Source organism: Rhizobium sp. BK456, assembly GCF_014194045.1.
Taxonomy (GTDB): domain Bacteria; phylum Pseudomonadota; class Alphaproteobacteria; order Rhizobiales; family Rhizobiaceae; genus Rhizobium; species Rhizobium redzepovicii.
Genome location: NZ_JACIAO010000010.1, coordinates 115,344 through 173,014, shown reverse-complemented (window position 1 = coordinate 173,014; position 57,671 = coordinate 115,344). Strand labels below are relative to the sequence as shown.

At 56.7% G+C, this 57,671-nt stretch carries 45 protein-coding genes, 10 pseudogenes and 1 riboswitch (2 of these 56 cut by a window edge); of the genes and pseudogenes, 31 read left to right on the top strand and 24 right to left on the bottom strand.

The window, feature by feature from the left end; all coding sequences use genetic code 11:
• The 3 genes in view from FHX03_RS25715 to FHX03_RS25705 are tightly spaced (at most 60 nt apart) and all read right to left on the bottom strand, a layout consistent with a single transcriptional unit that may run on beyond the window.
• Positions 1 to 1,313: the beginning of a UvrD-helicase domain-containing protein gene (locus FHX03_RS25715; RefSeq protein WP_183856070.1), read on the bottom strand. 1,432 nt of this gene lie to the left of the window's left edge; only the first 1,313 of its 2,745 coding nucleotides appear in the window; its start codon is at positions 1,311 to 1,313; its stop codon lies off the left edge, out of view.
• A gap of 60 nt (positions 1,314 to 1,373) precedes the next feature.
• Positions 1,374 to 2,387, bottom strand: a complete 1,014-nt coding sequence (locus FHX03_RS25710; RefSeq protein WP_183856068.1) for a nucleotidyl transferase AbiEii/AbiGii toxin family protein — start codon at positions 2,385 to 2,387, stop codon at positions 1,374 to 1,376.
• Positions 2,380 to 2,973: a DUF6088 family protein gene (locus FHX03_RS25705; RefSeq protein WP_183856066.1), complete on the bottom strand. Its 594-nt coding sequence runs from the start codon at positions 2,971 to 2,973 to the stop codon at positions 2,380 to 2,382. The genes FHX03_RS25710 and FHX03_RS25705 overlap by 8 nt, the downstream gene beginning before the upstream one ends.
• 270 nt (positions 2,974 to 3,243) lie before the next feature.
• Between FHX03_RS25705 and FHX03_RS25700 the strand changes: the two genes are divergently transcribed.
• Both FHX03_RS25700 and FHX03_RS25695 read left to right on the top strand, forming a co-directional pair.
• Positions 3,244 to 3,693, top strand: coding sequence for a hypothetical protein (locus FHX03_RS25700; RefSeq protein ID WP_168340246.1), 450 nt, complete (start codon positions 3,244 to 3,246; stop codon positions 3,691 to 3,693).
• A 132-nt stretch (positions 3,694 to 3,825) separates the two neighbouring features.
• A complete protein-coding gene (locus FHX03_RS25695) occupies positions 3,826 to 4,371 on the top strand; it encodes a hypothetical protein (RefSeq protein WP_168277113.1) in 546 nt (181 codons plus the stop codon).
• Between the two features lie 193 nt (positions 4,372 to 4,564).
• On the opposite strand, the gene FHX03_RS25690 is transcribed toward FHX03_RS25695, so the two are convergent.
• From FHX03_RS25690 to hisD, 5 genes are all read right to left on the bottom strand, one after another.
• A complete protein-coding gene (locus FHX03_RS25690; RefSeq protein WP_205930900.1) occupies positions 4,565 to 6,067 on the bottom strand; it encodes a hypothetical protein in 1,503 nt (500 codons plus the stop codon).
• A 90-nt stretch (positions 6,068 to 6,157) separates the two neighbouring features.
• Entirely contained in the window at positions 6,158 to 7,513 is a 1,356-nt protein-coding gene (locus FHX03_RS25685) for a phospholipase D family protein (protein ID WP_183856064.1), read from the bottom strand.
• Between the two features lie 216 nt (positions 7,514 to 7,729).
• Entirely contained in the window at positions 7,730 to 10,369 is a 2,640-nt protein-coding gene (locus FHX03_RS25680) for a hypothetical protein (protein WP_183856062.1), read from the bottom strand.
• 10 nt (positions 10,370 to 10,379) lie between these two features.
• The gene (locus FHX03_RS25675) at positions 10,380 to 11,567 is read right to left on the bottom strand and encodes an SIR2 family protein (RefSeq protein WP_127431721.1); all 1,188 of its coding nucleotides are present in this window, start codon (positions 11,565 to 11,567) and stop codon (positions 10,380 to 10,382) included.
• Positions 11,568 to 12,312: 745 nt separating this feature from the next.
• Positions 12,313 to 13,611, bottom strand: a complete 1,299-nt coding sequence (hisD, locus tag FHX03_RS25670; RefSeq protein WP_168277111.1) for a histidinol dehydrogenase — start codon at positions 13,609 to 13,611, stop codon at positions 12,313 to 12,315.
• 177 nt (positions 13,612 to 13,788) lie between these two features.
• On the opposite strand from hisD, the gene FHX03_RS25665 reads away from it, so the two are divergent.
• The 10 genes and pseudogenes from FHX03_RS25665 to FHX03_RS35125 all read left to right on the top strand — a co-directional run bounded on the left by FHX03_RS25665 (position 13,789) and on the right by FHX03_RS35125 (position 24,461).
• A complete protein-coding gene (locus FHX03_RS25665; protein ID WP_127431719.1) occupies positions 13,789 to 14,337 on the top strand; it encodes a cupin domain-containing protein in 549 nt (182 codons plus the stop codon).
• 254 nt (positions 14,338 to 14,591) lie between these two features.
• Positions 14,592 to 14,797, top strand: a pseudogene (locus FHX03_RS34640) (ABC transporter permease); the annotation flags it as partial.
• 143 nt (positions 14,798 to 14,940) lie between these two features.
• Positions 14,941 to 16,140, top strand: coding sequence for an ABC transporter substrate-binding protein (locus FHX03_RS25660; RefSeq protein WP_183856060.1), 1,200 nt, complete (start codon positions 14,941 to 14,943; stop codon positions 16,138 to 16,140).
• A 59-nt stretch (positions 16,141 to 16,199) separates the two neighbouring features.
• Positions 16,200 to 16,970 carry an ABC transporter ATP-binding protein gene (locus FHX03_RS25655; RefSeq protein ID WP_127431717.1) on the top strand — a complete coding sequence of 257 codons (771 nt, stop codon included), beginning with the start codon at positions 16,200 to 16,202 and terminating at the stop codon, positions 16,968 to 16,970.
• 4 nt (positions 16,971 to 16,974) lie between these two features.
• On the top strand, positions 16,975 to 17,724 hold the full coding sequence (locus FHX03_RS25650) for an ABC transporter ATP-binding protein (RefSeq protein ID WP_183856058.1): 750 nt from the start codon (positions 16,975 to 16,977) through the stop codon (positions 17,722 to 17,724).
• On the top strand, positions 17,721 to 18,635 hold the full coding sequence (locus FHX03_RS25645; protein ID WP_127431715.1) for a branched-chain amino acid ABC transporter permease: 915 nt from the start codon (positions 17,721 to 17,723) through the stop codon (positions 18,633 to 18,635). Before FHX03_RS25650 ends, FHX03_RS25645 begins: the two co-directional genes overlap by 4 nt.
• A gap of 3 nt (positions 18,636 to 18,638) precedes the next feature.
• The gene (locus tag FHX03_RS25640) at positions 18,639 to 19,721 is read left to right on the top strand and encodes a branched-chain amino acid ABC transporter permease (protein WP_183856056.1); all 1,083 of its coding nucleotides are present in this window, start codon (positions 18,639 to 18,641) and stop codon (positions 19,719 to 19,721) included.
• 98 nt (positions 19,722 to 19,819) lie between these two features.
• Entirely contained in the window at positions 19,820 to 21,898 is a 2,079-nt protein-coding gene (locus FHX03_RS25635; RefSeq protein ID WP_183856054.1) for a hydantoinase/oxoprolinase family protein, read from the top strand.
• Between the two features lie 12 nt (positions 21,899 to 21,910).
• The gene (locus FHX03_RS25630; protein ID WP_183856052.1) at positions 21,911 to 23,698 is read left to right on the top strand and encodes a hydantoinase B/oxoprolinase family protein; all 1,788 of its coding nucleotides are present in this window, start codon (positions 21,911 to 21,913) and stop codon (positions 23,696 to 23,698) included.
• A gap of 595 nt (positions 23,699 to 24,293) precedes the next feature.
• Positions 24,294 to 24,461, top strand: a complete 168-nt coding sequence (locus tag FHX03_RS35125; protein WP_375337144.1) for a DUF7007 domain-containing protein — start codon at positions 24,294 to 24,296, stop codon at positions 24,459 to 24,461.
• Between the two features lie 535 nt (positions 24,462 to 24,996).
• Here FHX03_RS35125 and FHX03_RS25625 read toward each other — a convergent pair.
• Positions 24,997 to 26,385, bottom strand: a complete 1,389-nt coding sequence (locus FHX03_RS25625; protein ID WP_312865346.1) for an ATP-grasp domain-containing protein — start codon at positions 26,383 to 26,385, stop codon at positions 24,997 to 24,999.
• Between the two features lie 7 nt (positions 26,386 to 26,392).
• Entirely contained in the window at positions 26,393 to 27,334 is a 942-nt protein-coding gene (locus FHX03_RS25620; RefSeq protein ID WP_183856050.1) for a hypothetical protein, read from the bottom strand.
• A gap of 1,086 nt (positions 27,335 to 28,420) precedes the next feature.
• On the opposite strand from FHX03_RS25620, the pseudogene FHX03_RS34635 reads away from it, so the two are divergent.
• Positions 28,421 to 28,592, top strand: a pseudogene (locus tag FHX03_RS34635) (carboxymuconolactone decarboxylase family protein); the annotation flags it as partial.
• Positions 28,593 to 28,771: 179 nt separating this feature from the next.
• Here FHX03_RS34635 and FHX03_RS25615 read toward each other — a convergent pair.
• Together FHX03_RS25615 and repA are read right to left on the bottom strand one after the other, a co-directional pair.
• A complete protein-coding gene (locus FHX03_RS25615) occupies positions 28,772 to 29,059 on the bottom strand; it encodes an iron-containing alcohol dehydrogenase (protein ID WP_246622862.1) in 288 nt (95 codons plus the stop codon).
• Positions 29,060 to 29,270: 211 nt separating this feature from the next.
• On the bottom strand, positions 29,271 to 30,536 hold the full coding sequence (gene repA, locus FHX03_RS25610) for a plasmid partitioning protein RepA (RefSeq protein WP_183856047.1): 1,266 nt from the start codon (positions 30,534 to 30,536) through the stop codon (positions 29,271 to 29,273).
• A 255-nt stretch (positions 30,537 to 30,791) separates the two neighbouring features.
• Here repA and FHX03_RS25605 point away from each other — a divergent pair.
• Positions 30,792 to 31,631 (top strand): annotated as a pseudogene (locus tag FHX03_RS25605) (sugar ABC transporter substrate-binding protein); the annotation flags it as partial.
• A gap of 564 nt (positions 31,632 to 32,195) precedes the next feature.
• Positions 32,196 to 32,429 (top strand): helix-turn-helix domain-containing protein, encoded by a 234-nt coding sequence (locus FHX03_RS25600; RefSeq protein WP_183856045.1) that lies wholly within the window; start codon positions 32,196 to 32,198, stop codon positions 32,427 to 32,429.
• Positions 32,430 to 33,251: 822 nt separating this feature from the next.
• Here FHX03_RS25600 and FHX03_RS25595 read toward each other — a convergent pair.
• Positions 33,252 to 33,713, bottom strand: a complete 462-nt coding sequence (locus FHX03_RS25595) for an ACT domain-containing protein (RefSeq protein ID WP_245007089.1) — start codon at positions 33,711 to 33,713, stop codon at positions 33,252 to 33,254.
• 278 nt (positions 33,714 to 33,991) lie between these two features.
• Positions 33,992 to 34,493, bottom strand: a pseudogene (locus FHX03_RS34630) (ABC transporter permease); the annotation flags it as partial.
• On the opposite strand from FHX03_RS34630, the pseudogene FHX03_RS25590 reads away from it, so the two are divergent.
• Positions 34,488 to 34,814, top strand: a pseudogene (locus FHX03_RS25590) (DDE-type integrase/transposase/recombinase); the annotation flags it as partial. The pseudogenes FHX03_RS34630 and FHX03_RS25590 sit on opposite strands and share 6 nt — an antisense overlap.
• Before the next feature lie 147 nt (positions 34,815 to 34,961).
• Here the strand turns inward: FHX03_RS25590 and FHX03_RS25585 are convergent.
• Together FHX03_RS25585 and vapB are read right to left on the bottom strand one after the other, a co-directional pair.
• Positions 34,962 to 35,381: a type II toxin-antitoxin system VapC family toxin gene (locus FHX03_RS25585; RefSeq protein WP_018496488.1), complete on the bottom strand. Its 420-nt coding sequence runs from the start codon at positions 35,379 to 35,381 to the stop codon at positions 34,962 to 34,964.
• Entirely contained in the window at positions 35,381 to 35,617 is a 237-nt protein-coding gene (gene vapB / locus FHX03_RS25580) for a type II toxin-antitoxin system VapB family antitoxin (RefSeq protein ID WP_127431704.1), read from the bottom strand. Before vapB ends, FHX03_RS25585 begins: the two co-directional genes overlap by 1 nt.
• Positions 35,618 to 36,711: 1,094 nt before the next feature.
• Here vapB and FHX03_RS25575 point away from each other — a divergent pair.
• From FHX03_RS25575 to FHX03_RS34620, 3 genes and pseudogenes are all read left to right on the top strand, one after another.
• A complete protein-coding gene (locus FHX03_RS25575) occupies positions 36,712 to 37,173 on the top strand; it encodes a peroxiredoxin family protein (protein WP_183856043.1) in 462 nt (153 codons plus the stop codon).
• A pseudogene (locus FHX03_RS34625) lies at positions 37,158 to 37,386 on the top strand (ornithine cyclodeaminase); the annotation flags it as partial. The gene FHX03_RS25575 and the pseudogene FHX03_RS34625, both read left to right, overlap by 16 nt.
• Positions 37,387 to 37,760: 374 nt before the next feature.
• Positions 37,761 to 38,015 carry a CrpP-related protein gene (locus FHX03_RS34620; RefSeq protein WP_131702558.1) on the top strand — a complete coding sequence of 85 codons (255 nt, stop codon included), beginning with the start codon at positions 37,761 to 37,763 and terminating at the stop codon, positions 38,013 to 38,015.
• A 510-nt stretch (positions 38,016 to 38,525) separates the two neighbouring features.
• Here the strand turns inward: FHX03_RS34620 and FHX03_RS25565 are convergent.
• The 7 genes and pseudogenes from FHX03_RS25565 to FHX03_RS25535 form a co-directional block, all read right to left on the bottom strand.
• Positions 38,526 to 38,706, bottom strand: a pseudogene (locus FHX03_RS25565) (IS3 family transposase); the annotation flags it as partial.
• A 371-nt stretch (positions 38,707 to 39,077) separates the two neighbouring features.
• Positions 39,078 to 39,407 (bottom strand): annotated as a pseudogene (locus FHX03_RS25560) (thiamine phosphate synthase); the annotation flags it as partial.
• Entirely contained in the window at positions 39,404 to 40,177 is a 774-nt protein-coding gene (locus tag FHX03_RS25555) for a thiazole synthase (protein ID WP_183856041.1), read from the bottom strand. The gene FHX03_RS25555 and the pseudogene FHX03_RS25560, both read right to left, overlap by 4 nt.
• 3 nt (positions 40,178 to 40,180) lie before the next feature.
• Positions 40,181 to 40,378, bottom strand: a complete 198-nt coding sequence (gene thiS, locus FHX03_RS25550) for a sulfur carrier protein ThiS (RefSeq protein WP_131591212.1) — start codon at positions 40,376 to 40,378, stop codon at positions 40,181 to 40,183.
• Positions 40,375 to 41,349 (bottom strand): glycine oxidase ThiO, encoded by a 975-nt coding sequence (gene thiO, locus FHX03_RS25545; protein WP_131702560.1) that lies wholly within the window; start codon positions 41,347 to 41,349, stop codon positions 40,375 to 40,377. The genes thiS and thiO overlap by 4 nt, the downstream gene beginning before the upstream one ends.
• 1 nt (position 41,350) lies before the next feature.
• Positions 41,351 to 43,177 carry a phosphomethylpyrimidine synthase ThiC gene (gene thiC / locus FHX03_RS25540; protein WP_183856039.1) on the bottom strand — a complete coding sequence of 609 codons (1,827 nt, stop codon included), beginning with the start codon at positions 43,175 to 43,177 and terminating at the stop codon, positions 41,351 to 41,353.
• Positions 43,178 to 43,268: 91 nt separating this feature from the next.
• Positions 43,269 to 43,400, bottom strand: a riboswitch (TPP riboswitch).
• Between the two features lie 178 nt (positions 43,401 to 43,578).
• Complete coding sequence (locus FHX03_RS25535) at positions 43,579 to 44,289, bottom strand: hypothetical protein (RefSeq protein WP_183856201.1); 711 nt, start codon at positions 44,287 to 44,289, stop codon at positions 43,579 to 43,581.
• An 837-nt stretch (positions 44,290 to 45,126) separates the two neighbouring features.
• On the opposite strand from FHX03_RS25535, the gene FHX03_RS25525 reads away from it, so the two are divergent.
• Positions 45,127 to 45,264 carry a hypothetical protein gene (locus FHX03_RS25525; RefSeq protein WP_183856037.1) on the top strand — a complete coding sequence of 46 codons (138 nt, stop codon included), beginning with the start codon at positions 45,127 to 45,129 and terminating at the stop codon, positions 45,262 to 45,264.
• 136 nt (positions 45,265 to 45,400) lie between these two features.
• Here FHX03_RS25525 and FHX03_RS25520 read toward each other — a convergent pair whose 3' ends face one another.
• Entirely contained in the window at positions 45,401 to 45,928 is a 528-nt protein-coding gene (locus tag FHX03_RS25520) for an OsmC family protein (protein WP_183856035.1), read from the bottom strand.
• Between the two features lie 812 nt (positions 45,929 to 46,740).
• On the opposite strand from FHX03_RS25520, the gene FHX03_RS25515 reads away from it, so the two are divergent.
• The 11 genes and pseudogenes from FHX03_RS25515 to FHX03_RS25460 form a co-directional block, all read left to right on the top strand.
• A complete protein-coding gene (locus tag FHX03_RS25515; RefSeq protein ID WP_245007087.1) occupies positions 46,741 to 47,505 on the top strand; it encodes an AAA family ATPase in 765 nt (254 codons plus the stop codon).
• A 247-nt stretch (positions 47,506 to 47,752) separates the two neighbouring features.
• Positions 47,753 to 48,607 (top strand): annotated as a pseudogene (locus tag FHX03_RS25510) (DDE-type integrase/transposase/recombinase).
• Positions 48,608 to 49,123: 516 nt separating this feature from the next.
• Entirely contained in the window at positions 49,124 to 49,786 is a 663-nt protein-coding gene (locus tag FHX03_RS25505) for a transcriptional regulator (protein WP_131702563.1), read from the top strand.
• A 129-nt stretch (positions 49,787 to 49,915) separates the two neighbouring features.
• Positions 49,916 to 50,467: a hypothetical protein gene (locus tag FHX03_RS25500; RefSeq protein WP_131702564.1), complete on the top strand. Its 552-nt coding sequence runs from the start codon at positions 49,916 to 49,918 to the stop codon at positions 50,465 to 50,467.
• Positions 50,468 to 51,366: 899 nt separating this feature from the next.
• Complete coding sequence (gene ccoN, locus FHX03_RS25490; protein WP_183856033.1) at positions 51,367 to 52,989, top strand: cytochrome-c oxidase, cbb3-type subunit I; 1,623 nt, start codon at positions 51,367 to 51,369, stop codon at positions 52,987 to 52,989.
• Positions 52,990 to 52,997: 8 nt separating this feature from the next.
• Entirely contained in the window at positions 52,998 to 53,732 is a 735-nt protein-coding gene (ccoO, locus tag FHX03_RS25485) for a cytochrome-c oxidase, cbb3-type subunit II (RefSeq protein WP_183856031.1), read from the top strand.
• 8 nt (positions 53,733 to 53,740) lie between these two features.
• Positions 53,741 to 53,893: a cbb3-type cytochrome c oxidase subunit 3 gene (locus tag FHX03_RS25480; RefSeq protein ID WP_131702567.1), complete on the top strand. Its 153-nt coding sequence runs from the start codon at positions 53,741 to 53,743 to the stop codon at positions 53,891 to 53,893.
• A 1-nt stretch (position 53,894) separates the two neighbouring features.
• Entirely contained in the window at positions 53,895 to 54,758 is an 864-nt protein-coding gene (gene ccoP / locus FHX03_RS25475; protein ID WP_183856030.1) for a cytochrome-c oxidase, cbb3-type subunit III, read from the top strand.
• Between the two features lie 337 nt (positions 54,759 to 55,095).
• Positions 55,096 to 56,663: pseudogene (ccoG, locus tag FHX03_RS25470) on the top strand (cytochrome c oxidase accessory protein CcoG).
• A complete protein-coding gene (locus tag FHX03_RS25465; protein ID WP_127431693.1) occupies positions 56,660 to 57,145 on the top strand; it encodes a FixH family protein in 486 nt (161 codons plus the stop codon). Before ccoG ends, FHX03_RS25465 begins: the two are co-directional and overlap by 4 nt.
• Positions 57,142 to 57,671 carry the beginning of a cation-translocating P-type ATPase gene (locus tag FHX03_RS25460; RefSeq protein ID WP_183856025.1) on the top strand. Its footprint extends 1,756 nt past the window's final position, so the window shows 530 of its 2,286 coding nt (coding positions 1-530); the start codon lies at positions 57,142 to 57,144; the stop codon falls past the right edge of the window. Before FHX03_RS25465 ends, FHX03_RS25460 begins: the two co-directional genes overlap by 4 nt.

The window sequence follows — 57,671 nt, the reverse complement described above, 5'->3', positions numbered from 1 at the left end:
ATTGCGAGATGCTCATGGATGGTATTGCTTGCCGGGTAATAGAAATCGGGATGCACATGCCTGATCGTCCCGTCTTCGCCTTCCGTGGCGATCTGGCGCTCGTATTGGAACTCGACCGTATTGAGCCACAGCCAGTTCGCTATGGTCTGCTCCTGCAGTGATTTGACGTAGACCCCGCCGAGTGCGCCAATCGACGCATCACGACCACGACGGCGCGCTGAGATGTAGCGGTGATAGTCCGCATTGCTGTCAAAAACGGACGCTGGAATATCGGCTTGCGGATATAGCACGAGAAGGTCAATCCAGACCTTGGCAAAGCCCGCGTCCGATTGCATCAAGTCTTCGATGATCTTTGCGATGACCCGTGCTTCGCCAGTAGGGTGGTCCACCCAATTCGCCAATTGCGGTGGCCTGGCCTCCACCAGTTCGATGATACCCCGACCGAGAGCGTGGAACGTCGTGACCTTGCACTGCAGATCCGCTGGCTGGACGCCAAGCTGCTGCGCAATTCGTTCCCTCAGCTCTTCAGCTGCGGCCCGATTGTAGGCGAGGACAAGGATTTCCTCCGGTTGATACAGTCCCTTGTCCAGCACATAAGCGACCTTGCCGACCATCGTCGCCGACTTGCCTGACCCTGCGGACGCGATGAGGAGATTGCTGTCCTCAAGGCGAATACAGGACTCCCTCTGTTGGTCGGACAATGATCGGCCATCGAGATCGTCAAAGAAGGGGGCGTATCTGGTGAGCTCGGTCGCAACAAATTCATTATTGTACTGATGGCGCCGGTCGGGGTCGGTCAGGAAAAACAGGGACCGTGGAAGATCGGCTTCCATGGCCGCGGTTAAGCCGTCGGCGTCGAACAAGGGATGGGAGAGTGCTGCGGCGGCCGGGCCAGAAACACTCGCGATGGCTTGCGCCAGATCTGCCTGTGCGAGGTATTGCCGCTTCCCCTCGATCAATGGCTCGAGTTTCGCATCGACCTCTTTCAAAACCTCTTGATCCGACCGGATCAGTTCGAGCAGGTAGCGATTGATGAACCTGTGAAGGTCCGTCGCGAGCCGAGTAGCGGCGTCCTCGCCGAGGCACGACAGAGTTTCGACATGACTGCATGTGCGGATTTCGACCGTGTGCCAAAGCAGCGCCTTTTTGATACCGATGGCGGTAATGTCCAGGCATAGCAGTTCGGCCCGCGTTCCGGTGTGGAGTTCGACGGAAGCCGAGGTCGCCGTCGGTAGCCGGAGCTTCCATCTGCCGGAGGGAAACAGACGGGCGAAAAGGCCGGGCCGATAGGTGGTGTAGCGGTTGAAAATCACGGGTCGGCCATCGCGCGAGTTGTCATTTCAGTTGGCTTCCCGCGATCATGGACGCTTTTCTCAGCCGCTGGCATTGGCCTTTTCTTGGATTTTTACGCATCGAGAGAGGAGTTCGTCGAAGGTCTCGGCCTCATCGAGAAGAAGGCCGTCTTCAAGCATCCGCGAGTAGTCCTGTTCGAGAGCTGTCCTCCCTGCGCCGGAGGGCGTCAGCTGCAGGCCCCTGCCCACAGCCGCTTCATAGTCAATCGGCGTTTTGTCAGCCGCCTTCTCAGCGAAAAACATCGATTTATGCTGCGCCACCGACTTTGCCAGCTCGCGATCAGCGATTGCGCTGTCGGCGACGCCTATATCGTCGAGACGAGCGATGTCGTGCCAGTGGCGTGAAAAGCGCTCCCCGCGGAGGCGTTCCTGCAGGCAGAAGACGTGAATTGCTGTCGCCTTTTCCCAGAACGTGCGTTCGGCATGCATGACCCGCGGTCGCGCGTTGGGAAATTCGATGCCATCGACAAGGCCGGCAGCGTCGCATGAAATGTCGCGAACGCTTGCCGGTTCGCCGGTCGATCGAGCCCCAAACTCCAGCATCACGCTTGGAGCGACATAGCCGGATCCTCCACTAATTGCCTCGTAGTCGATGAAGAGCCTGTCGGCTTCGACCCGGACGGTGGCTGGAAGCGACTGGGCGCTGAGCGCATCGGCAACGAGCGGGCGCACGGTCTCGGATACCCAGACCGGCAAACGCTTGCGGACTTCGCTCGACCAGCGCTTTTCTTCGCTTCTGGTTTTCGGCAATGCCTGCTCGTTCTCGCCCACAAGATCATGAGCGAGCGTGCGGATATCGTAGGTCAGGTATACATCTTCCGAAAACCTACGGATGGCGTTGTAGGCTTTCGAGAGGGACGTGCCGCCCTTGAAGACAAGGTGGTCGCCAAGCGCCGTTCCGTAAAGGGTCTGCAGTGCCCACACGACCCACGCGTCCTTTTCCAGGAGGTGGATAGGCCGCCTGGCTTTCTCCGCTGCGATCGCAAGGACTTCGCGTCGATCTTCTCGGGACAGTCGTAAAAACTGTTCAGCCATGAGCGGCCTTTCCTACACTGCGGGCAAGCCAGGTGGGAAACTGAGGGGCGGCGGCAACGAGTTCGCCGAACGCCTCTGCGGAGAGCTTCCGCTTGATGCTCGGAAGAGCCTCGTCGGCCTTTTCCGGACCGAGCCAGGCCAGCGCGCGGACAGCCAGGCCGGCAGGCTTGTTCGCCAAGGCAAGCTGCCAACGTGGCACGTGCTTCAACTCGACCGTCTGGCTGCCGACAGTCATGGTTCGGCTGCGACCGGATGTGAAGTATATGGACCGGATCGGCACCTGACTAGAAAGCCCGAGTGAGTTTGCAGCCGCAGCGCCATTCGAAACGATGACCTCGCCACGCTGGTGTGCAACGGCTTCGACGGCTTGCTCGACCGTCGGCGGTCGGCTCCCGAAACGGCTCTTGATCGCCTTGAGATAGATCCCACGACCGGCCCGGACGAGCTCGCCGCGTTCATATAGGCGCGACAGTGCCTGGTCTACCGCGGCACGGTTTCCCAAATGCAGGAGGGCCTTTGCGGACAGCGCTGTTCCCTCGGGCAGCTGTTCGGCATAGGCCATGATCTGACTTGTCAGTCGTTGCATATTATTTCTCCTGTCAGAAATATATGCAGCTTTCTGACAGTTTGCAATGTGGTGGCCCGTGCCTTTCTTCAACGAAGGTCTAATTGCTCACCTCGAAGGATCGGCAAGCGCAAGGCCGTGGTCTTTCCTTTGGTCGGCCGACATCGATAGGCCCCTGCGCGGCGGTGGGCTTGTCTTACAGAGTAATACTCCTGGGTTGATCGCGATACAGTGTCGCTCTAACAATCCAGCGCGTACAGACATTTGAGATATAAATTTCGGTGGCCCAGCATGAATATTGACGGATACTTCGAGAAACTGGCCAAACTAGTGCATCACGCCAAAAGTGTCGGTCTAGCCATTCAGGAACTGGTGGAGCAGCGCGATCAGCAACTGCTGGTTACACTCCTTTCCTTTCGCGAGAGCATGTTAACTTCGGAGGACGAAAACTGGCTCAGTGGATATCTACCCATCGGCTTTTTCGCCGGTTGGACTCGTCGCGAGCGCCTCGCCGCATTTGCGCTTACCTTTGAGGCGCAGCGTGAGTGGAAAAGGATTGAGGTTCGATCCCTTTGCGAGCCGTACGCCAAAAGCCAGCGACTATTCAAACATGCTCCCCACATGTTCGACGAAATTCGAAAGCGGGTGAACGGCAGGCCGGATCAGGAACTGATCGACGTCTTGGCCACGACGTCCATCGATGGCAGTGAAGTCTATCGCGCCGGCAACGGTTACACGTAACTCTGCCCCTATCTCTCTCCTGAAATAGTGAACTGGGCTCGGGAGGAATGGCCGAGTGCGCCCACTTTCATTCGATTGGATGCAGATTGCTACACGGCGGAACAGCCGCTGCAAAGGCTTTGGGAATCGGCGATGGTTCCAGCGAGCCCGAGCTGGCTGAGCAACTTCGGCCTCCGCAAAGGGATGAAGGACTTCGGATCGTATCAATTGCTTAATAGGCCAATTTCCGACGGACAGGCAGAATATTGGGATTATGACGTTAAAATGGTGCGTCGTCTCGAGGTGTGTGTCGAGCGACGGGAGGAGAACTACCTCACTATGATGATCGAAGAGTTGCCACGCCCCGATGATTCAAGCGGTCTTATGATCGGACGCTGTATTCATCTCGATACTCGTGATCCAGCGTTTACGCCCCTTGGCGAAGTGAAGATGCAGCATCTGGATTTAGCCATTAATGTTTATGAGGACGAGGACCGGAAAAAGAGGTTTGACGGCAGCCTCCAGAATGGCCGCGTTCATGACGCTACCTTTCGAACGCATCTTCTCCGCATCGAAGGAATTCCGTTTTCATCCCTTTTCCTATTCAGCGCAATGTTTCTGGAATCGAAGGTCTTGATTGGCGAGTGGGTCAACGACCTTGTCCGTCCTGAACCATCTACGGACGGCAAAAAGGAGTAATGAGGCGTCGATGACCCGATGGGACGAACCGCCGAACTTTGGGTCAGAAAGAAGTCCTCGCGGAGGAGGAAAGCAGCACGTTGTTGTGAAGCGAGCGGGTAGTCTGAGAGTGGCTAGTCAGGACGAGGGAATTGTTCGTGTTGCGCACACCGCTTCCAGGATAGCTTCAGGCGACTGAGTTTTGGCCATAGTCTTAAAACGCACCCAATAAATGCAATCCTTGAGATCCGTCGACCTGCACCGGATGAAAGGACCAGAAGTCACGGAGGACAGCTGCGTGCGGATGCGCGTAGCCTTTGTGGTCTGGGTCAGATGAGAAAATGCTCGCTTCCGGTTTTAGAAGCGATCCCAAACCTGAGTGCCAGTTACCCTCGGCCCCGTGATGCATGACCTGGAGGATGCCAGCACGTGCAAGTCGGCTTCCGGGTCGATAATGCTTCTCAAAATCGGCGAATTGTTTCCCTGCGCCGAGGGTTCCGTCGCCCGTATACATCTGCGAGAAGCGCGTGCTTCCGGCGAGGGAGCCGAGCGGACGATTGGAGGAGTGCCAAAGCAGGACCGCAGATTGATTGACGGGGCCGGAATAAAGGAAAAGCGAGATAATATTCCGGTTCTTTGATGATTTCCCAAAGTGGGCATCGTAAAGCTTCTTTAGCTTGTCGAGCGTGGCGCTGCGTGTCGTCGGTACGGTCAGGATATCTTGTACCAACTTCGACGCTGCTAACTGGAACCTTTTCGTGGCTTTTGGCAGCATTGACGGGTCGTTATAGGGAAGAAACTCCCAATCGAACGGTACTGATATCGTTCCGCCTCGCTTCAGATAGCGCACATTCGCATTGTCTTGCGCGCAGAATAGCTCATCCTGTGACCCTTCCGGTGGCGTGTCCTCGGGGAACTTGATAGGGGGCTCTTCCGGTCCCTCAAGATCTGGACCCGGTTCGATAGGCGGAGGTGGCAGTTCGTCATCCGGTCCGGAGGCCAGTACAAACACGATTTCGCCTATATCGCCACCGTCCAAGGCTCTGAGATAGCCAACCGGGTCAATGTAGAAGCCAAACTCGGCGTCGTCGGCTGATACGCCTTGCTGAAGCGCCAAGACAAGGCGCTGGAGCGGCGTGAGATAGGGGAGCAAGATCATCCGAATTCGAGATGTCTGCACGAGGCGCGAAAAGCCGCTGATATGATCGCGGTCGAAATGGGAGAGGACGGCCAGATCGAGCCGGTTGAAACCCAGTGCAGAACGCCTGAAATTGCAGGACGCAATGGCATCCGCCAAGAGGCTGTCCTTTGATGTCGTTCCGCAGTCATAGACCCAATTGAAGCGGGGGCCGTTGTCCGCCAAAATTGCACCTGAGGAGAAAAGGCCCTGGCCTACGGGCCACCAATCGAGCAAGAGATATCGTGGGCCATGCCCTCCAAGAGAGGGACCACCAGCAGGCGGCTCGAACAGTGTTGCGTCAGGATAAACGCCAAATTGGCACGCGAGCATAAAGGCGTGCACCGCTGTCTCAGATGCGGGTCTGATCGCGCTAAACCAATGGCCTTTGCGAATCTGCCCGATTAGGCGGTGATTGAGGTCTCGATCCGGATGGGTGAAATAGGCCAGGATTTTCTGATCAGTTGGCCGGGGGCTGAGGTTCAGCATACCCTTTATGACACTGACTTCAGCCTGCGATAGAGACTTCACGGATGCCAAATTTCCCCCCAGGAATGTCGTAGACGACGGTCGTCGCATAATCTAGTTTATGGACTTAAGACATTGATACATAATGATATAATGGTGATTCTAGCCGACATGAACCGTTACGTCATACCCAAGCGATCGAAGGGCTTTGCTGGTCCGCCCATTGCGCGGCGGATATCTGTCCGGCAATGCCCACCCTACAATCTCCCCCAGAGCGCTCACGCCGATCAGTTCGATTTTCCGCTTGGGATCGACAATCGCGTTCCAAAGGCGAACAGGGACGTCTTCAATTCGACCATCATAGAGAATGTAGGATAGAGTCTCCAATGCGGATACCCCACCGCGGTTTGGCGCCCGGTAGATATGTCTCGCCAGGGCATCAACTTTCTCGGATATGTCGTATGGCCGGTCGCCCTTTAGCCCGATAAGTCGATTGGGCGCACGTCGGGCAAACTCCCGCGTTGCGTGGATTTTGCCGAGCACCTGAATGAATTCATTTTCCGTAAGGCGTTTTAGACGGTCTTCCGCAAACGCCCGCTGCAAGGCGGGGGCAGTCTTATTGAGCATCCGGTTCTCGTCTGAACTGTCCGGCCGCTTCTGCCACCATCGAATTGCAGTCTCAACGGCGGTATCTGGATCCAATCTGTTTCTGCCAAAATGCGTCTCGAAGTCTGCTCTCCTGCCGTCGAATGTATGCTGGTAGTAGTGAGCATGGAGGAACTGGTCGGCATGGGCACCCAACGGCGCGGTGGAGCTCACCCAAGACGGCCTGTTTCCGTCAACTGAAATCTTGACGGAGATGTCTCGAATAATTTGAAGAGTGCGGTTCCACTCATTCAGAAACGCTTGCTTGCGCTGCTCACCCGCTGACTTCGCGCTTGAACGTGCCAGCCCGCGGAAATGCGGAACGAGGGTGGTTGCGGTGAACGCTTCATCCGCAGCCTTTTGAGCAATTTTGCGCCTTGTCAGTTCCTTGTTCCTGGCCGAGATAAGATCGAACAGCTCCTGAGTCAACGGGGCAGCATGGGTCTCAATCTCAGCAAAGAATTGCTCCAGCTGAAGATCGTGACCGCTAGCCACCAGCTCGTCCTCGGTGAGGAAAACACCGGCCTCGACGTTATTCCACCACGCGCTTTGGGTAAGGTTTGCAGAGCCGATGTATGCGCCGAAGCCGCGCCACCAGATTACCTTCGGATGGAATTGGCGCACGAGCTTGCACGTATAGCGCCCCGACCTTCGGGAAAGGAAACGTTCGAGAATGAGGATACTCACCGGCACCTGTTCATCAAAACGTCCCCAGAAACGCAGCGGTAGTTTGTTTTCCCAACACCAATCAAAAAGAAGATCGTTTTCCGTGGCGTAAGCGACCGCAGCATCAACCCGATCAGTGTCTTCGACAGCATTCAACAGAATGTTTCGGAGATAGTTGCCGTTGATCCCGTTCAAAAGCAATTCCAAGCGGCGCCCCCTTTTTCTTCGACTGATCTATACTCTTTGAGGTTGTTGCGTCAAAGTCTGGTTCTTCTCCTCCGACAGCGGAAGGCTGCGACGGTGCCCTCGCATCAAATCACGGGAGCCGGGCGCAGACGTGATGCAGAAATACCCTACCCTGATCTGGCGATCTCCAAGCAGCCGTCCAAACCCGCTCTCTTGGCTACGGAGCGCGAGGTTTTTTCAGCGCCTGCCGAGCGTAAGAAGACGCTGATATCGAGGATCCTTCTCGAGCTTTGGTGCGACCTTCTTAATGTGGAAAAGAGCTTTATCGAGGCCACTTGGAACGATCGCTCCGTCATCCCCCGCAACCGACCGATCCATGATCGACAAAAGGGCCGCCGCTTTTTTAGGATCGTTGATAATATTGAAATCACCTCGATCTTCATCCAGGTCGATCACTCCGAAATCATAAAGCGACCAGCAGTCGAAGGGCGTAAGATATGGGAGAACCATTTCGGTTGCTTCGACATAACAGGATGCAGCCTCAGCCGGTAGTCGAGCAAGCCTCTCGGAAACGGCCTTTGAGCTAAGAGTAAGTTCCTTCGGCCACACGTCCGAGAAGACGGAGTTGACGATCTCGAAACGTTCCTCCTCCGTCAAATCATCGTCCGGTGCAAGATACTGCGAAAAGGCACGCACCGCCTCCGTGCGGACTTCATCTGTCCCCAGCCTCAACATCTGTTGGATCAGATCGAGGGACACGGCGGGTTCTGCGTTCTGAACACGATCCGTCAGCGCCGACCAGACGACGCGTTCCGACAGATCCCCTCGAACCTCGCTCGACAAGCGGTCGGATAGAGCTGCTGCCACCAACGACGGGGCGAGTTCTGCCACGACCTCCTTTTGAGGGAGGTGCGCCATCGAAAACGCTTCCCACAAGACGGTGGTTTCCTGGCTTTCAAGTGCGTTGATAAGCGGCTGGAGAAGGAAATCTCTCGACCACTGTTCTGCAGCAGCGATGAAGTAAGCCAGTTCCCTGACGAGAACAAACTGCGCGTGAAGGCGCGCTATCCCGATTGTCTCACTTATTGCTTGGAGCATTTGTGGCCAACGGCCCTGAGACAGTGGATTATCGCCCTTCTTTACTGTCGGGCAGGTTTCGACGAAGGCCAAGGCGAGCTGGCCGGCGGGGGAGTTGAAAGCCTCCTGACTATAACCGGAGCGATCCGCTTTGCTCGAATTCGTTTTCTCGACAGCGAAGGGCCACAACCGAAGCCAGGCATTTTGGAATTCCTCGCGGCTCGTGAGCAATCGATCCCAACTCGTCATGAACGACGCGAGGCCGTCAATGGCCTTAGACAAAACAGTCGCACGTTCGTCGACAATTGAAACACATATGGACAGCGCGATCAGGATCTTATCCTTGTCTTCTTGCGAAGCCGTGTCAGGCGTGGCGTTAAGGTTCGCGGGCCGGTAAGCGTATCCAAGTGCTTGCCACACCTTGGCAGCGACAGCACCCTCAGCCTTCGTCAGAAGACCGAGCACCACAGATGCGTTTTCTGCAATAAATTCCGAAGCGTTCTGACTTTTGTCGTCCCAGCCCGTATCTGCGAGCGATTTCGCCAGCTCGTCCAGGAGTTTGGTTGTCGGGATCGCGTCGAAGGTTTTCTCGACAGTCCTTACGCGATGGATCAGGCGGACACCCTGATTGAAACCGTGTGTCAGTTCAATGGCTGGCAGGTCTCCCGACCGGGTTGCGAAGTCGTCGAGCCATTCCTGACCTTTATCCGTAAGGTTGCCGCCCGCAGCTTGGATTCGTCGAAGCTCCACGAACACGTGGTGGTCCCTGTAACCTGCCCTGTCCGATTTCTCGATCCTGCTGGGAATAAGCTTCGCGGGCTCCCCTCTCAGTATTCGCTGCTCGATGCGATTTTGGTTGTCGGTAGAAAGTGTTGCCCATCGAAGCGCGCGCAACTCAGCGAATTCTGGATATGCGCTCGCCCACCAGAATTCTCGGTCGGAAAGCTCTATGAGGAAAGCTGCGACCTCATCACTGTCAACAAGCGCCGGGTTCCGGGCCGCTGCGGCCCAAAGCCGCCGATAAAGCGTCCAACCTTCCCGGTCCCAATTGTCGATAACCCTACGGGCGGCCTGAAGGTCGAGGCTGCTGAGACGCTCCATCACCGCAAACATCAGCTTGGTCGATGGTGCGAACCCTTCACTATGACGATCCGGCTCACCGCCACCATCCGGATATTGCTCCGGAGGTACGAAATAGGCTCGGTGAATCTGCCAGTTTGTGACGTCCATATCCTTGGAAATTGAACCAATCATATGCCCGAGATTTAGTCCTGCGAGCAGCGCTGCGTTCAAGGCCGTCGCCAATTCGAAAAGGAAGTTGCGATCTTCATTCGCCTGAAGCCCGATGTCGGCCGGCATCAACCGGCTGCCACTGGATATGGACGCATAGATGAGATGCTTGAGATGCCGCGGTCTGGCGGGCTGCGCCTCTCCGGAAAGGGCCCTTAATCGCTTGGACGTATCGATCTGGAGCCACGGCCGAACCGCATCCACAATCAGACGGATCGTCTCTCGCGGGCTACCACCACCCTTTAGCTGCCTACGGATCTCGTACTTTTCCCGGTGCGTTTCGACATCGGGCCTTTCCCAATATTCGAAGACACATCTCCAAGCCAAGCTGTACGGATCGCGAACGGGCTTCGGCTGGTACTCAACCAAATCTCGCAGCGCTTCACGTTCTGCGATCTGATCTGGTTTCAGCTCGATTGCCCACTCGAGAATCGCTGTGTCCTCAAGTCGTCCGTCGGCGAAAGCTCGTGTTGTTAGATTAATCCTACGTTCGGTATCGGTAAGGCTCAATCTAGGCATATCAGCGCCCTTTCCCGGAATCGCGGATAATACGATTCAAGAACGTTAGCCAACGAGGCGACCGGCTGGCGCCAGAGAGGATTCTTGCAAGTTCAGCTTGTTCGCTAGGGTTGGACCTCCGCGCATAATATCTGAGAAATGATTGGGCAGCCAAACCTTCGGTACTGTCGGGGTCGAGGGCAGCGAGTTTCTTTAGGTAGGACTTCGTCCCTTTCTCATTCCGTCGGTCGGGGATGATGTCGGCCCACCGCACCAATAAATCACCCAAGGCCTTATGTTCGTCGATCTTGTCGTAGACGATGGGCGTGATCCCCCGGCTCTGCCATTCGACGGCCATCCGCTCATCACCAGGCTTGCAACCAACGAAAGCGTAACGCCGCTTAAGATCGACAAAGTGCCGCTCGTCAGCAGCGATCGCATTAAGAAGGTAGCGGACAGGTGAATCACTGGCGCTATAACCAACGAGAACGATGTGAAAAATTCTGGCTGCGTCATAAAGGAAAGACGTGATGAGATTGCGCCGGAGATATGAGTCCCCGAAATCCTGATCGGTCAAAATCAGCGCCGACCCCTTCTCCTTACGCCAGCCTAGTTTCCCATGAATATGAAGGATACCGGCAAAGTCTCGGCTGCTGCTGGGATTAGGTATTTCACCTCGAGCGAAGGCTTCATGCTGGACGCGAAGCTTTGAAGCAGCCTCGCTCAGGAGCCTGTCGAAGTTGGTCGTAACGAGGAGCGTCTGACCGTAACGCTGCCCGAGGCGTACCAGCGCGTCATGGACCGGGTTCGGTTCGATCGTCTGCGAAAGAACCGTTGTCGCTGCTTGTCGCATTGTGCTTTCTTTGCTTGGATCTCCGTCTATCCGACGCTCGAGCATGCCAAGAACGACGTCGAATTCGCGCTGGCAGAAAAATTTCAACTCCGTTCTCTGCTCGTGGCTGAGCAGATCGGTCACCTCATACCATTTCGGACCATCTTTTTTGGAGACGGCCTTGATCGCAGACGACATGGACGGATCGACAATGTCGTAGATTTTCGCGACGAGCCCGCCAAAATCGGGGAGCTGGGTCGGTTTCGGGTATGAAGCGCCCGCGCCGACAACAAAAAGAACACGTCCTTGATCCCTTGCAAGAAGAAGGTCTTCGGGCAGGCTGGGAAGGCCAGGCCAAAATATGACTTCGCTAGACATCCCGGCTCCCCTGAATCCACCCTGCGTTGAGACGGAAGGTACATAGTCGCGCTACCACTTGAGCGCTCAGCTTGCAACTGTAACTGGACCGCCCTGGTCACCAGCACGCAACAAATGGCGCGCTGTGCCGACCTGCGGCTTGAGGTTCTCGCCAAACCTGCCGCCGCCAAAATCTCCCCGCCGTCTTCGCCGGCTGCTCGGGCGAGCAAAATTCAGGCGGCGGCAGATCCTCCGTGTGCGCTCCAGCCGCACGCGTCATTCCAATGGGCCCGGGCAACAGAAAGCGAGGGGCAACCGTCCTTTCTGGTCAACGCCCTAGGTGCCGATGGTGGGAACAACACAACGCTCAAACACAAGTGAGTATCTATTCTCCCATACGCGTTTAAGATGTCTTGTAATTATTTAATATTTTTAATTATTTGAGTTTACTAGATAACGCGTCGCTGGTTCGAGTCCCTTCAAGGCGCGCGCAATTTCCGCCGATCGCCATCCATAGCCGTCGATAGCCGCTGAAATTATGAGGGTGCAAAAAGCGGAAGATGGTCCCCTATCGAATACTCTTGTACTCTGCCGCCGAGTACTGGCGGGCGACGCTGCCTCAATCGACGACCGTGCCGAACACGTCGAGTCCGAGTAGCTTTACGTTTTGGAAACATCCCAGCACATCGGTCTGATCAGGAAGATAAGCTGAAAAGCCGCTAGAATTTCTAGCGGCCCTTTTGATCGCAGAGGCTTGGGAGTCAAATTACTCTGCGGCGACCTGTTGAGGGCTAAGACGCAGCGCAGCTGCGCGACGGTGGCCTTCCAGTTGCTCGGTGGCACTTTGGCGAATAGCTGCCGGAGCTACGGCAGCGACTCCACGCTCGTCGAGCCACTGGTGCGTGGCAATCTTGACGTATGAGCCAACCCAAAGGCCACCCGTATAGCGACCGGCTGCCATCGTTGGCAGGGTGTGGTTCGTACCGCAGCACTTGTCAGAGTACACAACGCTGGCCAGTTCGCCGATAAAGATCGAACCGTAGTTGCGGAGCTTCTTTGCGGTCGCCTGAGGGTCACGGGTGTGAACCTGAAGATGTTCAGTGGCGATGTAATCGGAGTAGGCGATCATCGTCTCTTCGTCTTCGACGACGGTCACTTCGCCGTAGTCCTTCCACGCAACGCTGGCAACCTGAGCGGTCGTCAAGGTTTCGAGCTGCTTTTCGACTTCCTTGATCGTCTCTTCAGCAAGCTTACGGTCCGTCGTAACCAGCCCTACACGGGTGCGCACGTCATGCTCAGCCTGAGCCAGCATATCGGTCGCGAGGGTTGCGGGGTTGGCGGTCTCGTCAGCGACGATGAAGATTTCGCTTGGGCCTGCAAGCTGGTCGATACCGACCTGACCAAAGACCTGCCGCTTTGCTTCGTTTACAAACGCATTGCCCGGACCGACGATCTTGTCGACGGCAGGAATCGTTTCAGTACCATAGGCCATTGCAGCAATCGCCTGGGCTCCGCCGACGCGGAAGATTCGGTCTGCACCGGCGAGATGGCAGCCGGCAATCATAGCCGGATGGGCATTCGGTGGCAGGCACGCGATGACCTGGTCACACCCGGCGACTTTTGCAGGGACAACCGTCATGACGGGTGCCGAGAGGAGCGGATAGCGACCACCCGGGACATAGCAGCCAACGATTTCTATCGGGATGACGCGATGGCCAAGGTGCAGCCCCGGAAGCGCCTCAATTTCCAGCGGGAGTATCGTGCCCAGCTGCGCTTCGGCGAAGCGACGGACGTTTGCAATGGCAAACTCGGTGTCTTCGCGAGTTTGCGGGTCGAGATCGGCGATAGCCTTGAGCTTCTCTTCGTGAGTAACTTCGAAGTTGGTCACGTTGGCCTTATCGAACGCGACAGAGTATTCGCGAACGGCGGCGTCGCCATGCTTACGGACATTCGCAATTATATCCTTTACGGTCTTTTCGACAGGAGCCGTATCCGAGACAGCATCTCGGGTCGGTTCCTTGACCCGTGTAAACTTACCTTTCAGCGCATCGAGACGCGACGTCATCAAAACCTCCTATGTGGGATGATCCTGATGAGCATCGTGAAACTTTGGCACCCTCGCAATTGCCTACAAACAACGTGTTCATTATTATCACCAACTCAGTAGTCGCTAGCTCCACGAAGGTATCTCGATTGTGGCGAAGGTGGCATGCTCAGGCGGTGCAATATAGGGGAACGATAATTGCCAAAGATTGGTAGTAAGCTCCGGGAACTGCGCCGCCGCCGCGATCTCGGTGTGAGGGAGTTGGCGGCGCGCTCAGGAATTTCACATTCGACGATTTCGCTTATCGAGCGAGACAAGATGAGCCCTTCAATAGATACGCTCGGCGCGGTATTGGACGCTCTAGGAACGACCCTTCCGGGATTTTTTTCCGATCTCCAATCCAGCCTGCCATATTCTCCATTCTATTCGTCTGCGAACTTGGTGGAGATTGGAAAGGTTGAAACAATTTCATATCGTGTCATCGGGCTCGATCATCCCAATCGACAATTACTAATGTTACACGAGCGCTATGCACCCGGGGCTGACACCGGCGAAGAGTTTACGCATGCGGCACAAGAGGCAGGCATGGTCCTTTCCGGAGTGGTCGAAATCACCGTCGGTAACCAAAAAAAGGTTCTGAAGCCGGGTGACGGCTACTACTTCGATAGTCGCCTTCCACATCGCTTTCGAAACCTACATGATGGACAGAGTGAAATCTTGAGTGCCATTACCCCTCCGACATACTAACTTTGCTGTCATCTATTGCTGGTGAGTATAGTCACCGGGGGCGTTATCCTGCTTCCCTAAGTCGCAAAACCTGCTTTGCTAGGTCGATAACTAAAAGGGGGAGCGTCCTATGGTTCTTTGCAAAGCTACTTTCATCGCGTCAACTGTTCTCGCGGCTAGCGGTTTCCATAGCCGCGTGATCTGACAAGTGTATCCCGGGGCGAGAACATCCAAAAGGCACGGCGCAAGATCTTCTTCGCGCCGGCTCGTGCAGTTTCCCCTTCGCCACTTCGATGGACGAGACCGTGCTGACCTTGTTCTTTGCGGGGCCAAGGCAAAGAACATCGGCGCGCCAAATGTTCTCGACAACTCGAGAAATATCGGTCCCGCGAACGCGGCTGCAGGGTTTCTTTTTATCGTGGGAACGATGCTCATCGCGGGACCGGCATCGCCGGCTCAAAAGAATACCAAGCGAGCCTAGCAGAACATAGCTTCCCGGCGGAGCGTCTTTTCTCTCCGGAAAGCTCAAAAAGACGGCCAAAGGCCAGCAGTACTCTCCAACGCCGTTGGAAAGTTTGGTGTTGAGCGCCCGTACTGGGCCAATCGATGAAAAGGGGAATAGCAATGTTTAAGAGACTTATTGCTTCGGCGCTGGTGGCGTCGTCTTTAGCTAGTTCTGCGATGCCGGCAAATGCAGCAGAAGATGGCGTCACGCTCGGTTTCGCTGTGGCGTTCACGGGTTGGGAAGCAGCTTACGATGGTGAAGCCACTAAGATGGCTCAGCTGTGGATCGAGCAGCAGAATGCAAAGGGCGGGCTTCTCGGCCAACCGATCAAGCAAATTCAGCAAGATACGAAGTCCGACCGCGTCGAAGGTGCCAAAGCGGGCCAGGCGATGGTTCAGGGTGGCGCAGATGTTGTCCTGGTAACGGCTGATTACGACTACGGCGCTCCAGCAGCTCTCCAGGCTCAGAAGGCTGGCCTAATCTCCGTGTTCCTAGGAGCATCTGATCCCAAGGCCGGTGTCGCTGGCGTTGGTAAGCTTTCCTTCACCGCCAACAATGCTGGCCAGGTTGAAGGCGCGACAATGGCCGAATGGGGTATCAACAGGCGTGGCTTCAAGAAGGGCTACGTGCTCGTAGACAACCTCCTCGAGTACAACAAGTCTTCCTGCGCTGGTTACGAATGGGCGTTCCCACTTCACGGCGGTACGATCATGGCGAAGGACGAGTTTAAGAACGGTGACGCCTCCATCAGTTCGCAGGTCACTCGACTTGCCAATGCTGTGCGCGACGAAGGCGTTGACAACGTGATGCTGTGCTCAGTCACCCCTGGCGGCGCAAGCGCGATCAAGCAGATTCGAGCTGCTGGAATCAACATTCCGATCTTGAGCAACACGGGCATGGATGGCCTTTATTGGAATAGCGCCGTTCCTGACCTCAAGGACTTCTACGTGCCTGTCCAAGCGGTCTTCTCCGGCGATCCGCGTGCAGAGGTTGAGGCACTGACGAAGGCGTATGAAGCAAAGTACGGCAGCCGCCCTGCGACGCAATATGCTTACCCGATCTATGCGTGGCTCGACCTTTACGCCAAGGCAGTAACGAAGGTGGGTTCGACCGATGCCGAAAAGGTTGTTGTCGAGATGAACAGCTACAAGGATACTCCGACGGTTCTTGGTACGCGCTCGTTCTCTGACCTTGTTCACATCCAGACGCAAATCCCGATGTTCGTTACCGAGATCAAGGACGGCAAACAGAACGTCATTGAGGAAGTGAAGATAAGCCAAGATATTCCAAACGACGTTCTCTACCGCCTGAAGAAGTAAAGGCGCAGAACTGGGCACGCCGGTTAACTGGCGTGCCCCTACAAAAAAAGGGGAATATCATGGCTGACATTTTGTCGCTTCACTCAGGCAATGACGCTGCTACGCCCACCGCTAGCGGCCTGGTTGCAAGGAATCTGACCGTTCGTTTCCAGGGTCTTGCGGCAATTTCAGATGTTTCACTTCACGTGGGTAACCGGGAAATCTTTGGCCTGATTGGACCGAACGGTGCCGGAAAGACCACGCTGGTAAATTGTCTCACGGGGTTTCAGACCCCGACAGAAGGAGCGATTTTTCTTCATGGTTCGGACACAGCTGGTTGGCGAGCCGACCGGTTTCGCCTTGAGGGTATCGCGCGTACTTTCCAGTCGGGGCGGTTGTTCAACGACTTGAGCGTTCTCGAAAATGTAGAGGTCACTGGCCTTGGGCTTGGCCTGGCACGAAATCCAGCGCGTGCGGCAAGTTATGAGCTGCTCGAATGGATTGGCATCGCAGATAAGGCCTCCATCGCAGCCGGAGCTTTAGCCTACACCGATCAGCGCCGATTGAGCATCGTGCGCGCCCTCGCCGTCGCCCCCAAATTCATTCTCCTCGACGAACCAGCAGCTGGCATGTCGGACGCGGAAGCTGACGAACTCGTACATCACATTGCCGAAATCCCTGATCGCTTCGGATGCGGGGTCCTGTTGATCGAACATAACATGCACGTCGTGATGAGCATTTGTCACCGCGTGCACGTCCTCGACGGGGGCAAAACCCTGGCGGTCGGTACGCCGGATGAGATCAAACGACATGAGGGCGTTCTCGCCGCCTACCTCGGCATGGAGGCCTGACCCGATGTCAAACACCATCCTATCGCTATCCCACATTACAGTCCGATATGGACAGATGACCGCGTTGCGAGATGCTTCGATCCATGTCGATAAGGGCGAGGTCGTGTGCATAATCGGCCCCAATGGAGCGGGTAAGTCCACTATGCTCGCAGCCGCCGCTGGCGGCGCACCGGTTGTCTCTGGCAACATTCAGTTCAATGACAAAGCGATCACCGGAGTGGCTCCGGAAAAGATTGCTCGCCTCGGAATTTCCCTGGTGCCTGAGGGACGACATGTCTTCTGCTCGTTGACTGTGGAAGAGAACCTTCAGATCGCTGGATACATCCAGAAGGACAGCAGTCAGGCCAAGCAGGACGTCGAACGGGCGCTGACATATTTCCCCCGTCTTCGAGAGCGCCTGAAGTTTCCGGCTGGCCGCCTTTCTGGTGGTGAGCAGCAGATGTTGGCAATCGGACGGGCACTCATGACCCGTGCAAAACTGATCATGGTCGATGAGCCTTCGCTGGGTCTGGCCCCGAAAATCATCGACCAAATCTATCAAATCCTGCTGGATATCCGCCGCACGGAGGGTCTCACCCTCCTGATCAACGAGCAAAGTTCTAACCGCATTCTCAAGCATGCCGACCGCATCTACGTGTTGCGTGGCGGAGTGATCCAACTTGATGGCAGGGCGGCTGATCTCGCGGACGGCGAAGCTATCCGTGAAGCCTACTTCGGCTTCCAGCACTCCGACGCTCGGGAGACACAACAATGATCAATTTCATTCAGAACATGGTCGATGCCCTAAGCCTGGGCAGCATCTACGCTCTTGTGGCACTGGGTATCGGTCTTCTGTTCGGCATTCTTCGGCTCATCAACTTCGCACATGGCGATCTGATCACTATCGGTGGCTATAGCCTGATCGTGCCATCCGCAGATGTTACCTCCCAGATGCTCATCGGAAACTGGAGCTGGTGGACGCTTCTTCCGTCGGTCTGCCTGATCGTTGTGATCGTCGCCCTGCTCACAGACGCACTGGTGTTCCGACCCCTTCGGCGCGCGAACGCGACAACTCTGATGATCGGATCATTCGCCTTGAGCTACATCATCCAGAATGGTCTCCTTCTGGTCTACAGCTCACGTGCCAAGGCCGTCGATCTCTGGCCGTCGTTGAACACTCAGATCGAACTGGGCGCTGTTCGCCTGCCGGTCCTTCAGCTTACCACCATCGGGACGACATTGGTATTGATGGTTGCCCTGATTGCTTTCCTGCGCGGCACTCGATACGGCGTCCAGATGCGAGCAGCCGCAGAAGATTTCCGCATGGCCCAGTATCTTGGCGTGAACGGCAACTTCGTAATCGGGATGGCATTCGCAGTAACTGGTATCCTGGCAACGGCAGTCTCACTTCTCTACGTCACTCAGACTGGCTCTCTAAGCCATACCATGGGCGTTCCACTGGCACTCTTCGGGTTCGTGGCCGTCGTCATCGGAGGAATGGGAAGCTTGGTTGGAGCGGTTGTCGGTGGTTTCTTGGTCGGCATTCTGCTGGTGATGCTGCAAGCCTACTTACCTGCCGATCTTCGTGGCTTCCGAGATGCTTTTGCCTTCGGCATCCTTGTCCTCGTCCTGCTCGGTCGTCCTTCGGGTCTCTTGCCATCCAGAAACATCATTGAGCGAGTTTGAGCCATGAAGGGACACACAAATCTTTTGCTTTTCGGCCAGCATTCTTCAGCAGTCGTGCTGTCGTTGGCCGTCGCAGCAATCGCACTTGTCACCACGCTCGTTGGCGATGAGGCCATTGCAACCTCCGTCACAGAAATGCTGATCAGAATGACGCTGGTGGTCGGCCTTTACATCTTCATTGGTAACTCAGGGATCACTTCATTCGGTCACGTCGCGTTCTCCTGCTTAGGCGCATACGCGGTCGGCTGGGCGACTGCAGAACCGATGTTCAAGCAAATGATGCTGTCGGGGCTTCCGATGTTCCTGCAGGAAAACCAGTATCCATTCTGGATGGCAATGGTCGGTTCGGCTATACTACCTGCTATCGTTGCGCTCCTGTTCGGCCTGGCCATAATGAGGTTGAACGGGATAGCGGCATCGATTGCGACATTCGCCTTCCTCATCATCGTGAACAGCGTTTTTGCCAATTGGGATAGCGTCACCGCCGGTGTCAGCTCAATCATCGGCATTCCGACGGTCGTGGGTCCTTGGGTAGCAACTGGTGGGGCAATTTTCGCAATTCTGGTCGCCAACCTGTTTCAGACCTCGCGATTTGGCATCATGCTGCGAGCCTGCCGGGACGATGAGGTTGCTGCCAAAGCTTCCGGCGTTCGCGTGGTCCGGGTTCGACTAATTGCTTTCGTACTGAGCGCTGCCGTAGCCGGTGTCTCTGGCGGTCTCTATGCCCAGTTCCTCGGAATTCTGGCTATCGATGCCTTTTACCTCAACCTGACATTTATCGCCTTGGCGATGCTCGTCGTCGGTGGAGTAGGCAGCCTGACCGGGGCGGTATCCGGAGTAGTCGTCGTGACGGTGATCGTCGAGGTTCTCCGGTCTCTGGAAAGGGGTTTTACGCTCGGCAGCACTTCAATTGCTTTGCCGCCCGGCAGCCAGGAGATCGGTCTTGGCATCATCATGGCTTTGATTCTGATCTTCAGACCCGGTGGCATCGCTGGTGGACGCGAACTTTTCGCCCTGACCGGCAGGAAGCGCCACTCGGAAAAATTATTAGCTGATGCCAGTCAAACGGCGACTGCCACACACTGACAGCTTGGATTTATCGCACGCGGCAATCGCTCTAGGGCGATATTTCGTGAAGGCCTTTGTTGGCGGCGCTGCCGCACGTGAATTTGACGGAGAACCCAATGACATATCGTATTTCGGTCGATACCGGCGGCACCTTCACTGACGTGGTGGTATCGGACCCCGAAGGCAATCTGACCATCGGTAAATCGCTGACCACGCCGGATCGAGCGTTCGAAGGCGTCAGCAACTCAATCGCCAACGCAGCGGAGCAGCTCGGCAAGACTCTGATCCAGCTGCTTGCGGAAACTTCGCTGTTCATCTACGGCACCACGCGCGCCACGAACGCGATTGTTACCCGCCAGGGTGCAAAGACCGCGTTCCTGACGACGGATGGTTTCCCGGATGTTTTGGTGTTCAAGGAAGGTGGAAAGCGCAATCCCCACGACTTCAGTGTCGATTTCCCGGAACCGTACATTCCTCGTCGCCGGACCTTTGAAATCGACGAGCGGATGAGTTCGGAAGGTACCGTAAGCCGTCCCCTCAACGAAGCTCACGCCGTCAAGGTGTTGCTGCAGTTGAAGGAGGAGGGCTACGAGGCCATTGCTGTGAGCCTGATCTGGTCCGTGGCGAACCCTGCGCACGAACGGCGCATTGGCGAATTGATTGAGCAACACCTTCCGGGTTTGCCATATACATTGTCGCACCAGTTGATCCCTATTGTTCGTGAGTATCGTCGCGCTTCCGCCACTTCAATCGACGCGTCGCTGAAGCCCCTGATGCAACAGCATCTCCGTCGCCTGAACAGCGATTTGCGCGAAGCGGGTTACGAAGGAGACGTCCTAGTCTCGACCTCAATTGGCGGCTGCAACCAGATTTCCGACGTCATCAGCAAGCCAATCCAGCTCGCGAAGTCCGGTCCCTCGATGGCACCGGTAGCCTCCCGTGCGTTCAGCACCATCGAGAACTGCGGCGGCGACATCATCGTCTGCGATACCGGCGGAACGACGTTCGACGTCGGTCTCGTCCGAGAGAATCAGCTCGTCTACTCGCGTGACACCTGGCTGGGTGGAGAATGGACCGGTCATCTCCTCGGAATCTCCTCCGTCGATATCCGCTCCGTAGGCGCTGGCGGTGGTTCCATTGCCTGGATCGATGACGGTGGCCTTCTGCGCGTCGGTCCTCACTCGGCTGGCTCGGTTCCCGGGCCGGCTTGCTACGGACGCGGGGGTCAGAAGCCTACGGTATCGGACGCCGCCTGTGTGCTGGGATATTTCAACCCTGATTACTTTCTGGGTGGTCGGATGACGCTCGACAACGAAGCCGCCCGCAAAGCTGTGGAAACGGTTGCGACAAGCATTGGTCGGTCCATTGAAGAAGCCGCATACGGCATCCTGAGCCTGGCTTCGGAAGTAATGATCAAGGCGATCCACGACATCACCATCGGGCAGGGTATCAATCCGCGCGAAAGTGTCATTCTTGCCGGGGGCGGGGCCGCTGGCGTCAACATCATGCTGATTGCAAAGGAGTTGGGCTGCAACAACGTGCTGCTCCCGAAGCAGGCATCTGCCTTGTCAGCGTCCGGTATGCACTTCGCGAACATTCTGACGGAGGAGTCTGTTACCCACTTCACGACAAGCGCCAACTTCGACAGCGCCGGTCTGGCTAACACATTGCAGGGTCTGACCGAGAAGCTTGACGCCTTCTACGCCGGTCTAACGAACCTACCGCCAGGCACCAAGCACCGCATTGAGTATTTCGTCGAAGCTCGTTACGCGAGCCAGGTTTGGGAAATCTCGACACCGGTGGTCGATCCCGACTTGTCGTCTGACGAGGCGAGGAACGCACTCATCGAGAGCTTCCACCGCACACACGAGCGTCTCTTTGAAATGCGCGACGAAGGGAGCTCCATCGAATTCATCAGCTGGAAGGCCCGCTTGAGCGTCGAAACGGGCATCTCGCAGACAGCCAAAGAGCCGGTCGGATACTCGGAGAGTTTCTCCGGTCCGGAAATGTACCGCAACTGCTTCTTCGGTTCCGGTAATCCAGCCAGGACCAGGATTCATCAGGGCGACAACATTAAGCCCGGCATGATCTTCCATGGACCATGCATTATCGAAGAGCCCACGACAACCGTCGTTGTGTTCCCTGACATGACCGCCCGCGTAACGGCCAATGGCCATTATCTTCTCACGTTCTGACCGAGGCCTGATATGACCGACACTAATAACTCTAAGCTCGATACCGTCCTAACGGCAGTTCTAGCCAACCGGGTCGATGGCATCGTCCGAGAAATGACCAATACGATGCTGAAGACGGCACGGTCCGCCGTCATCAACTCCGCCCGTGACTTCTCGTGCGCTATCGTGACCGCCACGAACGAGTTATTCGCCAGCGCTGAGGGCCTCCCGATCCACATTTTCGGAACAGACTTGCAGACCAAAGTAATGTGCGACAATCACCCGGACATCGCCGAGGGCGACTGCTATCTGCATAACGACCCATATTCCGGCAATACTCACGCCGCCGACCACGCTTTCATGGTGCCTGTGTTCTTCGAGGGCGAGCACCATTTTACAGCAGTCGCAAAGGCTCACCAGGCCGATTGCGGCAACAGCCTACCGACGACCTACATGTCGATGGCTAAGGACGTTTACGAAGAAGGGGCGTTGATTTTCCCGGCCGTACGCATCCAGCGCGATTACAAGATGGTGGGCGACGTCGTGAATATGATGCAGAAGCGCATCCGGGTTCCATCGCAGTGGTACGGTGACTTCATGGCCGGGATTAGTTCTGCTCGCATCGCTGAGCGTCGTCTGAAAGAGATGTGCGCAAAGTACGGCAAGGAAACGATCAAGACTTTTATCACATCCTGGCTTAATTATTCGGAGCAGCGCATGGTCAACGCCGTCCGTTCTCTTCCAGCGGCTAAACTTGAAAATCATGGGCGACATGACAGCATGCCATTCCTTCCTGAAGGTATCCCGCTCCAGGTGAAGGTCACGGTCGATCCGGACTCGGCCTACATCGACATTGACCTTCGCGACAATATAGACAACGTCGATTGCGGTCTCAACCAGAGCGAAGCCACAGCGACCTCCGCCGTCTTGGCCGGTCTGTTCAACAGCTTGAACAGCGACGTTCCGCAAAATGCGGGTTCATTCCGTCGCGTTCGCGTCCATCTCCGCGAAGGTGCGGTGGCTGGCATCCCGAAGTTCCCGCATTCCTGCTCGGTCGCGACAACCAACGTGTCGGACCGTATGATCAATCTCACGGGGGCGGCATTCGCTCAGCTTGGGGATGGGCAGGGGTTGGCCGAAGGGGCGGTTGGCCCAGGCATCGGTATGGCGGTCGTATCCGGTCGAGACCCGCGCTTTAATGGTGCTCCGTTCATCAACCAAATCCATCTCAACATTAACGGAGGTCCGGCGTCTCCAAAGGCCGATGGTTGGATAACCTACGGCATCCCGGTCGTTGCAGGTCTAATGTATCGAGATTCTATCGAGATCGACGAACTGAAGCATCCGCTGGAAGTTCGGCGTCTGGCTCTTCTCCCTGGCACGGGCGGGGCAGGGCGCTTCCGTGGAGCGCCGAGCGCTGAAATCGAATTCGGGATTAAATCAGACGCGATGACAGTGATGTACCCTGGCGATGGTCAGGAAGAACCACCAAAGGGCGTGCGGGGTGGTCTCGATGGTGCCCGTGCAGAACGCTTCGTCATCCGTAAGAACGGTGAGAGCACCAAGCTGCCTAACGCAGCTCGCATCGAGCTGGCTCCAGGTGATGCCGTTCGCGGAATCGATTGCTCCGGCGGCGGGTACGGTTCGCCGTTGGAACGTGATCCCGAGCGCGTGCTGAACGATGTCCTCGAACGGTACGAGACCGAGGAGAGGGCTGCCGACGTCTATGGGGTCATCTTCGACAGCTATCCCGTCCGCGATGGTTCCAAAGTTGATGTGAAGGCCACCGGCGAGAAACGACGTGCTCTGGCGACCATCTGAGAACAACCTTCATCACTTCCCTGGCCCGCACACTAAGCGGCGGGCCTTCTTCGCCGCGCCTTCGGGCGCGGCTTTTTCAATGGCCGAGAGGTAACGATGCATTCTTCAAGCAAAAATACTCAGGTCGGAAAAGACGCCGCACTCAATGAAGACAGAGCGCCTGATGGACTGAGGGCTGATTATGGTCCAATTGGAATTAAGGCTGTAGCGGCCGCCTGTGTGGGTAGAAAAGCCACCAAGCCGGGCGGGGAGATCAAAAAGCTTACTGTGCAGCACCTGAGGTCGCTTGATGATCGCGCAGATCATCAGGAGTGACGCTTAAGAGCCGGTGGTTATAGGTAGGCGCTGGAACTCAACCAGGAGGGTGGCTAAGAGTGATGCTCTCGAACGGCATGAAAATCGAGCAGCGGATAAGCTATCCCGGAATAAAACTGTGGTGTCACTATCCATTCCGCCCATGTCAACATGCGGTTCAGCGTGACGAAGAAGTCCTTCCAAATCTCACGTCGAAGATGTTTAGGCTGAACCGCCAGCATAGGCGATCGAGGACATCGGGCCCACCTTCCTTTGGCGGGCCATCTACGAAGTCAATACCGTGCTCCACGGGACAAATGACGACAGGTTTTATTGGGAGGATTGTGAATGGGCGAAGGTTGCCCATGCGTTCCCGCGGCTGTTCAACGGCTATGAGCGGCGGGTGGCCGATCGCAGACTCGCGACAATTCCCCTACTGCCTAAGAGCGCGTCACGGGCATCACACTGAACGGCCGTCAGTCTCATGTGCGCGACAGGCAGGAATTCGAATGTCGCCATCTCAATGACTGGGTCCGTCATCGCGGTTCTCAAGCACGATCTCGGGCAGCCCTCCAACTCGACAGACAAGCCGCGACTGCCCAGATGTCAGCGTTTGAGTAGCCGAGCCGCGGGGCTTCGACCCCGCTTTTCTCTAAACACCATGCGACGTGTTTTGGCAAAGAAAAAAGGGCCGACGGAAAACCGCGGCCCATGAGTGTGAAGGTCATGCACCTCCCCGACCGAGAGATATGACAATGTCTAGCTTTTTTCGTCATCCCAAAGACGCGGTCGTTCCCGACTCTGTATTGCCTGCCAATTGCAACGCTTTCGCTCGCCGCATGATTTAGGCGGTTGCCGTTACGCCGAGCGCCGCGCCAGCCATGAACCGGGAGCCAAAATCACCAGGCAAAGCTGGCGCGTGGCTCATTGGTGCTATCGGTGCCTAAAAGAGCAACCACGGTCTATTGCATATCAGACATCACAGAAGGGGCTGTGTATGCAGGTCAAGTCCCAAGCTGTTTCCCCTTATCCACCGGTGTGACCTCCCAATCTATTAAGTCGATAGATCGCCGAAGGATCGCTTCAGCCCCAGTGAGATCGGCCGAGCTGGCGATAATATGTCCAATTATATCCGAGCAATCGCCTCTCCGGACAAGGGAAACACCGGGCTCAACATAGAAGGCGACCTCAGCGATTCCTGGTACAGCGGCGGCAAGGTCGATACCGCGGATGTGGGCTAGCGTGCCGTCGCAATCGGGCGCTAAAAATTGGGCTACCGAAGCGCGGGATTGTCTTATGGGGTGATCAGACTCTTCTCCAATCACGCACTTGATATGCTGCTCAATGATGTCCACACCGTGGGCAAGCTGAATCAGCCGTGGAGTGGTCCACCCTGGAAGACGTGGATTGACTTCCATTATGACGGGGCCGCTTTCGGTCCAAAGCAATTCGATGTTGGCTGGGCCCCAGCCAAGACCTAGTGCTTGCAGGCATCGTAACGAGATATCCGAAATTTGATCATACTGTTCCTCGGTCAGCTGGGCCGGGAAAATACTCTGGTAGGGGACAAAATGCGGCGGGGGACCGAAGTAGCCGGAACCGACGGCAACAACCTCATTCCCCATTGTTACGACGTCGTAGAAAGGGCCTTGTGCGAATTCCTCGACAAGAATCGTTTGCGAAGAACGCCGTGGGATCGTCTCTCCTAGCAGGTAGGCCGTATGTTCGGCGAGCTCGCCCGCATCGCGGCATAACCGTACGCCGCTGCTGCCGTTGCCCATTGCTGGCTTAACAATAACCGGCAGCCCTATGTCGGTCGCTGCCATATTCACGCTTTTTGCACTAGTTGCCCGCCGGAAACCTGGAACCGGTAAACCGGATTGCATGAGGAGTTGACGTTGAGCGAGTTTGTCAGAGCACCGTTCGACACATTCAGGATCAGGGCCCGGCAGATTGAAGTGTCGGCATAGTTTTCCGACGGTCACATAGATTGATTCGCCGCGAGTGGTAAAACCCGTAATTCCGGCGATATCATAAGTTGCAGCTAGCTTGAGGCATTCATGCAACATCGCATGGAAATCCTCGGTATCAACCGCTATCGCCTCACTGCCTTCCGCAATAATGTAGTGATAGTCGGTTGGATCAGTGGCCAGCGTAATTGGATGAAGTCCCTGGCGTTGTGCCGCGTGAACATACATTTGACCATTATTCCTCGAACCTTCAACGAGGATGAGTGCTTTTCTTTTCATCGTGGTGACCTTTGATGTGCGAGCTTTATCTGGGCGTCCGCGACGGGTTTCCAAAAAAACCGGTTTCTGCAGCCATTTCTCCGGATGCAGAGGTTCACGTGTACCGATCGAGTCCCTCCGATCATTGAGTGGAATGATTTGCAAGTCTCAGTCATGGTATGCCCCCCGCCAGAAGTCTGGTCTGGATATCGGATTGAAGCTGCGGCAGCTTGGACATAAGATACTTGTTGTTCTCCGCTATACGCTGGAGAAACTGTTGATCGTACATGGTCACATAGTTGAGCCTCGCAACTGCGGCTGCCTGCAACACCGGGATTGACGAGAGATCTATTACAATTAGCGGTGCCAGCCGTAGAAGAGCGTCTTGAAGAACAGCTTGGTATTCTGGGTTTACGTCAGCGGTTGCGATGACAACGGCGGAATGCGGTTCCGGTATGCACCCGATCTCTCCTGGACGCATCATGTCGACTCCTATTTTTAACCTGGAACCGAGACGTTTGCGAAGATTTTTGGGATTCCGCGTAACGACGACAGTTGAGCGAAACATTTTTCCCGGGCCAGTACTGACAAGCTCGAGGCCGAGCATACCGGCGCCGATCACGTAAAGGCGATCAGGTACAACTGAACCCCCAAGCTGCTCCGCGATCATGTCGCAGACAATTCGATCGTAGTTGAATGGTGCCGTGAAGCGCTGCCGCTCGCGTGACCCGCAACTCACGTCAATTGCCAATCGCGAGATGCGGCAAATCCGAAGGTCCGGATCAAGCAGTCCCACAGCTTTCGAAAGTTGCTCTTGAATGTAGGGCTCCCCAAGGATCTGGGATTTGGCACCTGAGGAGATCTCTGCTAATCGCTGGGCGACAGCGTTTGATCCTTCAACAACCTTGTGTGGAAAACCACGGAATACTTCGATATCCGTGCTTTCGACGTCGAACTTTTCGCCATAAACTTCAACTCGCAAACAAGTCGTCAGCAAAAGAAGTCCACGTCTTGCGAGATCGACACCCATTGGCTTTATTTGCGCAGAGTGCCGCGCCATTTGAAGGGGTGAAGTCATTTCGTAATCTACGTAATGGCCAACAACTTCGTTCATAGCCCTACTCCTGACGTTTGTATGCGGCTTTCGGGTTGTCCGGAATTTCGCGGAAGCCTCCTGTGCACCTCTCCGAGCGGCGACTTGCGGAGCCACCGTGCCGGAATCTTAGGTACCGGATCGCCATTGCGATTGACGGCGAAGCTTTGGCTGGGATCAGCGCGGCGCTGAGGTATTGCGTTATAATCACCCCTCATTTTCGATTGCTGGTCACAACGGTCCTTGTGATCGTCGTGCCAATTGATTGATTCCGAAGAGAGAGGGACCTTAAACTCCGCAACGAGTCGGGGCGAAGTTGCAAGGCCGATGCATAGAAGAAGCGTCGGCCGAGCATACCCTCGACGGCAGTGGCTTATGATCGTATTTGTCACCGGGTGGACGCGTCTCTGCGCAGTGTCCGGCACTTGTTTGATACAGACCACGATGTGCATAGTTAAGCTCCCAATCAGATTCGGGCTTCAGGGACCCGGCTTACTCTGAGCACTACTCGTGCCAATCAGGTTGCGCCGGTAACCTCTAGAGATTGAACGTGTTTCGTTGTCGCTGTAGGGAGGGGTTTTGTAGGGTCGCCGACATGTTCTGTCGTAATTGGCCCCGGCTTTCGCCCGGAGAGTAGCGACGGAGCGTTCGTCATGTCCTGGAGATCAAACCTAGCAGCAGGTATTTTTCCATGCACTTGCGGGAACTGGGAATCATTGCACGTTCAGATATCTGGTCAGCCAGGGCGACGCTGCATATTGAGTTGAATGGTCCTGCGCGACATAACGCACCAAACATCGTCGCAGCCGAAACCCTTCCGCCCGTCGACTGCAGGTACGGCGCTTCGCAAATCAATCATGAGCCCGGCATAGACCGACGGATTGAGACGAACCCGGCGGCGATTCTCGACAAGAGGATCTGCGACCTTCCAGCGACGATGGCGCACTGCAGGCGAAGCCTTCCAACGATCGAGCGCGTTGGCGAACCGTCACGGCTGCACCAGATGGCTGTTGCCCGCCTCCCCTGTGAGAGATCCAGGCGAACCGGCCGTTCATTTATCGATACCGGCGCTGGAGCGTGTAATGATCGTAATGGTTTCGATCATTAATGCGCCCGCGCAAGGTGCTCGGGGACGAGTATGTTAATCGGGCTCTCGGCAATGCCGACGATTTCTCCCGCCCTTCCAGTTCTCAGTGAATATTGCTGGGGTGCCGCCTGCTGCGACAATGGCCTCGACCTCAAGCAGCGCAGCCTTGTCAACCTTGGAATGCTCGCGGCCCGCCGACCAGGCAGCGACGCGACGTAGATGGCGGCCGACCGGAGTAGGCCTCGATTGCATGCACCATATATGCCGTGGGCGGTGAGGTACGGCGGCATGCTGAGCGTCAGTTCGGAATCGAGGATCGCCTACTCCTGATGAGGCGCGACGAGATCACGACTTTCCGTTCGGCGGTGTCGCTACGATGGCGATCGGCCCGCCGTGGTCGCCGCCCGCAAAAGCGGCAGCCGCTCGCCGGTGGCAAGGTAGATACCATAGATATCATCAAGCCAACCCGGGGATTTCGAGAGATAGACGACGCGCTTTGCCGTATGCGGCGCGCTGCCGCCGCCGATCGATAGGACAGCTTCGATGCCGCGCTGGCGGCAAAGTTCAGCCGCCGCTCCGATGACATGCGATGGCGGGTAGGTGACCAGGCCGTCGAACACGGTAAGCGCGATATCCCGCTGGAATATACCATCAACCAATGCTGAAGAGCGGTATTAAGCGGAAGCAGCCATGGCCGCATAACTTGAACGAAATGGTCCCGAGTAAATCCGGCGCGGTTCAACCTCACGCAAATGCGGGATGTTCTTGCAACACCTCATTTGCTAGTTTTCCTCTGCCGATGTGATCTTCTTGCTGAGGTCCTTATCCGTCGAGCGCACGTGGATGCGCAAAATACGTGAGTTCACTTGCTTAGCCTCTGGATTCGGAACTCGCCTTTCCTGCAGTCGTCGAGCGCGAAGCCAGCGAGACATAGAACGGGACGCGGCCCCAAACCTCGAACATGATGTCCATTATCTCTGCATTGGCGCAATTCAGCGATTTCATCGCTTGCTCGTACGACGATCGGCCTACCGCTCCGCTTGAGAGCTCATACAATGATCGGCCTTTGTCCCGCGCTTGCCGGATCGCGTCCGACTCCCAGACGGTTGCTGTCAACAGATCATCCCCCAGGGATTCCCGCAACATTGCGATTGACTTCTGCTGTGAGACGTCACGCGGATCGTGCCTTGTCACCAGATATTTGAAGAAATCATGATTTACGGTCCTCCCAGCCCTTTCGATCAGTGCGACGAAATGCGTGAAAGAGTAGAGGGACGAGGTCATTGACACGATCTCAGGCATCTCAGGGCGGACCGTCACAAGAACGCTGGTTGCTGCTTCATATGCACCCGCGGTCAGAAAGTCTCCATCTCCGCAGGCGAGAACGATCACATCATAATCCGCCTCAACTTCCTTAAGCGCAGACACCATCCTGGCGCTAGCGTCCGGGTACCTCAATTTCTCGCTACGGAAGCGCCGGCCACACTCCTCTTCAAAAAAAGAGAGTTCGGCAGAGCCCGGAACGAGATCAAGACCATCAAAAAGGGTGGGTTGGATTGCTGACCGCATACTTTCCTGATGCTCGTCAAAGCGTATCGCCGCATAGATGCTCGCATTGTGGACTGGATAACCAAAGTAGTAAAAACCGAACATCTTAGATAACGAGCCGTGCGAATCGAGATCTATAGCGAGGACGCGGAAACCTTGAAGTGCAAGGCCTTGAGCCAGATAAAACGATGTGGTGGTGCTTGCGGGACCGGCGACTACCGAGATGATCTGCAGCTTATCACCCTCGCGTCGCCGCGGGCGAAACTTCAAAGCCTCTTTTGGACGGGCTGAAGCGAGATGATTACGGAGTTCGTTGATCTGTTCAAGTGTATAGGAGCGTCGTCCTGCGGTCCCAAGCTCGGGTGTCGGGCCTTGCCCATCAATTGACAACTGGCGCAGATAGCTACCCGACACACCGAGAATCTCAGCGACCTCGCCCAACGAGAACGAGCGCAAGGTCCTGAGGTCTGGAAGTGGTGCTCTGGCAGCCACGCCCTGCGCCTTTATGGAAGCCCAAATACTATCGCTATGGCGCCGAACGCGCTCCACTATACGCTCTTCATCGTCTGGTTTCTCGGATTGTGGCATAAATAACCTCGTGACGGGTTTTGTAATGAATGACGGTTCTATTACGACATTACGTAGGCAGCAGTCAATATGCTTCGCCTCATCGCTCTATCGAGACGGCCTTTCGTCAGCCTCATCTGATGTAGTTGTATTGCTCCTCTTCGTGAGAGCGCAGCGAAGCATTTCCTCGGCGGCCCGCTTCGGGCTCGGGCGTGGGTCAGTCTTCGAGCGGAAGTATGTTCCTCCATCGCGGGGGCCTTTGCAGGTGAAGCAATCGATCCGGCCGTGCTGACGGTTCTGCGCAACGGCATGACCTATTATGCAAAGACACTGAGCGGCGTGACGCTGCAGGTCGAAGACGCGCAGAACGACGTTTCCAAGCAGCAGAGCCAGATCCAGAATTTCATCGCCTCCAAGGTCGATGCAATCATCGTCAACCCTGTCGATACCGATGCGACCACGGCAATGTCGAAGCTCGCAGCCGATGCCGGCATTCCGCTGGTTTACGTCAACCGTCAGCCGGTCAACGTCGACACGCTGCCGGACAAGCAGGCCTTCGTCGCTTCCGACGAGCTGGAATCCGGCACGCTGGAAACCAAGGAAATCTGCCGTATTCTCGGCGGCAAGGGCAAGGCCGTCGTCATCATGGGCGAGCTCTCCAACCAGGCTGCGCGCATGCGGACCCAGGACGTCCATGACGTCATCAAGACCGATGAGTGCAAAGGCATCGAGATCGTCGAAGAGCAGACGGCCAACTGGGATCGTACCCAGGGAGCCGACCTGATGACCAACTGGCTCTCCAGCGGCATCGAGTTCGACGCCGTCATCTCCAACAATGACGAAATGGCGATCGGCGCCATCCAGGCGCTGAAGGCGGCCGGCAAGGATATGAGCAAGGTTGTCGTCGGCGGTGTCGACGCCACGCAGGACGCGCTTGCCGCCATGCAGGCCGGTGATCTCGACGTCACGGTGTTCCAGGATGCCGCCGGCCAGGGCAAGGGCTCGCTCGATGCGGCGCTCAAGCTCGCCAAGGGCGAAAAGATCGAAAAGAAGGTCTACATTCCCTTCCAGCTCGTGACGCCTGCCAACGTCAAGGACTTCGTCGCCAAGAACTGAGACGAGTGCCAAGCAGGATGCGGGCTTTGCCCGCATCATCTTTTCGGGCGATCGAAGTTCCTCAAATCCTTAAAGATGAAAGGCCCTTGAGCTCAGGCTGCTGCGCTTGATCCCTATGCGCCTTTCTCAGGCGATCTCTTCAAGACGACGGCCGATCAACAGCGCCCGGCAGGTTTCTCACAGGCTCTGGCCGAATCTGTGGGCCACGAGCGTATCGCGCCGAGGCAACTCTCGAGTTGTTTGTCCATCGTTCTCCGGTTGGAAATGATCAGTGCATCACTCTCTACGAGCTTCCCTACCGGGGCGAACGCTCCTGCCAGATCAGAAGCTACTTGTCGGCCGTCGTGAGTGTGCGCCGCAGTTGGGAGCTTGGGTTACCTCTCGTCGGCTGCTACGCAAGGGTGTCCGCCCTTCATGGCGTCAGACCTGTACTCTGCTGCACAAACTGGTAGAAAGTGCGCCTGCGGAATTCGAAGAAACTGTCCGTTGCCGGACGCGGTCGGCAGCGGTGGAGCTAGAAAACGGATGCACGTTTTCCGGCTGCCAAAAGGAGCCTTAATCGACATGAACATGGTCTCGAAGATTGCGAAACCCCCAGTTGCCCCGTCCGTTGGCGCTCTGCTTGCAGAAACTCGCCTGGCTCGTGGCTATTCGCTGAACGACGTCGCAGAAACCACTGGTCTGACTGTGGCAGAGGTGACAGCTCTGGAGAATGACGCGGATTTCGACGCGTCCAGGATTCGAAGGACTGCATCCGCTCTAGGGATTCTAGAAAAGATATGCGATGCGCCGCGCTGACATCGTTGAACAACTTCTTCCACGGCTGCACCTTTTTCAAGGAAGGTGGGTGCAGCAACTCACGGGGCGCTTCAATGGGATGCTGTTCAACTCGGGCACGGTTTTCAAGGGTAGGGCAGGGAACCTCGGCTGTGATGTTCGGCAACCAGCTGACTCTTCAAGGGGAATGGCGCGGCTGGCGCAGTTCTTTCGCTCGTAAATTCGGCGTGATCGCCTGCAGATCGGCTCCTGACAACGGTCGAGCGACGGCCGGGACGACGCTGGATATTGGGTTGAATGGTCCTGCGCCGAGCGATGGCCTCGGTCGTGGGCCAGCTCGCGCTTGGTGTAGGGGCGCATAATCGTGCGTACGAGCAGATTTCTCCGCCCAGACTCTGTCACGACGATCGCCAATTGTGAACGGGATCGAAGCCCAAGCCTGGCTTGCCCACATTCTCGCCTGCATTGCCTATATGTCCGTCAGAACGCTGATCGGTTGCTTCGGTCGATTGGTAGTCAACTGCATTGAACTGTCGGGCGGCACAGCTTCGGCCCGATTTATCGGCTGCAAAGACCCAAATGGGCGTAGATGGGTGCCAGTCGATACATAGCGAGTGGCAAACCGGTCTCCTGACCGAAACCCGTCCACGATAGATTAGTGCCAATTCGGAAATGCAGTCCTTGCCGCCGGGCGACGAGCGTGCCACGTCGATGCCCGCCTTTTAGGTTCATACGCGCTCGCCCCAGTGTGTGACAAAATCCGCCGCAGATTTGACGGCTCTATATTACCCTGTGCTGCTGCTTGCTCGCAAAGTTAGTGAAGCTTCGTGGGCCTTCTGCGACTTATTGTCCGTCAACATTGCGCATCGCCCGCGCGGAGTCGCCCTGCAGCGATATCAGGAGCTGCAATGCTCGATCAGCTAGGCCCGCCGGCACAAAAATATGGTCGTGGTGATATGCAGCCACCATGTTGCACGGTATGCCAGCTTCTGCGAGACAGGCAGCGACGCCCGCCGTGAGGCCGACGCCATCGAGCGCAGAATTCACATTGAGAGTGATCTGGCGCATCGCAAGTGAAGTTTCGAACCCCGCTCCGTGCGCCTCTCCTTTCTCGAGGACGACTGCCAAGCCTTCTCTTTCATGAAATGTCGCGATCGGGTTTAGATTGTGAACTTTGCTCCCTTCATTGGGTAACGAGCAGAACACATACTCGCCGTCTTCGAGCGAGGGCTTCATATTCGACAGCATCTCGAACTTGTCTCGCAACACAGTAGTCATTTTAGCGGTCCCGCTGTCGATAATCATCGTGTCTTAAGGTGGTCAGTCATTGTGTAGGACGGGAACCGGGAGCGAACAAATGAGATTTCCTTAACTGACATAAGGCAGATTGTCGATGTTGGATCGATTCCGTCGCTCAAAGCTTGCGTTGCGAAGGACTTCGACAAGTGCCTGAAGCTGTGATTACAGGTTTTGACCTTGCCCTCAAGTTTTATCCAGTTTTGAGTTCGCTCCAGCGGTTTTTGGTTGCTGTTGTTGGTTCGGTAGCGGCGGGTTGCGGTGCGGAGCCATTTCGGCTGCGCAGCACCGGATAGAATTCCCGGCATTGCAAGTGGCAAACGTTACGCGGCGAAAAACAATCCACGGCGAGGCGCCGAGGCTTTGCGATGCAAGCTCCGTTCGCCGTCGATTCCGGAAAGTGCTCCGCCAATACTGATGACAACGAATGGAACGGCAACAACTGTATGAGTGATGATGACCCTAAGTAGGTATTCGTCAGGCCGAGTCGAGCGAGAAGCACCTGCATCCGAACACCAAGCACCACCGCAGGCACCACCATTGGCAGACGGAAAAGTGTGCGGAATGTCCGCGCAACAAAAGGGTTTGAGCTCGAAGGCCCAAAGAAGCCGCCATTTCAAGTAAGGTGGCTAACAACGTAGTCCCGCCACCAATTATCAGGCTGTTGACGATCGATCGCCGCCACGTGTCCGCCGGAAGCAGTTCCTCAAACCAACGAAGGGAATAGGACGGAACAGGGTAGGTCAGAATTACGCAAGACCAAGGCGGCCGAACGCCTGCTGGAAGCAAGGATACCTGCCGAAGCGCATCGTCACCGACAAGCTCCGCTCCTATGGAGCGGCACGGCGGCAGGTCATGCCTACTCGACCATCGATCGCACAAGGGGCCCGAACAATCGTGCCGAGAATTCGCATTTGCCGCTGCGAAAACGTCAGCGGATGATGCAACGATTTCGCTCATCGGGTGCGTTGCAACGCTTCACCAACATCTTCTCGGCCGTGCGAAATCTCGTCGTCCCTTCACACCCAAACGCGTTCCGCCATCGCGGTTCACCTGCATCGTCTCGATGCGTTCGCCCAACGGAAAATGGCTACTGCAGTGACGGCCTGAGCCCGCATCATACCGCAAACGCACCTAGAGAAGTTAATTTGACATCGCCCTTTTCGCCGATCGCACCTTGGTCGTTGGCACTCTTAGCACGACCCCCGTCAAGGTCCACTCCCTGCCCGCCTCTCACGGCATAGCCGCTGGGACGGGTTAATTGGTTTCTCTGCGTTCCGCGTCCAGCCAGTTTTCGAGCTTCAGTCCGGGATACGCCAGGAAGTCCCGCGTGTTGTTGGTCACCAATACCGTGTCCAGAGCGATCGCATGCGATGCGATCAGTTTGTCGAGATGATCTTTCTTCCGGTCTCTCGTCGCCATTCGGACCGGACCGTAGGCACGCGCTGCTGCGATCCCAAACGGCTCTACCGTGATCAGCTCGGCCAGGGCGGTGAGATTATCAAGTTCTCGTGCCGGATCATCGGATGCGGAAACACCGTACTCGAGTTCCGCGAAGGTGATGGCGGACATCACCACGTCCCCCACATAGCAACTGGCAAAGCGGCGAGCGACCTGCTCCGGCTGGTTTTTCATCAGGTAGATACACATGTTCGTATCGAGCATGTAACGCGCCATCAGATCTTATCCCGCTCCTCTTGCTCATGGGACTCTCTTCCGTCGCGCATGAAATCCGGAGAGAAGCGGGCGAATACATCCAGAACGCCGGCCAAGGAGCGATGCACAGGACGGATGCGAAGCTCGTCGCCGATACGCTCGATTTCCAACTCAACATCGGTTCGCTCAAACGCCAGTTCCGCCGGTATGCGAACCGCCTGGGAATTTCCATTCTTGAAAGCTTTAGTGGTGTGCATGTCATCAACCTTGTGTGTACGTGGATGTACTATATCTTAGGCTTTCCAACTTGTACATCCTTAGTGTGTACGTTTAGCGCTTGGACGGGAGCATCTCGCAACAGGTTGAGGTCGCTCGTGCCGAATCGTGTGCTGGTCCACCCGCCAGCGGGTATTGGCCCATTCGGGTAACAGTTCGTTCCTGCCCCGTCCAAATCTAGACAGACGATTGCGATGCCGCGCTCACATTTGCAAGGAGCATCCGTAGAAGGCGTATGCGCGTCTCACCCGTGACATGCCGCTCTTACGATAGGCCGGTGCTTGCGCCAATGTCGCCGGCAGCCGCGACTTCGACGGCGTAGTGCGAAAGGCGGTGAAATGTTCGCCGCCGATCTGTGTTGTATCGAGATTGCGATTGGCATGACGGGCACCTATGTCGTCGACCGTGACAAAGGGCGGTGTGTTGCAGATGTATGGCTGATCTCCGCTTTGCGGCGGATCTCCGCAACCGACATCCTGGCGATCGTTCCTCCTGGCCGAAGGCGAGCCGACGCCGGACCGCGGAGCTCGCTGCGGAAATTGTCTCGCTATGCCCTCACTAAAAGAAAATTCAATTAGGCACGAAAGGCCTTTCGATGGAGCCGGAAGTTTGTTGGCGCGGCAGCTTTTTGGCTGTTGACGGGCATATAGCTGTTCTATATCGTTCCGACGGATTAAAAGCAAAATGCATATAGAAATCCGTCAGGAGGTAAATTTGCTCATTTTGAGAATCCGCGCATGGTCAAGGGGTCCAACTTCCTTGTCTCGGCGATTGAATGAGGGGGTCGATTACATCTTTGGCGTCCCCGGCGAGGAAGCCCTCGACGTCGTCGCTCCTGCTCCATCTGCATCAAGTCGGCGCTTCCTGTCACGATGAGGACACCGGCACTCTCTCAAAAGAAGGATACTGTCACGATGGTCCGTACCCGCAGAAGCCATTTCAGGAGACGAGATCACCGGCGTATATTGTCCCACAGATGGAACGCGCGCCACGTTTTGAACTCGAAGCAACTCGAGCTGATCCTCAACACACTCATTCCTGAACACACCCATTCCTGAACCTTGGAGAATAAAACATGACCTCTAATATAAGTATTGGCTCGCCAGCCCCGTCGATCAACGTGCAGCACTGGCTCCGCGGCGATCCGCTTTCCAACTTCCAGCTCGGCAAGATCTACATCCTCGATTTCTTTTCGACTACCTGCGGATATTGCGGGCCGGTGCTGTCCCACTTGGCGCAGGTGCAGGAGGAATTCAGCGACATGGGAGTTGAACTCATCGGGGTCGCAGCAAATGAGGAAGCTGAAACGGCTAACGAGGCCCTAGCTCAGGTGGACAAATGGGTAACCAAATGGCTCCCGAATACGAAAATTCGGATCGGGTTCGACCACTCAGGCGAAATGGCTAAGCATTGGCTGTTAGCCAGCCTGTCTTTCCATCTTCCACAGGCGTTCATTGTCGGCCGAGACGGCAGCATCGCCTTCATAGGTGATCCGGACATGCCCGTGGACAACCATGTCAGCCTGGCATCCACATGAACGCGGTGGTGGGGATGCCTGGCGAGACGGAACTTAGCAAGGATATCCTCCTGCGCTCGGACATCTTTTTGGAGTATCCGCCCCAGAGCCGCATCGAAGGCCAGATCCAGCAGTTGCCGGTCCAGCATCCTCTATCGAACTTTGATGACTGGTAGAGTGGACGGCCGTGGAAGCGCCGACCAGATCACGGTGTTCGACAGCGTCGGCTTCGCCATCGGCGCAGAGATGCAAGGCGGGATGGTGGTTCGAGCGTATGAGGATTTTTGGCCACATAGTGCGGTCGGCAACAAGATACCGACCCCACTGGTGAATTCGGAAAGCCGCGAGCCCGCTTCACGAAATATGCGGGAAAGTCCGAAGAGCCGAGTCGATGTAACGATGCGGGTGCCGCCCGTATCTGTGAGGTGCGTGCGCGATCTACGGCCACGAACCAGCGCCAGACGGACCTCATCGGTCACGCCGCAAGCCAGCATCCGACCGGAGGCACTCTCCACGAACAACTGTCCCGAATTACCGCACTATTTGGCATTCGCTTGCATGCGCAGACTGCGATGATACCGTTCGCCGACAACCTGGGGGGATCGCGTATGACAATTGAAGAGCTGATCGATATACAGGAAGCAGGTTCAAGAGCGCGGGTGCTCGGCCTGAAGGCTCACGAGAACCCATACCTCGCCGCCCACAGGACGCCTACTGGTGATGGCAGCGCTCTCGGAGATCGGCTTGCGCGACACGACGCGTGGAAGTTCGGTTGGGAAGCGGAGGACGCTAGCCGCGAAGGAAGGGTTGTTTCGCACTTCCAGGAATTGGCCTCTGCCAAACGGCGTTCGCATGATGCGTAACGTTATTGTGGTGGTTCGCTAGCGACGAGAAGTTTTCAGACCCGTCGCGGCAAAGGATCGGCATTTTTTCACCATCGGGTCGCCGCCGGCTGCCCAACTGCGGTGCAAACTCGCGACGGCCCACAATCAGCTTCCGAATCTGGCAGGAGCGTTCAGCCGGTCGGGAAGCTCCTAGCGAGTGATGCACTGATCATTCCCAAGCGGAGAGCGACGGACAAACATTCGAGAATTGCCTCGGCGCGATACGCTCATGGCCCGCAGGTTGGGCCAGGGCGTTCGAGAAACCTGCGGAGGCCGTTGAGCGGCCGTCGTCTTGAAGGAATCGGCCGAAGAACGGCGCGGCCTGAGCTCATAGTCTTGACGCCTTAAGGATGGTGGAACTCGAACGTCAAACAGGATGCAACCGCGCGTGGCAGCGCACAATGCTGGTGAATGCCTTCCGGGGCACTTGGCGGAGTTCGGTATCGCGACGCGACAGGGCATTGCCGGAGTCGGAATGCTTATGTGACACGGATCAAGCACCGGCACATAGCGCGAGAAGGTGTCGATCACCGTCAGAACCCGCAACTTCTTTCCGGTCGCCAGTTGGTCGTGAACGAAGTCCATGGCCATGCCCCAACCCTCACGCTCTAAGAGCACATGCCCCCGACGGTAGCCGTAGCGCACTCTCGCAGATCTCGCGAATACGCCGTTCCAAGCCGGCCTGATCGGCACGGCGAGAGATGTAGTGTTAGCTTGAACGATCGAAGTTGAGCGTCCAATGACGGCCAAGGGCGTGCGTTATCGACATCATCCGGCCTCCACCCAATTCCTGCTCGCTTAGCGGCTCCGCTCCAATACGGCTATCTGCCTATGCAATCGCTGCCTTGGATCGAACCGGCTCAACGCTGCTTTTCCTTGATTTTCTCCGGAAGAAAGGAAGGCCACTATAATGAGGAATACGACGACCAGCTAACCTTAACTATCTCCGCTCTTGCTCCCACTTCGGCTTGCGACGGGGGTGGGAACTGGCGGCGACACTTGCGGCGAAAGGCTCACCGGCTCGGAAGAAAGGACCTGGCTTGCCGCCAGTGCGGTTTCCAGCTCGCGTTCGTCGTGCGATGAGAGGCCAAGTTTCAGGGCTCGGATCGCGCCGAGGTCCGCTCTCGCAAGGTTCCTCCTGGCCGAGATGGACGAAGCCGCAACCTTCCTCGATCGCAAGCCGCCAGTGGTCGTTGACGATCAGCTCACATCGATTTAGCGCAGACTGCTACTGCGCGACTAATCTCGGTACATAATTCAGCCTCCGGACGATCCTTGATGCGCAACTGTACCAGCTTGATGCCGAGAGGGTACCAGTCGGGCAATCCACTCGGCGCTGTCGACGATCAGGTAAAACGGGTCGCGCTTCAAGTGAACACCGCCTTTCCGATCACCGGCGTGGAGGGTACGGCCATGTCGCGCGGCTCCATCAGTCCGGCGTTAAAGGCTTGATTGCCGGCGGCGATTGCCGCGGCAAAGGCGGCTGCCATCGCGGCGGGATCTGCCGCGCCGGCAACGGCGGTGTTGAGCAGAACCGCATCGAAACCGAGCTCCATGACCGCAGTTGCGTGCGACGGCCGACCGATACCGGCATCGACGATCAGCGACACGTCAGGGAAATGGGCCCGCATTGCTCTGAGCGCCGTGGGATTGAGCGGCCCGGCGGCACTGCCGATCGGTGCGCACCAAGGCATGAGCACCTTGCAGCCGGCGTCCAGCAGTCGTTCGGCCACAACCAGATCGTCCGTCGTGTACGGGAAGACTCCAAAACCTTCACCGACGAGAATGCGAGCCGCCTCGACGAGACCGAAGACATCCGGCTGTAACGTATCATGGTTGCCGATAACCTCGAGCTTGATCCAGTCGGTGGAGAACAGCTCGCGTGCCATCCTTGCCGTCAGCACCGCTTCCGCGACGCTGTGGCAACCTGCGGTGTTGGGTAGGATACGAACGCCGAGCGCGCGGACCATTTCGAAGAAGGTGCCCCCACTGCGGCCGCCAGACATTTCACGACGAAGCGAGATGGTGACGATTTCCGTCGCCGATTGCCTTACAGCCTCGGCGAGGACGGCAGGAGAGGGGTATCGCGCTGTGCCAAGCAGCAGACGGGAGGTAATTTCGGACCCATAAAGCGTCAGCATCAGTCAACCTCCCTGCATCGGCGACAGGATTTCGATTCTGTCATTGTCGTTGAGCGATCGATCGAACCGGTCTTCGCGATGGACAAGCTCACCGTTGACGGCTGTCGCCAGCCAATCACCCTCGTATTCCATCAAGACTAAAAGCTCCGACAGCGTCTCAGCCGCGACATCCAGAGCCTCGCCATTTACGATTAATTTCATGGGGCGTTCCTTCCCGTAGTGTGTTGGTTGAAGACAAGTTCAGCGGCCTCGGCGGCCATGGCTGGCGCGAGCAGAAAGCCGTGGCGGTAGAGGCCGTTGAGCGAGATCACCTTCCCCTGATGGCTTGCACGTGGAAGATTGTCCGGAAAGGCTGGGCGGATTCCGACACCCGTTTCGATTATGGTTGCATCGGCAAAGGCCGGATTTAGCGTGTATGCAGCGTTGAGCAGTTCCATCAGTGAACGGGCGACTATAGGCCCGTCGAATTCCGTCTCGATCATCGTCGCGCCGACCATGAACAGACCGTCTCCACGCGGGACGATGTAGACGGGGAAACGCGGATGGAGCAAGCGGACCGGCCGGGAGAGATCCACGTCAAAGCTTCTAAGGTAGAGCATTTCGCCGCGAACGCCGCGCAACTCCTTCGCCTCGCCGATCTGCGCTGCGCCCGTGCAATCGACGACACCGTCAAAGCTCTCCTCGTGCGGGCTCTCGCCCACGAAGGTGACCCCCTGAACCGTCAGCTTGGTGCGCAGCAGACACAACACTCGCCGAGGATCGAGATGGGCTTCGCGGCGAAAGAACAGCCCATGCCGGAATCGCCCGGAAAGAGAGGGTTCCAGCGACGCGATCGCCGGCTCTTCCAGCCATTCATAATCGGTCGTGCGGCAGGCAAAGCGTCTCAGTTCACCAAGATCGCGGGCCGACGCGACCACGAGCGTTCCGTTTCGTCGCACCTCTCCAGGCACCATTGCGTCCCATTTGTCGGCGGCGGTGAGGCCGCGCATCAGCACGGCGCCATCAGCACTCTCCTGCTCGCACCAGGGCGCCAACATTCCGCCCGCGAGCCACGATGCAGCGCCGAGGAAACTGCCATATGGATCGAGCACGGTGACCTCGGCATCTCGAGCGCGCAGTTCATGCGCCACCGTCAGGCCGGCAACGCCGGCGCCTTTGACAAGCACACGCATCTCATTCGCCCAATTGCTGTTGGGTTTCTATCGGCATATAGATGCCGCCGCCCTCATGATAACGCGCTGCCATCGCATCCAGACCTTCCTTCTGTGCTTCGGCGCGGATATCGTGCGAGATGCGCATGGAGCAGAATTTTGGGCCGCACATGGAGCAGAAATGCGCCACCTTATGGGCTTCCTTCGGCAACGTCTCGTCGTGGAAGCTGCGGGCGGTTTCGGGGTCTAGCGAGAGGTTGAACTGATCCTCCCAGCGGAATTCGAAACGGGCACGCGAGAGCGCGTCATCGCGCAGCTGTGCTGCCGGATGCCCCTTGGCGAGATCAGCCGCGTGGGCCGCGATCTTGTAGGTGATAACGCCGGTCTTGACGTCAGTGCGATCGGGAAGGCCGAGATGCTCCTTCGGCGTGACGTAGCAGAGCATCGCGGTGCCGAACCAGCCGATCATGGCTGCGCCTATTCCAGAGGTGATGTGATCGTACCCCGGTGCGATATCCGTCGTCAGCGGCCCGAGCGTGTAGAAGGGTGCCTCGCCGCAGACCTCGAGCTGCTTGTCCATGTTCTCCTTGATCTTGTGCATCGGCACATGGCCGGGGCCCTCGATCATCACCTGGCAGTCTTTCGCCCAGGCGATCTTGGTCAGCTCTCCCAGTGTTTCCAGTTCGGCGAATTGCGCTGCATCGTTGGCATCGGCGATGGAGCCGGGACGCAGGCCGTCGCCGAGCGAGAAGGAGACGTCATAGGCGCGGCAGATGTTGCAGATCTCCTCGAAATGTTCGTATAGGAAGCTTTCGCGATGATGATGGAGACACCACTTCGCCATGATCGAACCGCCGCGCGAGACGATGCCGGTGACGCGGTTGACGGTGAGCGGGATGTAGTGAAGCCGCACGCCGGCGTGGATGGTGAAATAGTCGACGCCCTGTTCGGCCTGTTCGATCAGCGTGTCACGATAGACCTCCCAGGACAGGTCTTTGGCAATGCCCTCGACCTTCTCCAGCGCCTGATAGAGCGGCACGGTACCGATCGGCACCGGCGAATTGCGGATGATCCATTCGCGGATATTGTGGATATTGCGGCCGGTGGAAAGATCCATGACCGTGTCGGCGCCCCAGCGGGCCGCCCAGACCATTTTCTCGACCTCTTCCGTCATGGACGAGGTGACAGCAGAATTGCCAATATTGGCGTTGATCTTCACCAGGAAATTCCGGCCGATGATCATCGGCTCGGATTCCGGATGATTGATGTTGGCGGGGATGATCGCCCGACCCGCCGCCACTTCCTGCCGGACGAATTCCGCCGTCACATGGTCCGGAATATGGGCGCCGAAGCTTTCGCCGTCGCGGACCATGGCATCCGCCTGCGCCTTGCGACCAAGGCTTTCGCGGATGGCTATGAATTCCATCTCGGGCGTGATGATGCCTGATCGCGCATAGGCGAGCTGGGTGACCGCCTTGCCATCCCTGGCTCGTAGCGGCTGACGTTTAGTGGGAAATTCGGGCGTCAGCCTTTCGCCGCTGGCAAAGCCGTTGTCTTCGGGGCGGATATGGCGGCCCTGATAGGCTTCGACATCGCCGCGCGCGAGCACCCAGTCGCGGCGGAGCTGCGACAGGCCCTGCTCGATGCGGATATCAGCACCCTCGATCGTATAGGGACCGGAGGAATCATAGACGACAACAGGCGGCTCGCCCGATGTCGGATGAACGCTGATCTCGCGCATCGGCACACGGATGTCGGCGTGTATGTCTCCCGGGATGTAAATCTTCCGCGACGCCGGCAGCGGGCCTTTGGTGACTGTGGGGGTGATGGTCTTCGCGGCAATTTTCATGGTTTGAGGCTCCAAGTTTTCGATTGGAGACCCAGTCCTCAGCCGGAATGATGAAAAGACGCCGGCACGGATTCCGCGCGTGAATCCACTGCTTCGAGCGCTTGCACCGTCCCTACGCCAGTATGAACTGGATCAGGTTCAACGGGTCACTGCGCTACAATCGGCAAAGCCGCATTGTCCAGCAGTATCTCAGCCCCTTGCCGGGACCCCCCTGGTGAATGCAAAAAGGGTAGAGGCTTGCCGAGGGGACTGTCAAGCGACAATCTGCGATGGCTCGGGGTTAGGTTACACACAGGATATCGTGCGTGTCGCCGCTGTTAAACGATGGACAAGGGCAATCGTCCGGCCGGCACGCTTCCGCAAGACAAGCGCCCTTGTCGCATGCACGAGATACCGAAGCGCTATTGAGAAAGCAGGCGCGGAACTGGAAAGTCTAGTACTTTTTCCGTGTAGCTTTCGACCAGGGCGCTAAACGGCGTGCCGTCTGGAAGTTTCAATACGGCTCGATGTTCGAGCAGGAACGCCGGCAGGCCGGGGGAACTTGTTTCATGCGCTGTTAAGCCGTCCATGTCCCAGCCTTCGGATAGAGGGGACCAGAGCAACTTGGCAGACAGGTTTGTGCGAGTGAAATTGAGAGCCTGAACGGCTCTGCCAAACGCGATATCGCTGGTATTCAACGCCTGATTCATCTCTGCAGTTAATTTTGCAGGTACATACCAGTTGTCGGCTTCGGACAAGACGCGTTCGCCGCAGACCAGTCGGACGCGGCGATAGGCGATCAACTCACCGGGTCCGACGCTCAGAAGATCACGGATGTGCTCATCGGCCGGTTTGCCTTGCCCGCCCACATGCTGAGCTACGATCTTTGAACCTTCCGGTGCGAGCTTATGCGCGGCGCACCAGCGGTCAAGGGTAAACGTGGCACTGGCGTTACTCAGGAGATTTGCATTCAAGGTCTGGAGGATCGCAAGCGCTTCCACTCGAGATGCCGGCGTGTTCAGCCACTGAGATTCTATAGAAGGCTCTTGCGCAACTGCGATCTGGGTGCCCAGCAAGATGGCGGCCGCTGCAAGTGCGGCGATGCGAATGCATTTCGCAGGACATAATGACATGGAGAATGAAATCCTTTCTGCAGTATGATTGGGCAAACCTTGCGGGCCAAATATCCTTGATTTTTGCCGACGGGCGACCGTTGTCCGCGTACATGATAGCGGCAGCAGGGTTTGAACTGCGGCTCGCGTGTACCGCACAATGGTCAGGTTCCTGAAGACTTTCTTACCATCTTTCGAATTTGAAAGCGTTGGCGACTGAGCCGGCGCTTCCATTCTGGAATTTGGAAACCCGAGAGACGTGGATTTCAAATGAGAAACGTGGCTGCCGGTCCGAATTCTCCCAATTCTATACTCGTAACTCTCACTCAAAGGTTCAACGCCTTTGTCTTCGCCCTCGCTTGTTGCGAGATGTTCATATAGCTGGATCGGATAAAATAGCTCGCAACCGAAAGCAAAATCCAGAAGCCATTGTTGGAAAAAAGTCGTCTTCGTCGACCCGGAGCCCTCCTGCCGGTCGATTGACAATTGCAGACCAGGCGGCGACGCGCCGTCGATGGTTGCCAACCGCAGATGCGAGTAGCCAGGGTGCTTGTCTGATTCCTTTTTGTGGTGCATGTCATCGTGCTCCTTGTGCGAGCCTCCCGACGATGATGTCGCCGGCAAGTTTTCAGCATTCATAGGAAACGATATTCCTGTGGTGCGCTATCGCAGCTCTTAGTTGGAACAGTTCATGAAAACCATCAGCAACGCAACAGATGAGCCGGATATATTTTATAGTATATATTTCCTCGCTCGCAAAAAATGCAAATTGCATTATAAAAATCTGTGAGATGTAGGATATATTATTGCTTATATACATACATATATTGACTTCAAGGCTTTAAGGGGCTGGATGGAATGCAGGTCTCCGAAGGCCACGGCAAACGTTCGCTGGTCGAAATGGCGGACGATACAAGTCTATGGGCGCGCCAGGTCGCCCCTAACGGAGCACCCTTTATCGCCGTGCCGCAGGCGCATTTCGAATGCCGCGCATGATTTGATCCTTCAGTCGATTCCAATTTGGGGAATATGCAGCAAGCGACATTCGACGGGTTCCTACACGAGACGAAGTCGAGAACACGTGCTGACACATGACGTACACGGTCATCAGTCGGCGCTCCCTATATAGTGGTCAGGGTTGCTGGTGATCCAACTGCCCGCGCACCTCGTTTCCGCGCTTCAGGAGATTGAGGATTGGACAGAGCTTTTCCACGGTCGCCCGCAGTCTGGCGACGTCCGCGGTACTTGCGGGAGATACTAGTGTGACCAGGTAGTTGATGTCCTGGGGATAGACGGGAACGTCTTGATATCCTTCTGCACCTGCACGCGGATCGATCGTGGCGGAGACTTCCGCATGCAGCGATTCCAGCGGCACGCCCTGATCGGAAGCATGGATCAGAAAAGTATGGGTCAGGCAGCTCGCAATCGCACCGAGCAGCAGTTCTGGAGACGACGGACCCAGATTATAGCCTGCGAACTCGGGCGGGCTGTCGGAAATGACCTGGAAATCCCGAATTCGGATACGTCGCACGCCGCTGCGGCCTTCAGCGCTTGCACTGGCCTCAAATGTGACCGCACTCAGATCCCCCTTTCTGACGCGCGCCCGCCAATCGAGTAGTGCTTCGTGCTTCTGTCGGAGATACTCATTCAAAGTTGCCATGGCTTGCTAATATTCCTGTTGTGGAGACCGATGCCGAGATGGCCAAAGCGCCGCGTTGCGCGCGCCGTTCAACCACGAGCTCGCGAGAAATGGGATCAATGAAAACAATCTTTGCTAGGTAAGACAGTTGCTGGAGGTTCAGCCTCTTTGCGAATCCGCGTCCGACGGGGGCTGTGTCGCCGTCAATTGTCCGCTTCCCGATCAAGACGATATCAGGCCTCAATGTCCGGCACCTGTTTGATACAGACCACGATGTGCATAGTCGTTTAAGCTCCCAATCGGACTTGGACTGTAGGGCCCCGCTCACTCTGAGCACTTCTCATGCCAATCAGGTTGAGGCGGTAACCCTGCGACATTGCACATGTTTATTGTCGCTATACCGAGGGTGTTTTGTAAGGGTGCGGACATGTCGTGTCGCAATCTGCCTCGATCACTACCGCGATGGAGAGGGCGGCGGGATACGGTGACCATCAAGCCTCGTATTAGAACGGGCACCTATTTCCAACGATTTGGTCCTTTGTTACCTAGGAGGTAAGCGCCCTGAACAAGATTGCTCGAATAGACGCGTGCTGGAACCTCCCGCTCTAAGCGCGAGGGATCCAAATGGAAGATGCTCTCCATCGGGGTACAGTCAGAGTCCTTAAAAACCGACCCCTCTTGACTGTTGGCCATCATTCTCATATCCGGTCTTGGTAGAATTTACTAATCGAGCGGATCTCAACTTCCTGCTACCGGTAAGCTAGGTCGCCACTCTCGGCTATGATCGAGCCGCCACCAACAACCCATTCCCAGGTCCATGAACTTTGAAACGGATGACGAACATCGCCGTCGATCTATCGCGTATTCGCGCAAAGCCTGTTCAGGATCGACGTTTGGCCATCCACCGAACGCTCGGCCGTAACCATCTCCATAGCTCCTCGGTGACGTGTGAGGAGCGACCGGCGACAGGAACTAAATTAATGTCTCCACGAGCTCTCGCGCCCGCTCCGTTGCCTGCCGCCAATAAAAGCGCTGCCAATCTCCCGCGCGGTGTCCCTATACTGCCTTTAGATTCTCTTGGCGAGCGCATCGCGATCATTGGCCCCTCAAACGCAGGCAAGTCGACTTTGGCGGTTGCCCTGTCTAAAAAGCTCCGTATTCCAGCCGTGCATCTCGATCAACTTCACCATCTGCCCGGAACGGATTGGCAGTCGCGCCCTGAAGCAGAATTTGCCGCGCTTCATGATGCGGCAATCCACGAAGAGCGGTGGATTATCGAAGGCAGCTACTCGCGCCTGATGCCGCAGCGATTAGCCCGCGCCACTGGCGTTATTGTCATCACTTCAAATCACTGGCTACGCTTTTTTCGCTATCTCAAGCGAACCCTTGCCGATCAATCGGATCGCGCCGGACATCTCGAAGGTGCCAAAGACAGCATCAAATGGGAGATGGTTTATTGGATTCTCTTTAAGACCCGTAACAGCGGCGTCAGATATGCGACGGTTCTTCAGGAGTTCGGCTTGCCAACTGTCGAGTGCCACACTGCGACTGCCCTTAATAGCCTCTATCGCGATTGGGCTCTGCCGATGCCCCGGTAGGAACTTTTGGCCCGACGTTCATGGCAATTCGCAAGCTAATTTAGGATGATGTTTTCTCCATCTGCCCTTTGCAGCCGCCGCGGTTTAGATAGTGTGACGTCTGATTCCTAGCGAAACCAAAAAGCTCGGTTCCTACACTGTGCGCTGCTCATCGAAATGTCCGAGCGTAATCGCAATTTCTCATCACCTAGATATTTGATCCCAGGCTTTGATGGGGCATCCTTGTCTTCCGATCAAGGGATGCGCTATAGGCCAGGTTCTTCATGGGAGCGCCACGACGACAGAGGCAATCCGTCGAGCGATACAACGTAGTCAAGAGAGCCTGAGAACGCGTCGAAGCGTTACGGGAACAATCAGAAGACCGTCGCCAAGTGGCGGAAGCGGTCCTCGGTTGCGGACCTTCCGACCGGCCCGAAAGAGCCGAGATCGACGGTGCTCTACGTCGAGGAGAAGGCCGTTATCGTTGCCTTTCGCCGATATACGCTGCTGCCGCTCGATGACTGCCTCTATGCACTGCAGCCGACATCCCGCATCTTACGCGGTCTTCGCTGCATCGTTGCCTGCAGCGTCACGGCATCGGCCGCCTGCCGGATGTCGATGGCGACAAGCCGGCGAAGAACAAGTTCAAGAGCCACCCTATCGGCTATTTCCACATTGACATTGCCGAGGTGCGCACCGAACAGGGCAAGCTGCACATGTTTGTCGCCATCGATCGCACCTCGAAGTTTGCCTTCGTCGAACTGCACGAGAAGGCTACCACCGCCGTCTCGCGCGAGTTCCTCCTACGCTTGATTGCTGCCGTCCCCTACAAGATCCACACCGTGCTCACCAACAACGGCATCCAGTTCACCACACCCGGCGCTGGCGGCTCGGCTGTGTCGCTGATCAAAGAAGCGATCGCAGCCACGATCAACGTCGTCAGCACCTCGCCGACTTCGTCGCCGCTTATAACTTTGGCCGCAGGCTCAAGACCCTTAAGGGCCTCACACGCTACGAGTTCATCTGCAAGGCATGGGCTTCACAGCCCGAACGCTTTATCCTCGATCCGCTCCATCAAATGCCGGGACTAAACATCCAACTCCTGTCTCCAAAATACGGTTGAGTCGCAGCACTCTCACCCCGGCTTAAAGACACACAAACGCCATCCCCCGCTGCCGTGCTACAGATTGAGGACAAAGTCGCTCAACGCAACCAAGTGGTCTAGGCCCTCGATCGTCGTGCTTCTATCATCGGTGGATTGCGCGAAGGGTTCGGCAACTCCTCCTCTGCTCTGGTGTCACCCATTGTATCGGAGAGATTGTCCTGGGCGGCAATTTAGAAACTGATACCCTCGGTCAGGTCAACCGCCTTATCTCGCAAATGAGCCGCGTCACCGGGGAACCCTGCCGCATAACCGCCATCCACTCCCGCAGAAATGGCTTCGACAATTTGCGTGGACCCCGTAGGGCCCGTGATATCGTGTTGTACCTGCGCATCAGGTCGCTCGGGCTGAAGAGCGACAGCATGTGAAATTCGCAGGCCGTTGTGGACACAGCCGGCGCGATAGTGATTATTTGCAGGCTTGTTGCGATGCTGAAGACGTCGCTGAAAAATTACCGAGACACCGAGGCTTCTTAAATTGAAAAAAGTACAGCGCAGCTTTGCCGTCGAGTACAAATCAGGTCGGCGAAAACTCAATTCCAAACCGAACTCGATTTGGGGAGACACAGATCTCAAGTCGGTTGCTCAAGATCTGCAGGACGAGGCAATGCCATTTATGTCATTAACTCCTGAGGCAAGAAGCAGCGAGTTGCTTGTAGCCCGAGAAGAACAAGCTGGACCGTTATTGACACTGCCGATCGGGCAGGAGACAAATGCATCGGCTTTACAGGAGACCACAATGGCCGACGAAAACGCTACGATGATCAATGCCGACACACCGGCCGCCGCGGCGCCCGATGTACCGAAAAAAGTGCGCAAACCTCGCGCCAAGAAGGCAGTGCCTGAAACTGCTTCAGTAGCCGTTTCTGTGCAACCGGCAGCGGCTTCGAATGCCACCGCCGGAAAGCAGAAGAGAGGACGCAAAGCAAAGTCTGACGAAGGTGCGACAAGTGCCAGACGTGCGCCTGTCAAACGTGCTCCAAGGGCGGTGCAGACAGCGACCGCACCGTCGGTGGCTGCAGTTGATGAGTTTGCGGATCTTCTGCAGCTGGAAGAGGAAAACCAGAGACTGCGCAAGCTGCTGGCCGAGAAGCTCCGCGCAGAAAATGCCGATCTACGAAAGCGGCTCAACCTCGGTTGATCGGCAGCAGACGGCCAAGCGCTGGCCGCATTCTGATGCTTATTGAAGTCAAGATCATGGCGGCAGTTCGTTCTGCCGCCAACGCTTTTTCTCGCAGTTGCACACGGGGTAGAATTCGAGGTTAAACAAATGGCGTCTCCATGGAAACTTCTTGCCCGGCTGGTGTCCCCGCGACGCCAGCAGAGACAAGAACACGGCTCGACAGATGGCGTGAAGCCGGACGTATTGGCTATCGCCAAGCCGACTGAAAGAGCAGCCAATAACGAATTGGACGCCACAGACGGTCCGGCCGACAAAAAGCCAGTTCCTCACGGTCATTCCGCAGCGGTTCTAGCGGTTCCGGATTATTCGGAAGAAACGGCAAGCGCTGTTGATGTTCGCGTAGATATCGATGGCGCGAGGCCCGTGGAAGCGCCTGATCCGGCTTTGTCCGATGAGGCTGATACAGCCGCGCATGCCGCACCTAGGGTCTTTCGTCTTGGCGAAGGTCAGACGCGAAAGCGCGGCAAGAAGGCGAAAATGAGTGCAGTCGTTCTTCGACCGTCTTCAAATGTTTCTACCGCTTCTGACGATGCAATCAATCTTGATGAAGAGATCAGCCTTCTCCGAGACCAGTTGGCGCGCAAGCTTCAAATGCAGAATGCACTGTTGAGGAGGATGCTGGAGCGGTTCGAATATTAATCGAAATGAAGAATCAACCCCGCATTGCCGCACGTTGGTTGTTACCGATAGGGTCTCTATCACGAGGGGATAAAGCCCTTGTTGTCATCCTGATTTGGCATCGATCTCACCCGACAATCATTTGTGATGCGGGGTTCAGGAGTGTGCTAGGCGCGGTCTAGTTTTTTGTCGCTATTGATGTTTCGGGCCCAAGGTTGACGGAAATCAAATCGGCTCGACTTGATGTCTGTCACAACGCGATGATTTCTGGCACGAAGCGGGGGTAAACACTTTGGGTGCTGGCGCTCCAGCTCCGTCGATCGAAGCGCTGGACTGGCTACGCGGCGTAACCGCTTTCCAACTTCCAGCTCGGCAAGATATACATCCTCGACTTCGTTTCGACTACCTGCGGACCTTGCGGGCGGGCGCTGGCTCGCCTGGGATCGCTGCAGAAGAAATACAGCGACATTGAAGTTGAAGTCATCGGAGTTGCAGCAAATGAGAAAGCTGCAACGGCGGACGAGGCTCGAGCTCAGGTGGACGCATGGCTAACTACATGGCTCCCGCATTCGAAAATTCGGGTCGCATTCGACCACTCATATCCCGGTCGAGGCTTGCAAAAAATTCTTGGCTCTCCTGTTGGGACTTCAAAGGCCAACGTCCCTTCATTCAGCGTGTCGAAACCGTATGTCGGCTCTCCGAGTGGGCTTGCCCACGGGCAACAATGGACGAGACGTGGACTTGACGGTGGAATAGTCAGCGCGTGTCAGCGGATTAAAGCCTTTGTACTTATGACCGCAGCGTCGTTCCGTCTTTCTGTCCTCGCGTTGATGTGGATCAAGGAGAAATTTGTGGCTTCATGACAGTCCTGGCGAGAAAGACGGCCGCGAAGCGGTCGTCGGCGTACTGGGGACGACATCATGAATTACACAACGGAAACGATGGTGATCGCGGTCGCGGCGTTTCTAGCGCTGCTACTAGCCGCATTCGCGCATGATCATCTCTTTGCGGTTCATATGGGCATACTTTGCCTCTGCCTCGTTATGGGGGCTGTGCTGATGGTCAGCAAGGTTGAATTTTCGCCGGCAGGCCGACAGCGTAACGTCGATAAGTCCGGCTATTTCGACGAGGTGATACGGTATGGCTTGATCGCCACGGTGTTTTGGGGCGTGGTTGGCTTTCTGGTTGGCGTGATCATCGCGCTGCAACTGGCCTTTCCTGACCTCAACATCGCCCCTTATCTCAATTTCGGAAGACTGCGGCCCGTGCACACGTCGGCGGTTATCTTCGCCTTTGGCGGCAATGCGCTCATCATGACGTCGTTCTACGTCGTGCAACGCACCTGTCGCGCGCGTCTTTTCGGCGGCAACCTGGCTTGGTTCGTATTCTGGGGCTACCAGCTTTTTATCGTGATGGCTGCGACCGGATACGTTCTTGGAATCACTCAAGGCCGTGAATATGCCGAACCTGAGTGGTACGTCGACCTCTGGCTGACCATCGTTTGGGTAGCCTACCTAGCAGTGTATCTTGGAACGATCCTGAAGCGCAAAGAGCCACACATCTATGTGGCAAACTGGTTCTACCTTGCCTTCATCATCACCATCGCCATGCTGCACGTGGTCAACAACCTTGCGGTTCCGGCATCATTCCTCGGCTCCAAGAGCTATTCTGCCTTCTCGGGCGTCCAGGACGCGCTGACCCAATGGTGGTACGGCCACAACGCCGTCGGCTTCTTCCTCACCGCCGGCTTCCTGGGAATGATGTATTATTTCGTGCCGAAGCAGGCCAACCGACCGGTCTATTCATACCGGCTTTCGATCATCCACTTCTGGGCGCTGATCTTCATGTACATCTGGGCCGGCCCACATCATCTGCACTACACGGCACTGCCCGACTGGGCCCAGACGCTCGGCATGGTCTTCTCGATCATGCTCTGGATGCCCTCCTGGGGCGGCATGATCAACGGCCTCATGACCCTTTCGGGCGCCTGGGACAAGATCCGCACCGATCCGATCATCCGTATGATGGTCGTCGCCATTGGCTTTTATGGCATGTCGACCTTCGAAGGCCCGATGATGTCTGTGAAAACCGTCAATTCGCTCAGCCACTATACCGAATGGACGATCGGTCACGTGCATTCCGGCGCACTCGGCTGGGTCGGGATGATCACCTTCGGGGCGATCTACTACCTGACGCCGAAGCTGTGGGGGCGCGAGCGTCTCTACAGCCTGCGGATGGTCAACTGGCACTTCTGGCTCGCAACGCTTGGCATTGTCGTTTACGCGGCCGTGCTCTGGGTTGCCGGCATACAGCAGGGGCTGATGTGGCGCGAATACAATTCCCAGGGCTTCCTCGTCTATTCCTTCGCCGAGACGGTCGCGGCGATGATCCCCTACTACGTGCTGCGCGCGGTCGGCGGAGCTCTTTATCTGGCGGGCGGCCTCGTCATGGCCTGGAACGTGTTCATGACGATCCGCGGCCACCTGCGCGACGAAGCTGCAATCCCGATCACTTTCGTGCCCCAACCACAGCCTGCCGAATGAGGTGAGACATGGCATCGATATTGGATAAACATAAGATCCTCGAAAAGAATGCGACGCTTCTTCTGGTCGGCTCGCTGCTGGTCGTCAGCATCGGCGGCATCGTCGAAATCGCACCGCTGTTCTACCTGCAGAATACGATTGAAAAGGTGAAAGGCATGCGGCCGTACACGCCGCTCGAATTGGCCGGGCGGAACATCTACATCCGCGAAGGCTGCTACCTCTGCCACAGCCAGATGATCAGGCCTTTCCGCGACGAGGTCGAACGTTACGGCCATTACTCGCTCGCAGCCGAGTCCATGTACGATCATCCTTTCCAGTGGGGATCCAAGCGAACCGGGCCGGATCTGGCCCGTGTCGGCGCGCGTTACTCCAACGAATGGCATGTCCAGCATCTCGCGGACCCACGGGCAGTCGTGCCGGAGTCGATCATGCCGAGTTACGCCTTCCTCAAAGAGCAGAGGGTGACGGTGAAGGACGTGGGAATGGACCTGAAGGCCAACGAGGACGTGGGCGTGCCTTATAGCGACGACATGCTGGCGAACGCGGAGGCCGACATGAAGGCCCAAGCCGATCCGAACTCAGATACGACGGCCCTGCTTGCCCGCTATCCGAAGGCGAAGACCGGCGATTTCGACGGCGATCCTGCTGCGCTGACCGAAATGGATGCCCTGGTGTCCTACCTGCAGATGCTCGGAACGTTGGTCGATTTCTCGACCTACGACGACGCGACCGGCTACCGATGAGGTGATCCATGGAAACCTACACTGCAATGAGACAATTTGCCGACAGCTGGGGCCTCCTGGCAATGGCGGCATTCTTCATCAGCGCGATTGTGTTCACTCTTCGCCCAGGCAGCAACCAAACGGCGAAAGAGGCCGCCGATATTCCCTTGAAGGATGATTGAGATGTCGGAAAAACATATCGATGAATTTAGCGGCGTCGAAACGACCGGACATGAATGGGACGGCATCCGCGAACTCAACAATCCGATGCCCCGCTGGTGGGTGTGGACCTTCTACGCCACTATCGTCTGGGCCTTGTGCTATGCGATCGCATATCCCGCGATCCCGATGATTACCGACGCTACGAAGGGCATGCTGGGCTATTCCAGCCGCGCCGAGCTGCAGCAGAACCTCGATCAGGCCAAGGCATCGCAGACGACGCTTCATGATCTGATCGCCGCCAAGACAGTGCACGAGATCGATTCCGATTCTGCCCTTCGCGAATTCGCAGTCGCCGGCGGCGCATCTGCATTCAAGGTGAACTGCGCGCCGTGCCATGGCTCGGGAGCAAGCGGCGGCCCGGGATTTCCGAACCTCAACGACGACGATTGGCTGTGGGGTGGAGACCTGGATGCCATCGAGGCGACGATCGCGCATGGAATTCGCTTCGACGAGGATACGGACACTCATGCTTCCGAGATGCCGCCCTTTGCCGAAGTTCTGGATCCCCTCCAGACAAGGCAGGTCGCGGCTTACGTCTGGGGACTGACCAATACACCCTCGGACCCCGGCCTCGCAGAGGCCGGAAAACAGGTCTTCGTCGATAACTGTGCCGCATGTCACGGCGACGACGCCAAAGGAAAAGCCGAAATGGGCGCGCCGGATCTCGCCGATGCGATTTGGCTGAAGGCACGTGGCGAGGATGCGATCATCCGTCAGGTGGCCGCTCCCAAGCATGGCGTCATGCCTGCCTGGGCAGGGCGTCTCGGCGATACGACCGTCAAGGAACTTACCATTTTCGTGCATTCGCTTGGCGGCGGGACGTGAGGAAAAAACCATGACAGCTCACGGCGACAACCAAATCCTCGATCTCTATGGCACGACGCGGCAAGGCCACGCCGCCACCTTCCAATCAGGACGACCTAGCAAAGAGCGGCAGGCCGATCATCAGTTGGACCTGCCTCAAACACCACGAGCAGACAAGCCGGTTGCAATAGCCTTGTCGAGGACGTTCCAGCGTGGTTGCTTGTTCCCCCGCAGCCCCCCAAAGCCACGCCCTCTCTCCATGGCGTTTTCCTTTCGCGGGAAGGCCTTGTCTCTTGATCTGCATCAAGGGCAGATGCGCAGCAGATGGGACAACGGCAGATGAAGTCCGATAGGCCCCATGAACCTCCGCACCGCACCAGATCCCGATACATCAAAAGGCTCAGTGGCGAGCCAGTCAACGCCCGTCGCAACCGGCAGCTTCTCTACTCTCCTCGGAAGAAGGTTTTCCCCAAGCATGCAGAGGGACGTTTCCGTCGGTTCAAGTGGATCGTCCTGCTGATTACGCTTTGCATCTACTATCTCGCGCCATGGATTCGTTGGGATCGCGGGCCTTACGCGCCTGACCAGGCAATCCTCATCGACCTTTCCTCACGGCGCTTCTTCTTTTTCTTCATCGAAATCTGGCCTCAGGAATTTTACTATGTAGCGGGTCTCCTCGTCATGGCAGGCCTCGGCCTGTTTCTCGTCACTTCCGCGGTTGGCCGCGCATGGTGCGGCTACGCTTGTCCGCAGACGGTCTGGGTTGATCTTTTTCTCGTCGTCGAACGTGCACTCGAAGGCGATCGAAACGCGCGAATGAAGCTCGACGCTAGGCCAATGAGCTTTGCCAAGCTGAGGAAGCGTGTCGTCAAGCATTCGATCTGGCTGCTGATAAGCGTAGTCACGGGGGTAGCGTGGATCTTTTATTTTGCCGACGCGCCGTGCCTGCTTGTTTCGCTGTTCACCGGCCACGCTCCTGCAACCGCCTACACGACCGTCGCCATCCTTGCTGCAACCACCTATGTGCTCGGCGGTCTCATGCGAGAGCAGGTGTGCACCTATATGTGCCCTTGGCCACGCATCCAGGGTGCGATGCTCGACGAAAATTCTCTCGTCGTCACCTACAATGCCTGGAGGGGCGAGCAGCGGTCGCGGTACCCCAAGAGCGTTCGAGCCAAGGGCATCCCGGTCGGGGATTGCGTCGATTGCAATGCCTGCGTGGCCGTGTGTCCGATGGGAATTGACATTCGCAACGGGCAGCAGATGGAGTGCATCACATGCGCGCTTTGCATCGACGCCTGCGACGGTCGTATGGAGAAGCGCGGGAAGCCTCGCGGCCTGATCGCCTACGCCACGCTGAGCGAATACTCGAGCAACATGTCGCTTGCCACCAGTGTAGGGCGAACAGCCGTTCAGCCGTCAAGGGTTAGAAACGATGATGGGACTTTCGTTCCGGCGATCCGGCACTTCAACTGGCGCATCATCTTTCGTCCGAGAACCGTGTTTTACGCAATCGCCTGGGCGGCGGTCGGCGTGGCCATGCTCGTCCATCTCACCTTTCGGGAGCGCCTTGAACTCAACGTCGTTCACGACCGAAACCCCCAGTATGTTCTGGAAAGCGACGGCTCGCTGCGGAATGGTTACACGCTTCGTATCCTGAACATGGTGCCGAAGCCCAGGGATGTGAACATAAGCCTGGTCGGGCTGGAGGGGGCGACGATGCGTATTCCCGAGGTAGGCAAGGAAGACGCCCGCAGCTTTACAGTACATGCCGAGCCCGACGCGGCCACGACGCTGAAGATCTTCGTTACGCGCAAGCCTACCGGAGCCGCGACCAATGAATTTCTGTTCGTTATCGAAGATACCGAACATGCCGATCGGGCAACCTACCGCGCGGCGTTCAATGCACCGGGAGACATCAAATGAAGACCTCCGCTCAAGGTTTTACAGGCCTGCACATGCTGCTTTCGACCTCGACATTCTTTGGCGTGGTGATCGCGGTAAACGTCACCATGGCCTTCTATGCCTCTTCCAGCTGGAGCGGTCTGGTCGTGGAAAACACCTATGTCGCCAGTCAGGAGTTCAACCGCAAAGCGGCGGCGATGAAGGCAATGGCCGCTTCCGGCATCGAGGGCAGCCTCTCCATAACGGGGCACGAGATCCGCTACGATATTCACGACAAGAGCGGATCGCCTGCGATCGTCGACGACGTCATTCTGAATTTCAAACGTCCGGTCGGAGACCACGAGGACTTCCTCCTTACGCTCAGGAAGACAGCCGCGGGGCGGTTCGAAGCGGAGCATGATCTCGCCGACGGTGACTGGATCGTCGAGGCCACCTCGCGAAACGGCGGCGTTGTCGTCATGCATGAGGCAAAACGCATCGATACCGCGGAGTCAGGCCAATGAACTGCTGTACCATGGACGCGGAAAGCGTGCTTGCCCTCAGCACGACATCACTCAATGCCGAAGAGGTTCGCCTTGCCAGCCAGCCGCTCGGCGAAGGATTGCGCCAGCTGGACCTGAGCGTTCCCGACGCCCACTGCGGTGGCTGCATTTCGACCATCGAAAGGGCGTTGTTGGCGCTTCCCTTCGTCAAGACAGCACGAGTCAATCTCACGGCCCGAAGGGTGAGCTGCGTCTACCAGGAGGAGATCGAGACGGGCGCAACCGATCCGTCCAAGATCCTGGCAGCGATCAACTCGGCCGGATATCGCGCGCATCTCTTCACGCCCTCAGCTCCCGAGAACGACAAGACCAGAAATCAACTTCTCCTCGCGATCGGCGTGTCCGGTTTTGCGGCCGCCAACATCATGTTGCTCTCGGTATCGGTGTGGTCCGGCGCAGATGCTGCGACGCGCGACATGTTTCATTGGATCTCGGCGATGATAGCAGCGCCCGCGCTGGTTTATGCGGGGCGCTTCTTCTTCAGATC

Excerpts from the sequence above, each read along its gene's own strand:
- FHX03_RS25710 (WP_183856068.1), bottom strand. The coding sequence starts at position 2,387 with ATGGCTGAACAGTTTTTACGACTGTCCCGAGAAGATCGACGCGAAGTC.
- FHX03_RS25705 (WP_183856066.1), bottom strand. The coding sequence starts at position 2,973 with ATGCAACGACTGACAAGTCAGATCATGGCCTATGCCGAACAGCTGCCC.
- FHX03_RS25700 (WP_168340246.1), top strand. The coding sequence starts at position 3,244 with ATGAATATTGACGGATACTTCGAGAAACTGGCCAAACTAGTGCATCAC.
- FHX03_RS25695 (WP_168277113.1), top strand. The coding sequence starts at position 3,826 with ATGGTTCCAGCGAGCCCGAGCTGGCTGAGCAACTTCGGCCTCCGCAAA.
- FHX03_RS25675 (WP_127431721.1), bottom strand. The coding sequence starts at position 11,567 with ATGTCTAGCGAAGTCATATTTTGGCCTGGCCTTCCCAGCCTGCCCGAA.
- hisD (WP_168277111.1), bottom strand. The coding sequence starts at position 13,611 with ATGACGTCGCGTCTCGATGCGCTGAAAGGTAAGTTTACACGGGTCAAG.
- FHX03_RS25660 (WP_183856060.1), top strand. The coding sequence starts at position 14,941 with ATGTTTAAGAGACTTATTGCTTCGGCGCTGGTGGCGTCGTCTTTAGCT.
- FHX03_RS25655 (WP_127431717.1), top strand. The coding sequence starts at position 16,200 with ATGGCTGACATTTTGTCGCTTCACTCAGGCAATGACGCTGCTACGCCC.
- FHX03_RS25650 (WP_183856058.1), top strand. The coding sequence starts at position 16,975 with ATGTCAAACACCATCCTATCGCTATCCCACATTACAGTCCGATATGGA.
- FHX03_RS25645 (WP_127431715.1), top strand. The coding sequence starts at position 17,721 with ATGATCAATTTCATTCAGAACATGGTCGATGCCCTAAGCCTGGGCAGC.
- FHX03_RS25640 (WP_183856056.1), top strand. The coding sequence starts at position 18,639 with ATGAAGGGACACACAAATCTTTTGCTTTTCGGCCAGCATTCTTCAGCA.
- FHX03_RS25635 (WP_183856054.1), top strand. The coding sequence starts at position 19,820 with ATGACATATCGTATTTCGGTCGATACCGGCGGCACCTTCACTGACGTG.
- FHX03_RS25630 (WP_183856052.1), top strand. The coding sequence starts at position 21,911 with ATGACCGACACTAATAACTCTAAGCTCGATACCGTCCTAACGGCAGTT.
- FHX03_RS25620 (WP_183856050.1), bottom strand. The coding sequence starts at position 27,334 with ATGAACGAAGTTGTTGGCCATTACGTAGATTACGAAATGACTTCACCC.
- repA (WP_183856047.1), bottom strand. The coding sequence starts at position 30,536 with ATGCCACAATCCGAGAAACCAGACGATGAAGAGCGTATAGTGGAGCGC.
- FHX03_RS25600 (WP_183856045.1), top strand. The coding sequence starts at position 32,196 with ATGAACATGGTCTCGAAGATTGCGAAACCCCCAGTTGCCCCGTCCGTT.
- FHX03_RS25595 (WP_245007089.1), bottom strand. The coding sequence starts at position 33,713 with ATGATTATCGACAGCGGGACCGCTAAAATGACTACTGTGTTGCGAGAC.
- FHX03_RS25585 (WP_018496488.1), bottom strand. The coding sequence starts at position 35,381 with ATGGCGCGTTACATGCTCGATACGAACATGTGTATCTACCTGATGAAA.
- vapB (WP_127431704.1), bottom strand. The coding sequence starts at position 35,617 with ATGCACACCACTAAAGCTTTCAAGAATGGAAATTCCCAGGCGGTTCGC.
- FHX03_RS25575 (WP_183856043.1), top strand. The coding sequence starts at position 36,712 with ATGACCTCTAATATAAGTATTGGCTCGCCAGCCCCGTCGATCAACGTG.
- FHX03_RS34620 (WP_131702558.1), top strand. The coding sequence starts at position 37,761 with ATGACAATTGAAGAGCTGATCGATATACAGGAAGCAGGTTCAAGAGCG.
- FHX03_RS25555 (WP_183856041.1), bottom strand. The coding sequence starts at position 40,177 with ATGCTGACGCTTTATGGGTCCGAAATTACCTCCCGTCTGCTGCTTGGC.
- thiS (WP_131591212.1), bottom strand. The coding sequence starts at position 40,378 with ATGAAATTAATCGTAAATGGCGAGGCTCTGGATGTCGCGGCTGAGACG.
- thiO (WP_131702560.1), bottom strand. The coding sequence starts at position 41,349 with ATGCGTGTGCTTGTCAAAGGCGCCGGCGTTGCCGGCCTGACGGTGGCG.
- thiC (WP_183856039.1), bottom strand. The coding sequence starts at position 43,177 with ATGAAAATTGCCGCGAAGACCATCACCCCCACAGTCACCAAAGGCCCG.
- FHX03_RS25535 (WP_183856201.1), bottom strand. The coding sequence starts at position 44,289 with ATGTCATTATGTCCTGCGAAATGCATTCGCATCGCCGCACTTGCAGCG.
- FHX03_RS25525 (WP_183856037.1), top strand. The coding sequence starts at position 45,127 with ATGCAGGTCTCCGAAGGCCACGGCAAACGTTCGCTGGTCGAAATGGCG.
- FHX03_RS25520 (WP_183856035.1), bottom strand. The coding sequence starts at position 45,928 with ATGGCAACTTTGAATGAGTATCTCCGACAGAAGCACGAAGCACTACTC.
- FHX03_RS25515 (WP_245007087.1), top strand. The coding sequence starts at position 46,741 with ATGACGAACATCGCCGTCGATCTATCGCGTATTCGCGCAAAGCCTGTT.
- FHX03_RS25500 (WP_131702564.1), top strand. The coding sequence starts at position 49,916 with ATGGCGTCTCCATGGAAACTTCTTGCCCGGCTGGTGTCCCCGCGACGC.
- ccoN (WP_183856033.1), top strand. The coding sequence starts at position 51,367 with ATGAATTACACAACGGAAACGATGGTGATCGCGGTCGCGGCGTTTCTA.
- ccoO (WP_183856031.1), top strand. The coding sequence starts at position 52,998 with ATGGCATCGATATTGGATAAACATAAGATCCTCGAAAAGAATGCGACG.
- FHX03_RS25480 (WP_131702567.1), top strand. The coding sequence starts at position 53,741 with ATGGAAACCTACACTGCAATGAGACAATTTGCCGACAGCTGGGGCCTC.
- ccoP (WP_183856030.1), top strand. The coding sequence starts at position 53,895 with ATGTCGGAAAAACATATCGATGAATTTAGCGGCGTCGAAACGACCGGA.
- FHX03_RS25465 (WP_127431693.1), top strand. The coding sequence starts at position 56,660 with ATGAAGACCTCCGCTCAAGGTTTTACAGGCCTGCACATGCTGCTTTCG.